The following is a 57,671-nucleotide window of genomic DNA, read 5'->3' on the forward strand; positions in this document are numbered from 1 at the left end:
AAAAGATAGCAAACAGTGCATCACCAAAACCGAAAATCCCACCGATAAGCCCCAGGACAAATTCTGTTGTCCGGCTCATTGTTTATCCTCCTTATTGCACTTTGATTTCAAACTCAACCTTTTTGGTGTTCATAAAATCGGATGACATTACTTCGCCTAAATCCATTTTGATTTCTTTGACAGCCTTGGGGTTCAGAAAGGGAGCAGTTTTCTGTCACAATCCCTCCCCCTTTTCCTTACATGTCCTAATAACTGTTGTTTGGTTAGATTAAGTGTGGTTATGCTGAATGCCGTTTGTTGGTTCAAAATAAGTCATTTCATCATCAAAAAAAGGATGACGGACCTCTTTGTCCATCATCCTTATAACAAGATCAAGCGGGTCGGGTTTATCCGTTTAAACCTTCCAACAGCAAAGCGTTCAAATCTTCCTGGGTCAAATAATTCCCCACATAAAACGGGCCAAATTCCCCAAAACGTGCGCTCGCTTCGTCAAAGCGCATTTCGTAGACCAGCTTTTTGAATTGCAACGGGTCTTCCCCGAATAAGGTGACACCCCACTCCCAATCATCCAAACCAACCGAACCGGTAATGATTTGCCGCACTTTCCCGGCATAAGAACGGCCGATCATGCCGTGGCTTTTCATCATTTCTCTCCGGTCTTCCATGGAGAGCATGTACCAGTTGTCTTCCCCGTCTCTTTTTTTGTTCATCGGATAGAAGCAGACATAACCGGATTTGGGCATCATCGGTTTTAAGCGTCTTTGCACCGACGGATCCGTTTCCGGATCGACATGGGGCGGAATGGTGTAAGCGCCGAGTTCCACGATGGAAATATAGGAATAAGGAGTGGTGGTGACTCCGGCGAAACGCGTTTTGTTAAATTGATTTTTGACATCGGTCAATTCTTCCAAAGTGGGACGGAAATGCACAAACAACAAATCCGCTTTGGAACCGGAAATGGCAAATAAGGCAAAGCTTCCTTGTTTATTTTCTTCAACGGATTCATATTGCTTCAGGATTTCATTCAGCTCGCGCACCGCTTCTTCTCTTTCGCCGGCACTGAGTGATCTCCATTGATTCCAGTCGATTGAGCGAAAATCATGAAAAGCATACCAGCCTTCATACGTTTCCACTGCTTGCGCCATCTTTTTTCACTCCTCATCTGATCAAGCTGATAAATATTCTATCACATCTTGAACGGCTTTTTTTCCGTGGCTGATGCAATCGGGAATCCCGGATGCACCATAACTGGATCCTGCCATGAAAACTCCCGGATAATGGATGGACATCTGTTCCTTTAATTGCTTCAACCAATCCGGGAAACCGACGACAAATTGCGGCATGGCTTTCTTCCAACGTGTCACATGGGTAAACTCGGGCTCTCCGTTAAAGGCGGTGATCCGTTTCAGATCGGAGAGAACCACCTCAACGATTTCCTCATCCGACTTGTACACGATTTCTTCATCGCCGGCACGCCCCACATAACAACGAAGCAACGCTTTGCCCGGCGGGGTGGTGTGCGGCCATTTTTTGTGCGTCCATGTGCAGGCGGTGATGGTGTAAGGCTCGACACGCGGAATCAAAAAGCCGGTTCCATCTTTGGTTTTGGGGGCTGTTTCCTCCGAAAAAGCCAGCAGCACCGTCGCCACCGAAGTGGGCCGGTCATTCAGCGGCTTCAAAAAGTCAGCTTGCCCCAAAACTTGCCGGTTCACTTCATGCGGCAATGCCAAAATCACCGCATCCGCTTCCAAAGGCTCCCCTTGCTCCAAATACAACCGGTACTTTTGCTCCTGTTTTTCCACCCGCTTCAATTGTTCTTCTTTGATCACCCGGACATCCTGCAATTGTGCTTCCAATTCTTCGACCATGGCTTGGAGCCCGTTTTTCAACGTGAGAAACGCGCCTTTGGGTTTGTCGGATTTGGTTTTCGGCGGGCGCATGGATTTCATGCCCAGGATCATGCTGCGATATTTTTTCTCCATCTCGGCATATTGCGGAAAGGTGGACAGCAAACTCATCTGGTCAATGTCGCCTGCATAAATCCCCGACAGCAGCGGTTCGATGATCCGGTCCACCACTTCACTCCCCAAGCGGTGGCGGAAAAATGCACCCACGGACCGGTCCTCTCCTTCCGCCACATTGGAACGGGGAAGAACCAAGTCGACCGCGGCACGGACTTTGCCGGCCGGAGACACCAAAGGAGTCAGGACAAACGGCATGATCCGGGTCGGCACTCCCATCACAGCCCCTTCCGGAATCGGCAACAGCTCATCTTTGTGCAGGATATATGCTTGTCCGGTCTGATTCCGGACCAATTGATCTTCAAGCCCCAAATCTTCGGCCAACTCGAACGCGCTTTTCTTCCGCTCCAAAAAGGAGTCGGGCCCCTGCTCCATGACAAAGCCGTCCCGGACCAACGTTTTCACTTTTCCGCCCAGACGGCCGGAAGCTTCCAACAAAGTGATTTGCCACTTTTGCCCCTTCTCTTTTAAGGTTTTTTGTAAATAATAAGCAGCGGACAACCCGGTCATCCCTGCTCCGGCTATGACGACATGTGGTGTTTGCACATTCATTGCAAATCTCCTCCTCAAGTGGTCAGGCGCTTCTCCACCACATCGGCAAGGCAACGGATAAATTCCGGATCGACATTGGGCATCGGCGGACGGTAATAATTGGCGTTCAACTCATCCGTCAATTGTTTGCACTCAATGTCGTTGTCATAAAGCACTTCCAAATGATCCGCCACAAAGCCGACCGGGCAATAAACAAACGAACGATATCCTTTTTGCTCATACAATTCCCGGGTCAAATCCAGCACATCCGGACCCAGCCATGGCTCCGGCGTCCGTCCCGCGCTTTGCCAGCCCACCGCGTAATGCGGAATTTTTGCTTCTTCGGCAATCAGCTTGGCGGTTTCTTTCAATTGATCCGGATAGGGGTCCCCCATTTTAAGAATTTTCTCCGGCAGGCTGTGCGCCGTGAAAATTACCACCGTTTGGTCACGCTCTTCTTCCGGGATGGCCGACAAGGTTTCTTGAACCCGTTTTGCCCACAAACGGATAAATCCCGGATGGTCATGCCAACTGTCCACCGTTTTGATCTTCGGACCGCCCAGTTTTTCGGCTTCTTGGTTTGCGCGGTCATTGTAAGTTTGAATGCTGAGGGTGGAATAGTGCGGTGCCAGCACAATGCTGACCGCTTCCTCAATCTGATCCTCTTTCATTTTCCGGACCGCCTCTTCAATGAACGGGTACGTGTGTTTTAATCCCAAGTACGCTTGAAAAGTCCGGTCCTTTGACCTGGAATTTAACTCCTTTTCCAAAGCTTTCGTCTGTTCTTCCGTAATGCGTGCCAGCGGGGACACCCCGCCGATCATTTCATATCGCTGTTTCAGATCTTCCAACAGTTCGGCAGGCGGCTTTCTGCCGTGGCGGATATGGGTGTAATAAGGTTCGATTTCCTCAGGACTTCTCGGGGTTCCATACGCCATGACGAGCAAACCGGTTTTCTTAGCGATGGTCATCACCTTCTTGTATATTGATGGACAAATTCAGTCAATTTTTGAAGCGTTTCCACACGAACATCCGGAAACACACCGTGGCCCAGATTAAAAATATAGCCCGGCTGTTTCATTCCCTGATCCAAAATTTCTTTGGACCTTTCTTCGATCAATTCCCAAGGACCCATGAGAATCGACGGGTCAAGATTTCCTTGCAAAGCTTTTTCGACCCCTTGTTCCCTGGCAAAACGGATCGGCGTCCGCCAATCCAGACCGATCACATCCACCGGCAGTTGATTCCATGCCTCCAAGAGATGACCGGCTCCGACTCCGAAATAGATGACGGGGACATCGGTGTCTTCCTTTAATTCGCGGAAGATCCGCTCCATGACCGGAGCCACATAGGTTTGGTAATCCTGTTGGTTCAAGGCACCGACCCAGGAGTCAAACACTTGGACGGCATGGGCACCTGCTTCAATTTGTCCTTTCAGGTAATTCACGGTCATGTCACCGAGTTTCTTCATCAACTGATCCCAAGCAGAAGGTGCTGAATACATCAATGCTTTCGTTTTGTGATAATTTTTGGACGGTCCGCCTTCCACCATGTAACTGGCAAGCGTAAACGGCGCACCGGCAAAGCCGATCAAGGGAACGGAAAGCTGCTCATTTAAGATCTGAACCGCTTCTAAAATGTAGGGCACATGCTTCTCTGGATCCAGCTCTCCCAAACGGCCGATCTCCTCTTCGCCCCGGACCGGGTTGGAAATCACGGGACCGGTTCCCGGTTGAATGGCAACCTCCACCCCGATATGTTTCAGCGGCGTCATAATATCCGCAAATAAAATGGCGGCATCCACCCCCAGCTGTTCGACCGGAAGCGAGGTCACTTTCGCACAGACCTCGGGATTTTCGCTCATCTCAAAAAAAGAATATTTCCGGCGGATTTCCCGGTACTCCGGCTGGTACCTCCCTGCTTGGCGCATATACCAGACAGGTACATAAGGGGTGTGCTCTTTCCGACAAGCTCTCAAAAAAACATCATTCATTTGACCCATATCTATCTACCTCTTTATGGTTCAATACTGCAAACCTCTTTACTAAGTTTTTACCCAAACCAACTCTTTCACATAAGCATAACGGCAATAACAGATCATATATTCCCTGAACATCCATCCCAATATTTTCCTGATGAAAACATAGCGAAAGAGTGTTTGCATCTGCACATTGTTAATGATATCACAATATATTTTTTTGCCAAGCGTTTCCCGGGTTTCTTCATAAAATGTCCAGATTCTGTCTTCTCTGCCGTCCTTTTTCCTCTTTTTGTTTTTTGAATAAAAACGCTTGGTTTCCAAAAAATGGTACCAGTTAAAAAAACAGATCAGGAGGAGTTTGTTATGCGATATTCCCGGCTTTGGACCGGTCTGGGACTGGTGATTCTCATTTCATTCGCCATTTTGGGATATTACGGGGGAAGAATTTATCAAACCATGCCCCGGTTCCCAAAAAGGTCGTGACCACAACCGGCAAGGTTTTATTCACCGAAAAAGAAATTAAAGACGGGCAAAACGTTTGGCAATCCATCGGCGGACAGGAATTGGGAACCATCTGGGGACACGGTGCTTATGTGGCCCCGGACTGGAATGCCGACTGGCTGCACCGGGAAGCCATGTGGATGTTAAACCGGTATGCGTCGGACCAATTCAAAAAACCTTATCAGCAATTGGACGATGAGAAAAAAGCCATGCTTCAAGCCCGCTTGAAAAAAGAAATCAGAACCAACACCTATCAACCGGACACCGGCAATCTGGTCATCTCCCCTTTGCGTGCCGAGGCAGTTTCTCACCTCAGCCGGCACTATGCATCATTGTTTGGCAGCGATCCGAAACTGGATGATTTGCGTGAAAAATATGCCATCCCCGAAGGGACCGTCAAAAATCCCGGGCGGATGAAATCCTTAAACGCCTTTTTATTTTGGTCAACCTGGGCATGTGCGACGAACCGCCCGGGTAGTGACATCACTTACACCAATAACTGGCCGCATGAACCCCTCATCGGCAATCATCCCACCGGGGAAATGGTGCTTTGGTCGGTAGTCAGCTTCGTCCTGTTGCTGGCCGGCGTGGGCGCTCTGGCTTGGTATTATGCCACGCAACAACACGATGAAACCGGATCGGAAGATCATTTTCCCGAGAAAGATCCATTGCTCGCCTTGTCTCCCACTCCATCCATGAAAGCAACACTGAAATATTTCTGGGTGGTCGGCATTTTATGGGTGGTTCAAGTGGCGTTGGGAGCCGTCACCGCCCACTACCAGATTGAAGGAAGCGGATTTTACGGGATTCCCATTGCCGAATGGATTCCCTATTCCATCACCCGCACATGGCACACCCAACTGGCGATCTTCTGGATTGCCACGGCTTGGATCGCCACCGGCTTGTTTGTGGCCCCGGCGGTCTCCGGTCGTGAACCGAAACATCAACGTCTGTTGGTCAACATTTTGTTTGTCTGCTTAGTGATCATTGTCATCGGCTCGATGGCCGGACAGTGGTATGCCGTCCAAGAACGGTTCGGGCTGAAGACCAACTTCTGGTTCGGCCATCAGGGATATGAGTATACCGATCTGGGAAGGTTTTGGCAGTTATTTTTGACCATCGGGCTTTTCCTTTGGTTGTTTTTGATGTTGCGGGCGATTTGGCCGGCCCTGAAAAAGAAACAAAACGACAGGCATTTGCTCATTTTGTTCATGATTGCATCCACCGCCATTCCCTTGTTTTACATCCCCGCCCTGATGTGGGGGCAACACACGCATTTGGCCATCGCCGAATACTGGCGCTGGTGGGTCGTCCATCTGTGGGTGGAAGGATTCTTTGAAGTGTTTGCGACCGTTGTCATCGCCTTCCTGTTCACGCGCATGGGGCTTTTAAGAACAACCACCGCAACCGCTTCCGTTTTATTTTCGACCATTGTTTTCTTGTTCGGCGGGATTATCGGCACATTCCACCATTTGTATTTCAGCGGAACGCCGATCGGGGTTCTGGCGTTGGGGGCAACCTTCAGTGCACTTGAGGTCGTCCCGCTGGTGCTGATCGGGTTTGAAGCGTATCAAAATTTAACCCTCACCCGGGTCCGTCCCTGGGTGCAAGCCTATCGATGGCCCATTTACTACTTCATTGCCGTTGCTTTCTGGAACCTGACCGGCGCCGGTTTGTTCGGGTTTTTTATCAATCCCCCGATCGCGCTTTATTACATGCAAGGTTTGAACACCACCTCCGTGCACGGGCATACCGCTTTGTTCGGTGTGTACGGAATGCTCGGGATCGGCTTGATGCTCTTCTGTTTGCGCGGTTTGACCCAACAATCCATTTGGAAGACCAAAGCGTTGTCTTTCTCGTTTTGGGCCATCAACATCGGACTGGCGCTCATGGTTCTTTTAAGCCTGCTCCCCATCGGCTTGATGCAAACATGGGCCAGCGTCGAACACGGAACCTGGTACGCCCGTTCCGCCGAATTCATGTCGCGGGGGATCATTCACACCTTCGTCTGGCTCCGGACCATCGGAGACACCCTCTTTGCCATCGGCGCACTCGTCCTGGGCTGGTTTGTCCTGGGGCTGAAAACCGGATGGTCCCTGACGGGCAAACGCCTTCCTTATGCGGAGAAAACAAAAGATGGATAAACCCGGCTCCCTGCTGCTTCCACCCGCAGCAGGGGTTTTTTTGTTCAATGTCGTTTTATTTTAAAATCATCCATTGAATCTTTTATGTAATTCTATTTATAATTAATAAATAAAGGTAATATTATGCAATTTTTGTTTATTTTTATAACCGAATGAAAGGAGGAGCGGATTTGGCTTTCTATCAAATTTTGTCAGAACCGGTCCGATACATCCCGTTTGATCTCGGAACCCGGCTTTCCCCGGAATTATTCGAAGAAATCAGCGGTTATCTGTCCAAAAATTTTCAAGTGTCCCCGTTGACCGGAAAGGAAAAAGTGATTTTGTATGAAAAATGTATCTGTGCCAAAATCACCGGGCGATTATTTTTATATATATTTCAAACCGGAATCGGGCTGTTTAAATACTATTCCAAACCACAAATTTACATCGGAAACATGACCTTTGCCGCCAGGTATCTGGAAAAAAGAAAAAAAGCCCACCAAAAAATTCTCAATTGGACTCATGACATTTCTCCCGTCATCTATGTGATCACCAAAGAGTTGAGGGAGTTGGCAAGAAAACACAAGAAAGAGCTTCGTCCCAGCGCTTCATCGGGTTGGGAATACAACGGGCTTTCTTACGTCATGTCCATGGTTTTTTTCAGCCCGCTGCAAGGCCATGTGGACACCTCCCGCTTTGACCGTCTGCCCCGCTTTTTGCAAAAAGGGATTCCCGCCATTTTAAAACCGGATTTAATCGGTTATGACGATTCCAACGAACTTTCAAAAATGGATGCAAAAAAAGAGAAAGTCTTGGAATACCTGGAAAACATCCACTCGACGCCCGTGGATTACGATGACCGGAAACAACTGATGATTTTTATGAGCTGGGCCGCTGTCATCGTCTTTGGCGAATTTGATGAATCAGACAAAGAGATTTACGAATTAATTGAATTAAATTTGCAACATTACTGGTTCTACTTGTATTGCCTGGATCAATGGCTGCCCGTTGAAAAAGATGAATTTAGACAACTGAATTTATCCATTGATCAATGCATCAATTTAAAAGTGGAGATCGATGATATCCCGCTGATCATCCAATATACGGACGAATCCCGTTTGCCCGAGCGGTTTAAACCCATGGTCGACGGTTTAAGCGAGACAAGCCGTATCCATCAATTGTTGGAAGCGCTGAGCGAAAAACTCGATTCATGGATTGAACTTCTCTCCAATGAAGAAATGCGCCGGGCTGAACAGCGCAAAGAAGAAGCACAAAAGAAATTTGCCAAAAATGCCGCACTGGCCTTGTATACCATCGCCTTTATCGAAATCACGCCCAACTTGTATGAATTTTTTTATTACCTGCTGGAAATCAGCGGATTTAACCTCGTACCGGTTCAACTTCTGTTGACGTCGCTGATCCTCGTTCTTTATGCGACGGGAGCCGTGATAATTTTTAAAAGCGGGGTGACATCTGCTTGAAAGGGGATCACGCTTGCGAGCAGTGATCCCCTTTGGCACATCATCAAGAAGAATTGAAATATTAAAAACATGAAAATATTAACCTTTTTTGCTGATCGCCACACGCCAGACCTCCGGGCCTTCCTCCAAATACTCCCACCCGAAAGCCTCCGGCCTTTCCATTTGAAACTGATAATAAAGTGGTTTCGGATCGTGGTCGTTGTATAACAACATCGTTTGTCCGGGCTTTAACCCGTCAAAGGTTTCAAAAATGATCCGGTGCTTGTCCTTCGGTTCATATTCTCTTGCATCGACGGTTGCCGCAAAAGACTGTTCCAATGCTTAACCCTCCTTTTTTGATCGGATTCGGCATTTATTTTAGTCCGCTTCCTCCGGGATTTCTGTGATATTTCCCACTTTTTCCCGAAAAAACGAAACCCGGTTTTTGATGTGACTTTGGTCACAACCTCCCCACCGGTCCTTCTATATAGTGGGAACCAAAGGAGGGATTCACTGATGAAACAACCGAATCAACCCGTTGTGGAATTGGATGTCCGTGAGGACTTAAGGAAAAAAACAGAGCCTTTTCAAAAAATCATGGGCGCTGTGGCCTCATTGAAAGAGGAAGAACAGTTGCTTTTGCATACAACTTTCAAACCGGTTCCATTGATCCGGGTGTTAAAAATGAAAGGTTTTCAGTGTGATGCCACCAAGCTGGCTCCGGATCACTGGACTTGCCTTTTTTATAAGAAAAACGGGAAACCGAAAAAGGAAAAGGCGGAACATCCGCCCCGAACCGTGGAAAACAATGAGCCTCAGGTGTACCGTTTGGACAACCGGGGACTCCAACCTCCGGAACCGATGGTCCGGACCCTGAATCAATTGGAAAAAGCCGCCCCCGGTGATCAAGTGATCATTCACAACGACCGGGTTCCCGTATATTTGTTGGAAGAATTGGACCGTCTCGGCTACACCTGTGAAGTGGAACAAAAAGAGGATGGCTCCGCAGAAGTCACCATCTTCAAACCCCGGACGGACGGGAAGTGAAAAGGATGAAAATCCACGCCGATTCGTCATCACTGAAAATTCCGCTGTGTTTTATCATCACGGGGATCTTGGAAATGGCCGCGTTTTTCATCGCAGCGATTCTGCTCCTGCCGGATCTTCCCGTGACGGCACCCCGCACCCCGTACGGATGGGGACTGACACATCTTTTTGTTCTGGGGTGGGCATCCATGATTGCCATGGGAGCAGTGTACCAGCTGGTTCCGGTGGTTCTCAACCAATCGCTCTTCAGCCAAAAGATGGGGATGTTTCATTATGCCATTTATTTGATCAGCCATGCCGGTTTGATCTTCGGCTTTTTCTTTTTTCATCCCCGCTGGATTGCCGTTTTTGGCACTCTCCTTTTCCTGGCCATTTTGCTTTTTGTGCTCAACATCGGCATCACGCTGCTACGGGCAAGGCAATGGAATCCGGTCACCCTGCATGCGGGAAGTGCGCTGGTATACCTGATCTTGGCCGCTTTCAGCGGCATGTTCATGGGCTTTGATTTTATCCTCGGGAAGTTGGGCGTCAGCCATGACCAGCTTCTTTACACCCATATCTGGCTCGGGGTTGCCGGGTGGTTCGGCAATTTGATCATCGGGTTCAGTTACAAACTGTTGCCGATGTTTTCCATCTCCCACAGCCATCCGGTCCAATGGCAAAACCGGACGTTGTTTCTCTTCAATCTGGCCGTGGCCGGCGGGGCTTTGAGCAACCTGACGGGGATCGGTCTGTGGAGCCGGTTTTCCATCATGTTGTTGGCCGTGGCTTTTTGCCTTTACGTTTACGCATTGCACCAGATCCGCCAATCCGGGATCAAGAAGAATCCGGGGGCCGGCATTCTTTTCACCTTGCGCGTCAATTTATTGGCGGCGCTCTGTCTTCTTGGGATTGCCGTTTGTTCTTTTTTCGTTTCCCAACCGGCCTTTTTCATCCTGACCATCTGGACCGGGTTATGGGGATGGGTATTCTTAACCATCATTGGTTATTTGTCAAAAATCGTGCCTTTTTTATGGTGGACCTTTCAATACGGCAACCAGGTCGGAAAGAACAAAGTGCCCCTTCTGTCTGAAATGATTCAGGAGCAGAAATTGAAACGGGCACTCCATGTTGCAGGCTTTGCCTTTTTGACAACGGTGCCCGGGATGGTCACGTCATCCGCCTTTCTTTTTCAAGCCGGATTCCTTCTGTTTTCGCTTTCCAGCCTGTATGCCATCTCCATCATCGGCAACGTCTTCACTTTCAGGTCAAAGGAGGAAAAAGCATGTGTTTAACCCGTGAAACCGTTATCGAAAGGCTGAAAGAAGTTTATGATCCCGAGTTGGGCGTCAATGTGATGGATCTCGGGCTGATTTACCGCATGGATATCAAAAACGGTCATATTTTCATCGAAATGACCCTGACCACCCCCGGATGCCCGCTTCATGACACCATCGTCAACGGGGTAAAATCCGCATTAAATTCATTGCCGTCCGTGGAAAGCGTGGAAGTGAACGTGGTTTGGGATCCCCCGTGGACACCGGAGAAAATTTCCCCGGAAGGAAGAGAATGGCTTGGCTTTTGACCCAACCTTCACCAACGCATCACTACAGCGTTTGTCTTCCGGCAAACGCTGTTCATCCCCTCCCGGGGCACCAAAAAAGCATCACACAGGAAACCCGGGAACCTTTGAAAAACTCAACGGCTCATTTGTGAAATTATGCACATTTACGGTTACGGTGTTTGAAATGACCAAAGAATACGTGGTGATCATCAATGAAAGCAATAAACTTTCTCTCTGTTCTTTTGATTTCATCGCTTGTCCTGTCCGGTTGTTCCATTTGGCCAAAAAAAGAACCGGAAACACATTCAGAGAAAACCGAACCTGCCGCGCAACGGGAAAATGCATCGCCGGTCCCGCCGAAAATCACCCGGGACGGGAAAACGGTCCGTATTGAAATGACGGCACAAGTGACGGACGTCGAAATCTCCAAAGGCGTGACTTACAACGCCTGGACTTTTAACGGCACGGTTCCCGGCCCGGTGATCCGGGTCAAAGAAGGGGACACGCTCTTCTTCACCTTAAAAAACAAAGATCCGAATCTGCCGCATTCGATGGACTTTCATGCCGTCCATGCCGCCCCCGACAAAAAATTTGCCAACGTGATGCCCCGTCAGCAGAACACTTTCACCTATTCCGCCGATACCCCCGGCGTTTTCATGTACCACTGCGGAACTGACCCGGTCCTGCAACACGTTGCCAACGGAATGTTCGGCATGATCATCGTTGAACCCAAAAACGGTTATCCGACCGACGCCATGATCGACCGCGAATATGTCATCGTCCAGAGCGAATGGTATCAAGAAAATGACCTTGGCGCCATGATCAACGGCATGCCGAAATACAATGTGTTCAACGGCAACGATTATGCCTTGAAAGAACAACCGCTTCATGCAAAAGCCGGAGAGCGGATCCGGTTGTATGTGCTAAACGCCGGACCGAATGAAGTTTCTTCCTTCCATGTGATCGGCACCACCCTGGATACCGTCTATTTGGACGGAAATCCCCGCAACCAGCTCCATGGTTTGCAAACCGTGCAACTTTCGCCAAGCGCGGGCGCCGTGGTCGAATTGACCGTCACGGAAGAAGGAAACTATCCTTTCATCAGCCATCAACTCCGGCAAGCTTCCAAAGGCGCCAAAGGAATCATCCGGGTAACCCGGAAAAAGAAAGGGACTTCCGGCCTTGGAAGTCCCTTTTCCTTTGGTTTTTTTCATGTTTCCGGCCGAAATGCCGCCGGAATGTAACTGCAGGAGGGATCGCTCTCCAGATAATCCCCGGTCAACGCATAAGCCCGTGATCTGGACCCTCCGCAAATCTCCTTGAATTCACAAACCCCGCATTTGCCTTTCAGCTTCGATTTATCCCGCAAGTTTTTCATGACGGGCGACTCGCGGTAAATTTTCCACAAGGGTTCCCGGCGGACATTTCCGCAAACCACCGGCAAAAAACCGCTGGGATACACTTCGCCGATATGACTGATAAACACAAATCCGTCTCCGTCATTCACGGCTTTCGGCGCTCTTCCCAAAACATCTTTTCGTTTGTCCGCTTGTGAAACTCCCGTTTCTTGCTGTCTCCGGGACTCCTGCAAAAAGACACGGCGATGGTGCGGCGCTTCCGTCACTTTGATATCACAGGGCATCGTTTTTTTGAGCTTGTAAAGCCATTTCATCACCGATTCATGCTCCTCCGGGGAAATCATGTCTTTTTTTAATCCCCTTCCGGTGGGAACCAAGAAGAAGACACTCCATAACACCGCTTCCATCTCTTTGACTTTGGCTGCAATCTCCGGCAAATCTTCCAGATTGTATCTGGAAACGGTGGTATTGATTTGAAGCGGAATCTCCAATTCTTTCAGGTATTGAATTCCTCTCATGGTCAAATCATAAGATCCTTTGGTCCCCCGGAAAAAATCATGAATCTCGGCACAAGAACCATCCAGGCTGAAGGCCCAGCGGGACAATTTGGCTTCTTTGGCTTTTTCCACCGCCCGGCGGGTCACCCTGGGGGTGGCGCTGGGGGTGATGGAAACGGGTAAGTTCTTTTCTTCAATGGCATATTTGGCCAATTCGAACAAATCCGGGCGCATAAACGGATCGCCGCCGGTGAAGACCAACAAGGGCGAATCCATCATCGCGATTTCATCGATTAAATGTTTCCCCTCTTCAAAAGTAAGCTCTCTCGGATCCCGGCGGTACTGAGCCTCCGCACGGCAATGCAAACATTTCAACGCACAAGCGCGGGTGACTTCCCATATCACAATAAACGGATTCACGTTGTAATCTCTTGGTTTTGCCCATGCTTTCATTCCATCACATCCTTCCAGCTTCATCTTAGCCAAAAAACCGATTTCTTTTTGTGAATAAGATCACAAACAAAAAAAGAGCTTCCCCGCGGGAAAGCTCTTCTTTCCAGGCAAACCGTCACGGTTCCTTTTTCAGTGTGCAAACCAAACAAAAAACGCGATGCGGTATCTTCAGCCTCTCCTCATAATTCTTTTCCAGGAACTCTTTGAATTCATGGTCAAACCTGGCAATTTCATCCGGCGGAAGACTGGCCCCCACCCCGGCGCTTGCCCGGATCCGCCCCCGCCATGCCTCTTGGCTGTATGGTATCATAAGATCAAATGTGAATGATTCGATACCGGAAAATCCGCCGATGGCCACTTGCGTGAACCACGCCGGATAAACCCCGGTTCCCCCGGCCCCTTGCCAATCCGGATTATACGACAAGATGAGCTTTTCCGTCTCTTCCACAATATTTCCTTTCAGCGGCAGCCAATCCAGATGGACGATCGCCAGTTTTCCGTGCGGGCGCAAAACACGGCGCACTTCTTTTAACACTTGATCCGCTTGAAACCAGTGCCAACACTGCCCGGCAGTCACCACATCAAATTCGGAATCCGAAAAAGGCAACGCCTCTGCCCGGGCGATCACATACCGGGAATGGACCCCTTCTTGTTCATCCAACTCCCGGGCTTCTTTGATCAGCTCTTTGGATATGTCAACGCCGGTTACCCGGCCCCCTTGCTTCGCAAATTTCCGGGCAAGATACCCGGTTCCCGTCCCGAGATCCAATATGGATTGTCCCTTGAGCCCCACCCCGTACCTTTTCAGACGGTCATACAATTCATCCGGATAGCCCGCCCGGTACTTTCGGTAATCGCCGGCAGTCAGGCCAAAATCCACTTTCATCTTTCCGCCTCCCAAACCAGATCACTGATAAACCGGTTTTTTAATTCTGTATTTTCTGCAAAAAAATGAAAATTTGATCGATCCCTGTTGGCACGATACAATGGATACAGCCCCGTTCCGTGAACATTCGCAAATGCCGCCACTTTCAGTTTAACAAAAGGAGAACAAGTCCGTAAACCCATGCACCATGAACGTCCCGGAAGCCCCCAAAAATGAACAAAATGGTTTTCTTTCCAAACAGAAAGTATTCTGACAAAAAATCCGATGCTTTTCCGAATAACTCTTCGGGAACTGGTATCATCGCTGATCAATCTGTATAGGAAAACGGAGGGATCAAAATAGAAATCTTATATTTGATCTTAATCTATGCCGTATTGTCAACGGTCTTCCTCTTCGGGGCCATCACTTTGGGAAAAAAGTTGGGATGGGAACCCAAATCGGCCTATATATTGGCCAGTATCCTGGATGGTGTATTGATCATCATTTTCATCATTTTGTATTTAATTTGAAGCGTTTTGACAGAAAAAAGACCTCCTGATGAGGTCTTTTTCTTTTTCGTTCATTCTTTGATTTGATCAGAACGGAACATCTGCCCACGGATCCCCATATGTATAAGGTGAAATTACCTTTTAAAAGCATGAAACTCTTTGAAAGGGATGAGCAATGTGTATCACTACCTGTATCCCCCTTATCCGTATCCTTATTATGCTCAAATCCCTGATCCGTCCAATCCCAACGGGGGCCGGTTCAACGATCAGGGAAAAAAACCCTTTGTCATCAATATCGAACAAGCGGCTGAACAAAACCAAACGTTCCGCACGGCCATCTGGACAGGAGATCATTTGCAGGTGACGTTGATGAGCATTAACCCCGGAGAGGATATCGGCTTGGAGGTTCACCGCGATGTAGATCAGTTTTTGCGCATTGAGGAAGGCCAAGGCTGGGTGCAAATGGGGCCGCAAAGAGACCGGTTAAATTTTCAAAGAGCCGTGTTTGAAGATGATGCCATTATGGTTCCGGCCGGTACATGGCACAACATCATCAATACGGGATATCAACCTTTGAAACTCTACAGCATTTACGCACCGCCGGAGCATCCGTTCGGCACGGTTCACCGGACCAAGCGGGATGCGATGGAAAGAGAAAGATGATTTTCCCAAAATCAAAACAGGCCACCTTATCCTGGTGGCCTGTTGCTCTTGTCTAATATTTGAAAGCCCCTTTTCTTCTTTGCGGTACGGTTTTAAAGGCCAGCCAACTCAACAGGCAAATGACCAGGCTGGGAAAGGTGACATGGAGCAGGAAGGCCGCCAGACTCAACCCGGTGTAAATCAACAAACCGCCACTTAAAAACTGCAAGACGATCAGGATCAACATGGCCCGGCATATGCCCCACAAATCCTTTCTTTCATGACGCATCCGGTAAGCCAACACGCTCAGCCGGAGGATCAACAAAAGAAGAACAAAGCCTGAAAGGCGGTGAACCCAGTCGATCACCAGCGCATGCCGGGCAATATCATAAGGTTCCGTCGGGACGGGCCATCCTTGAAAGAAAGAACCGGAACCGGTAAATGAAACATACGCCCCGAAATACACCACGAAGAAGAAATAAATCACCGCAAACCAGGCCCATTGCCCCAGCTTTCTCATCCCGGCGGGATCCGCTTCCGGTTGGCGGCGTGACGGGTCCGCCTCATTCCGGTACAACCATCCCGTCCACAAATACAATCCCACCACCGAGGTGAGGGCCATCCCCATATGAAACGCCAGCACCCACGGGGGGTTGTCAAAAAGAACCGTCAGCGCGCCCAATATTGACTCCCCGATAAATCCCGAAAAACAAACGCCGATAATGATTCGCATCGTTTTTTGGTCCCGGTATCGTGTCCAGGAGAGAACGGTCAACACGAACAAAAGGATCATGTCAACCAGGACACTCACCCGGTGGGTGTATTCAATGGCAACATGCTTATTCCATTGGCTTGGAATCCATTCTCCGTTACACAGGGGCCACTCTTCGCCGCAACCAAAAGTGGACCCTGTCTTGGTGTCGACAAAACCGATGAGATTGACCAAAAACAACCCGATCAGCGTGATGAGCGCCAACGGATAAAGTTTATTCCGATGGCGGCAGATGGTTGCCATTTGCATCCTCTCCCTCCCTTCTTAAAGAAAAAGGAGAAATTATATCAATACATCCATGGCCATGGCAGCAAACAAAACCGTCAAATAAACCAACGAAGCCCGAAAAGCCCGTCTTGCCCACAGGATCTCATCATCCGGCTCCCGCCACATCAGGATCTGAACCGCCAAAAAAGCCAATCCGGCCAGGACGGCCGTGACCAGATAAAAACCGCCAACGGATCCGGTCATCGCCAATCCCAAAGAGACGGGCAAAAGAAGCACCGTATAGACCAAACATTGCTGTTTGGTGACACGAAAGCCCCGGACTGCCGGCATCATGGGAACGCGGACCAGGCAATATTCCTCATTTCTCACCATGGCCAGCGGCCAGAAATGAGGCGGCGTCCAAACGAAGATAATGGCAAACAACCACACGGCTGTCCAACCGATTTCCCCCGTCACTGCAGCGCATCCCACCATTGGGGGAAGCGCGCCGGCTCCGCCCCCGATGACAATGTTCAGCGGCGTTCTCCGTTTGAGCCACATCGTGTAGATCACGGTGTAATACAAATAGCCGGCCAGTGCCAAGAGTGCGGAAAGCCCGTTGACGAAAACGGCCAACCAAATCAGGGACAACATTCCCAGACCCATTGCAAACCAAAGTGCCGATTGCGGACGGATCCGGCCGGTTGGAAGCGGACGATGGATGGTGCGTTTCATCAGTTGATCCATGTCACGGTCGTACCACATGTTAAAAGCGGACGCCCCCGCGGCACACAACGCCAAACCGACCGACATATGAACCAAGGTCCAAACCTCCGGCCATCCCCCCTCGGCAACGATGGCGGAACAAAGCGCCGAAAAAACCATCAGGAGAACAATCCGCGGTTTGGTCAAGGCCACATACGCCTTGACCTTATTGATCACCACGGAGAGAAACCGGGGGTCCGATGAAACCGCATGAACCGATGGAGCCGGCATTTTCCTCACCCCTTATTAAAAGTAACTGAAGGTCATCACCCAAATGGATCCGGCAATCACGGCGAACGTAAACACAAATCCCAGCGAGATGGCAATGGTATGATAAGCCGGTCCTCTTTTTTCATTAATGTGCATAAAGAAGATTAACTGAATCAAAATTTGCAAAGCGGCCAACACCAGCAAAACCGTCAGGGTTCCAACCATGGAAAGCGGGGAACGGACGGCAAACCCGATCGCCAAAAGCGTGAGCACGATCGATCCGATAAATCCGATCACATGAGACCAGGGGAAACTGCTTGGTTTCTTCATTCAATCACCCCCACCAGATAAACCAACGTGAAGATCAGGATCCACACCACATCCAAAAAGTGCCAGTAGAGCCCCGCATTTGTGAATTTCCTTGCCGTGGTCGGATTGATGGATTGGCGCTTCAGCTGAACCATCACAGAGGAAAGCCAAACCATGCCCAGACACACGTGAAGTCCGTGGGTCCCAAGCAGTGTATAAAATCCGGACAAAAACGCGCTCCGCTGCATGGTGGCGCCTTCCGCCACGTATTTGACAAATTCGCTGGCCTCAATCCCGACAAACGCCAATCCCAGGACGATCGTGGCGGCGATCCACCCGATCATGGCATTCAAGCGGTTGTTTCTCATCGCGTGCATCGCCAAACCACAAGTAAAGCTGCTGGTCAAAAGCAGGAGCGTTTCCAGCGTGAACAGCGGAATTTCAAACAGTTCCGCCGTGGTTGGTCCCCCGTCAGTATGCGTGCGCAAGACAAAATAAGTGGCAATGATGCTGGCAAACAGCACCAAATCCGACGCAAGAAACACCCAAAAGCCCAGAACATAACGGTCTTGATCCTCATGATGTTCATGGTCATGCGCTTGGTGATCCAAAACGGCGCGTTGTTCCGTCGCTCCCATTTACGACACCCCCTTGGCAGTCGCTTTTTTGATTTCATCGACGGGAATGAAATAACCGTCATCCTTTTCCAACGAGCGCCACAACATACATGCAATGATCCCGATCAACCCGATCATCGCAATGGTGAATTGACTGAACACCAATCCGAATCCGCCGATAAAGAAAGCGATCGACATGAGGAACGGAATGGGTGTGTTTTTCGGCATGTGGATCGGTTTGAGTTTTGAACCGGTTTTCAAACTGTCCCGGTTGCCCCGTTTTTTCTCCCACCAAGCGTCAAAGCTTCCCACTTCCGGGATTTGGGCAAAGTTGTAATGCGGCGCAGGGGAAGGAATCGACCATTCGAGGGTGCGTCCGTCCCACGGATCTCCGGTTGTGTCCAGCTCTTTATGGAACAAGCTGTAGACAATTTGAGCACCGATGAACAAGAAGCCGGCTCCCATCATAAAGGCACCGATGGTGGAGACAAAGTTGAGATCTCCCCAACCCGATTCAGCCGGGTAAGTGTACACGCGCCGGGTCATGCCCATGAATCCCAAAGCGTATTGCGGCATGAAGCAGACATAAAAGCCGATGTTAAAGAACCAGAAACCCCATTTTCCAAGCTTCTCGTTTAATTTGAAGCCAAACACTTTCGGCCACCAGTAATACATTCCGGCCAACAGTCCGAAGACCGCTCCCCCGATCAAGACTTGATGGAAGTGGGCAATGAGGAAATAACTGTTGTGGAACTGGTAATCCGCTGGTGCCACCGCCAGCATGATTCCGGTGGCTCCACCCACGACAAAGCAAGGAATGAAAGCAAGTGCCCACATCATCGGCAGGGTCATCCGGATCCGTCCCCTGAACATCGTAAACAGCCAGTTAAACACCTTCACACCCGTCGGAATTCCGACCGCCATGGAAGCAATGGCAAAGAAACCGTTGACTCCGGGTCCGGCCCCCATCACAAAGTAATGGTGTGCCCAGACGAAGTAACTGATCACGCTGATGAGCATCAGCGACATCACCATCGATTTGTAACCAAAAATGCGTTTCTTGCTGAAGGTGCTGATCACTTCCGACAAAATTCCGTATACCGGCAGGATGGCAATGTATACTTCCGGGTGACCCCAAATCCAGAACAGGTTGATGTACATCATCGGATTTCCGCCGCCGTCCATCGTAAAGAAATGGGTATCAAAAATCCGGTCCAACCCGAGAAGCGCCAAAGCAACGGTCAAGGCCGGGAAAGCGAAAATGATGATGATGCAAGACCCGAGCACCGACCAGGGAAACAACGGCATTTTCATCAAGGTCATGCCGGGTGCACGCATTTTCAGGATCGTGACGATAAAGTTGACACCGGTTGCAATGCTTCCGATCCCTGAGATCTGGAGCGACATCAGGTAGTAGTTGATTCCGGGCCCCGGACTGAAATCCACCTCGGATAACGGCGGATAAGCCACCCATCCGGCGTCCGGCGCGCCGCCCAGGATAAAGGACAGGTTAAACAACATCGCACCGAAGAAAAACAACCAGAAACTGAGTGCGTTCAAAAAAGGAAATGCGACATCGCGCGCCCCGATTTGAAGGGGAACCGCAATGTTCATCATGGCAAAGATCATCGGCATGGCCACAAACAAGATCATGATCGTTCCATGCGTGGAAAAAATTTCGTTATAATGCTGCGGATCGAGAAAGTGCATATTGGGCGCCGCCAGCTGAATTCGCATCAACAGCGCATCCACGCCACCGCGGAACAACATGATCAGGGCACAAATCAGATACATCACCCCGATTTTTTTATGGTCCACCGTGGTCAGCCATTCGCGCCACAACCATCCCCACTTTTTAAAATATGTCAGCACAAAGATGATTCCGAGCAGAACAACCAAGGAAGCAACCGCTGACATTTGAATCATGGGGTGGGCGTTTTTCAGGTAATCAACGATTTGCTGAATCACTGTTGGATCCCACCTTTCCGTTATTCATGAACAGATTCATGGCGAACGTCCATATCATGTTTGTCCCAATAGATTCCTCCGTTTTTATCCACAATTTGTTTGTAAAGTTTGGGCGGATAAGACGAATACGACTGCTCTTTTGCCAAACCCGGCTGTTTCAATTGATCATATTTTTCCTGGGTGAAAACAGGTGCGGATTTCTTCACGCTTTCTGCCCATGCATCAAATTCCGCCTGCGGTTTTGCAATCACTTCAAAGTTCATGTGGGCAAAGCCTTTTCCGGTAAAGTTGGCTCCTTTCCCTTCATACACACCGGGTTTGTCGGCTTGTAACCAAAGCGGCATCTCCATTCCCGGCATGGTGTACAATTGCCCGCCCAATTCCGGAACCCAGAAGGAGTTCATGGGCGCATCCGAAGTGAGCACAAATTGAACCGGAACTCCTGCCGGAACGGGTGCATGGTTCACTGTGGCAATGTTTTGTTCCGGATACAAGAAAAGCCACTTCCAGTCCAATGAAACCACTTCAATGGTGATTGGCTTGTTCGGTGAAGGTTTTTTCGTCAATCCGTACGTGTCCCGAACCGTGGCCACACTCAAGATGGCGACAATCACCACGGGAATGGTCCACCAAATGATCTCCATGATTTTGCTGTCATCCCACTCCGGACGGTAGGAAGCTTTATTTCCCGGTTTGTCCCGATACCGGTAAATCACATAGAAGAAGAACAGCATCACCGGGATCACAATCAAGGACAGCATGAGAACGGACAACTTGATCAGATCATACAGAGTCATGGCGACCGGCCCGGCCGGATTAAACATGACATAACGGTCATCGCATCCGGTCAGCAATAAAATGAGAACAAATCCCGGCACCGGCAAAAGCTTTCTCAGTCTGTTGGATGCCCGCAATTTCTTCAACAATTCTCCCTCCCATAACACTTGGAATGTTACTGGCTGATGAGTCCAATTCTCCAGGTTTTGTGATAAATATCACAAATAAGGGTTCATAAAAATGATTCATGTTCTTGTTTCTCTGGTATGAATTCCTCCTACCTGTATTTCATTTTTTTGTTACATCTTCACTTTAAACGGGGGGTTGCACCGCTTTTGTGATTCAAATCACATAACGGACGTCGTTCACAAAATAGCGACAAAATGTTTGACGCTTTGTCACTTTCTTTTCCTTGCCACGGACCAAAAAGCCCCGCAAACAAAAAAACCACCCGTAACGGGTGGTGTTCTGTTCTTTTGTCCCATCTTAAACCGGTATCCATGGTGTCAAGCGGGCGAAAGCTTCATATTGAATGCGGCTTTCATCCACATTCATTTTTCGGAGCGCCGAATAAACAACCTCCATAAACGGAACCGGACCGCACAAATAAAAATCGGCACCGGGATGGTCCACCACGGACTCCAGCCACTCCTTGTCAATCCATCCCTTTTTGTCAAACGATTTTTCCGCTCTTCGGTCGGCAATTCATAAATCACATAAAGATTTCAGCCGGTCGCAAGTCTCCGCCAAACGGGCCACATGCTCTTTCATCGCATGATGTTTGCCGTTTATGGCCGCATGAATGTTGGTTACATCCCGGTCCGGCTGTTTTTCCACCAAGGTGTTCAACATGCTCATGAGGGGGGTGAACCCGACACCTTCGCTGATCAACACGACCGGGTTCATGGATTCGGTGTCCAAAACAAAGTCACCGGCCGGCGAACTGAATTCAAGCACACTCCCTTCCTGCACCTGTTCATGCAACCAAGTGGAAAACGCACCGGGAGGCTTTCCGTTTCGGGCATCTTCCCGTTTCACACTGATCCGGTAAGTGTTCCTTTCCGGGAACATCGGACAAACTGTAATGGCGGTGATGCATGTATTTTTCACCCGGGATCTTCTTCCGGATGGTCAGATACTGTCCGGGACGGAAAGAAGCAAAGGGCTTATTGTCTTTGGGTTTTAAATAGCAGGAGGTGATCGCCTCGCTTTCTTTCACTTTTTTCACCACCACAAATTCCCGGAAACCTTACCAATTACCTTCTTTCGTTTTCGTTTGTTCATACAACTATTGTTCGATTCCGATGAATTGATTGAATCATAAGCCATCACCCAAGCCTGGATGATCTCGCCCGTCGCTCCGTCCCCCAACGCATCTTTGACGTCCTCAATCAGCGTTTCGCCCACCATGGGATATTGTTCCGGTTTGCCCCCGAACGCCCGACTGTGATAAAAAATATGGATCAACTCCGAATGACGGGTGAACAATAATTCATAAAACCGTTTTTCCGATCGCTTCGCTGTTTTCTTTCAGTACCGGAGCCGTTGCTTTTTAATGATTTCCATCGTCTTCATCGAGCATCTATGAAAAGACTCCTCTAGCGAAAATTCCCTTTTAAGATGCGCAACCACATGTTTTTCTTCATAAATGACAACATAAAAAATGATAAAGTATATAAAATGAATTATTAAACATTATAAAACGTTGTCAGATGAACAAAATGTGATCTGGATCACAAAAACGCCGGTGTTCACAGAACGTCGACAGAACCGTAAACGCTTTGTTGTTGACGAACAGGAAACGCATCCCTTTGAATAAAATTAAACACCAATTATTTTCATTTCTGGAGGCGGTAAGTATGAACCGCAAGGTTGAAATCTTGAAACGGGTGCCTCTCTTCCGGGACCTGAACAACGAAGAGCTGGAGAAAATCGCACAAATCGCCACCTTGAAGGAATACCCCAAACATTCCACCATATTTATGGAAGCGCAACCAAGAACAACGGTCTACTTCATTGAGTCGGGGATCATCAAAGTCACCAAGGTGGATAATCAGGGAAACGAGCAAGTGATTTCGATCCTCCAAAAAGGTGATATGTTTCCTCACGTGGGCTTTTTTGACGACTCCCCCTACCCCGGAACCGCGCAAACCATCCAAAACAGCAAACTCTTGGCGATCCCCATCCATGACTTTGACCGCCTGCTGGATTCCAATCCCCAAATTGCCAAATCCGTCATGAAAATCATGGCCGTTAAAATTTTGCAACTGCAAAGACGCCTTCAGGAAGTCATTTCCGGTGATGTTTATCACAAGGTGGTCATGACTTTGCTGAGGCTCGTCGATGAATACGGCGTCTCCAAAGACGAAAGCATATTCATTTCCCTGCCTTTAACCCACCAGGATTTTGCCAATATGCTGGGATTGTCGCGGGAATCCGTCAACCGGGTGTTAAACCAGTTAAAAAAGGAAAACCTGATTGATGTGAGCCGGAAAGGAATCAAAATTCTGGACTTAAAAACCCTGCAGGCCAAACTCTCGTGACCGGGAGACCGAAACATTTTTTGTGATATATGTCACATCACGGTCCCCGATATTATGGCATACTCAAATAAAGTTTTGAAAGAAGGAGGCTCCGCCTGTGTCTTTGGTTGAAATCAAAAAAGAAGGACCGATTGATAAAGGAGTCACTCGCAACAAAGTGCTCGACTTTGATCAAGGACTGGTGATCAACCTGCAAATCAAAGCCGGGGAAACTGTCCCCCGCCACCATGCCAACACCGATGTGATTGTTTATGTGGCAAGCGGGGAAGTCCTCTTTGGTGTGGAAGAAAAACGGCACCACATGAAAGAAGGATCGTTGCTGCATATGAAACCCTTTGAAAAGCATGACATTGAAGCGCTTCAGGATGCGAGCCTGCTGGTGTTTAAAATCGGCTCCAATCCCCGTTGCAGTTTATGATCATAAAAAAACGGACGGCCATCAGCCGCCCTTTTTTATTGTCCGGAAACTGCATAATAACGGCTCCAAGGAGTCGCCGTCTCCCGGATGGCTTTGGCAACGCGGTTCAAGTTGTCCAGCCCTTCGGTGGAAAGCCAATGATGGAAAGCGGCTTCCCCTTCCTCCGCAAACGGTTGCACCCCTTCTTTCCAGACCGCTCTCCCGCATAAACATCCGCAAAAGCGAGATCCGGCCTGTTTGGCAAAATGAAGCGTCTCGATAAACTGATCATGGGATACCCCTCCGCTTAAATAAACAAAAGGAACGCCGCTTTTTTCAGAGCATCGGTCATAGGCTTCGGCCGCTTCTTCTTGCCTGAATACAGGCTCCGCCTTCCCGCCGCAGCAACCTTCAATATAGTAAACAGGCACCGGCGCTTCCACTTTTAACAGATCCACCCCGTAACACGCTTTCGAAAATTCTTCCATGAAATACTCAATCATCCGGGGTTTGATTTTGGCAAATTCCCTGCTTTTCTCCGGAATTCCGCCGGCACTGTAAGAAACGGGCTCCAATATAAACAACAGATCGTTTTGCTTGCACTCGTCGCCAACCCGTTTGATCCAGGCTTTTTTCACGGCATTCACTTTTTTTTCTTCATACGGGTCATAATAGACTAACAGTTTCAGCGCGTCGACGCCTTCACGCACAAAATCTTGGACGGCATACCGGTCCACCAATGCAGGCAGGCGCCCCTTTTGCGAGGCATCATAACCCGTTTTCTCATAAGCCATGATCAAACCGGTCTCTTGATTTAACTTTCCGGCTGCCTCCCAACCGTATTCCGGATCCAGCAATAGCGCAGAAGACCGGTTGCCCAGCACTTCACTGACCGCTGCTTTAAACCGGGTTAATCCTTCGGCATAAGGAACATTCGGATTGAATGACCGGATCATTTTTCCCAACGAGCCGCGCTGATCCATCGCCATTGCAAAAATGATCTGATTTTCGTCTGAAATGGCTTCCAACCCTTTTTGTTTCCCGGGCGATAACTTTCTCATCGGTTTCCCTCCTCGTCTGCCAGTCCCTCATGAACGGTTTCGATTCGGATCTCTTTCATGCAACCGTTCAATTTCCGCGGATCGATATAACCCGTTTTTTCTTCCATGGCATTCAACACGCCCATGGACAAGCTGAACCGGATCAGCCGCTCACCGTCGAAGCCGCGGGCCATCCCCGCCGCAAAACCGGCAATGACCGAATCGCCCGATCCGACCGGGTTTTTCGGCTCGATGCGGGGGACTTTGGCCCGGTAAAAAACCCCTTTATGTTTGATCACGGCGCCCTTTTCCCCCAAGGTGACGACAATCCAGGGAACTCCTGCCAACAGGGGCGATTTCAACGCCCCGGTCAGACGGGAAAGAGAATCCAACCCGGTGCCAAGCATATCGTTCAGTTCATCCTGATTGGGTTTGATCAGGTAAGGCTTTTTCCCCGATGCCAACACTTTTTTCAGCAAACTTCCTTTGGTGTCCAGCAAGACCGGGACACCCCGGGCTTTGTCCAGCAATTGTTCATAAAAGCGCTCCGGCACCCCTTTGGGCAAACTTCCGGAGATCGTGATCACCTTCGATTTGACCGAGTATTCCGAAAAACACCTTAAAAACCGCTCCTGCTCGCTTTTTTCAATCACCGGTCCGCTTTCCAATATCTCCGTCTGAAGCCCTTGATGAAGGATGGCAATGCAATTGCGGGTCCGGCCCCGGATGGGAACGAAAGCATCCCGGATGCCCAGTTGCGCGATCTCCGAACGGATATAAGCGCCCAGTTCCCCGCCGAGAAATCCGGACACAGCCACCGGCTCTCCCAATTGCCGCAAAACCCTCGCCACATTCAATCCTTTTCCCCCGGCCGTTTTCGAAACATGCTCCACCCGGTTGACGGTCCCCGTCCGGAACGAATCCAGTGTGTACCGGATATCGACCGAAGGATTTAATGTAATTGTCAAAATCAATCGCGATCCCTTCCCGTTTTTATACCGGTTATCCGGCGATGGTTTCTTTTTCTACTTCATATTGCCGGTTCCGTTTTTTCATTTGCTTGAGATACCAGACAAACAACAGAATGTAAGCCGCAAATGCGAGTGCGGTCAGCAATAAATTTTGCATGTTCCAATTCCCGCCCAGCTTGCCGACCAAGATCGCCAGGAATTTTTCCACCGGTCCCTCCAACGTGGAATGCGTGATCATCACATTGGCGGCCACATTTTCCGGAAATGCACCGACCGCTTTGGCCGTTTGTGTAAAAAACGGGGCAATCGCCGTTCCTGACAAGAAAAACACCGGAATCATGACTGATCCGATCAAAATCATGCGGATGATTTTCCCGCGTGTCACCACCAGCAAAGCCGGTGTCAAACCGATGGCGATGATTCCTCCCAACGGGAGGATTTTGTTGCCGGGAAAAATCAAGGCGATCAACAGCATAATCGGAGCCAGCACATTGGCCGCCGCCCACATCTCCGGCCGGGCCGCCAGAAAGGGCCAGTCGATTCCGATATGAAAAGTCCTCCCTTTTAACCGTTTGCTCATAAAATTGGTGATGCCCTGTGATAACGGTTCCACCGCCGAAATGAACCATTGCCCGATGACCGAAAAGAGTTCGAGGGCCACTCCGCCGATAAAAGCCAAGGTAAAGATGGTTTTTACCGGTTGTTGTCCCAACAGGCCGACAAAAAAGCCCAGATAGATTCCGATGGCAAATTTGTTTCCCCAAAAACCGATTTTTTTATTTAAAGTGGCAGCGTCAAAATCAAACCGGTCGATAAACGGAAACCATTTGTCAAAGATTTTGTCAATCACCATGATCAACGGGTTCAACATGAAGTTCAAATGGGTGGTCGTGGTCGGATTGGTCCGGGGCATGTCCAACAACTCATTAAACGTTGGTTTCATGATATCGGCATTGATCAATTTCATCACACCCAGCAAAATGACAAGCAATGTGGCCAACAGCAGGTTATCCGAATAATGCATGACAATCAAACCGACCACCGACAAGTGCCATACATTAAACAGATCCACGTCCAGCGTGTTGGTTTTGTTCAAAGCAAGCAGGACAAGGTTGACCACCACCAGGACAAACAAAAAATACAAAGTGTATGCCGAACCCCATGTAATCGTTGCCAAAGGAGCCCAACCCACGTCCGTGATCGAAAGTTCAATCCCGGTTGATTTTACAAAACTCTCCAGCACTGGAGAAAAATGACTTGTTAAAATGTCAATGACAATCCCCATGCCGGTCAACGCAATCGCCAATTTCAATCCGCCCTCTGCCGCCTTGCCGGCCGGAACGCGCATGAGAACCGCCAAAAGCGTTAACAGGATAAACATCATGGGCGCGGCTCCCAAATCAATGACCGGTTCAAAAATAAGATTGGCAAACCGGATGATCGAATCCAACCCGATTCCCCCTTTCTCCCTGACTCAACGTTTTTTCAACGATTTGATAACGCTTTCCAATTCTTCAAAGACAGGATCCGCCATTTGAGAAATCCGGTAGAGAATCGGCCCGGCTTCCACGATGGGAATGGAAATCTCAAAAGGAAGTTTCGGTTTGGATATCGGTGCAAAAATATCATATTTGGCCAAGATCTCTTCCGTGATGTCTTTCATCACCATCGTATCCACTTGGACGTCATATCCGCGTTTTTTCATCTCCTCTTCAATGCCGGTTTTGATTTGGTGACTGGAATTGATCCCGGCACCACAGGCCGCCAAAATTTTAATCATCGGAAACACTCCTTCCGCTTTCATGACTGGTGAAAAAACGGTAAATTTCCGCCGGATCCTCCAATTGATCCAATCGTCTCATCCGCTTTTCATCGGTGAAAATCTCCATCAGATAGGATAACATCCGGCTTTGCTGTTCTTTTTCATGATTCACGATAAAAAAGAGATATCTCACCTTGATTTCCTTTTCCGGCGCCATCATGTTCCTGAACGGGATTTCGTGATTCAGTTTGACAACCGCAAGGGCTTGATCCGCACAATATTCGGCTTCCGTATGCGGTATCGCAACATTCGGCAAATCCCCGGCCACCGGACTCAAATCCAGCCCCGTGGGGTAATCGGCCTCCCGTTGGATCAACGATCGGACAAACCCGGGCTTTACCAGCCCTTTCCCGCACAAAATGCCGCCAATATGGCGAAAAACTTCTTCCGGTGTTTTTGGGTCACAAAAAAAGATCAAGTCTTGGCGAAAGAATGATGGCATCGGTTCAGACCCTCCATTTCCGCCGGTTTCACCGGTCGGCATATTCCCCCCGGTTCCACTTCTCAATCAAGTCGTCAAAGAGGCGTTCATCTTGCGCCGGATCCTTTCCGGCAAGGAATGCATCAATTTGTTGATTCGTTTGTTCATTTTCTGCCGATGGCTCATATTCCGTTTCCAAAAATGCATCCACAATTCTTTCGATCAGCCCGATTCCCACAATCCGCCCGCCGATGCCGAGCACATTGGCATTCAGCTTCTCCCTCGCATATCGGGCCGCTTCCACATCCTCCACCAAAGCTGCCCGGATGCCTTTTAATTTGTTGGCACTGATGGTGATCCCCACTCCCGTGCCGCAAAGAACAATGCCCAGATCGGCGTCCCCATCGGCAACTTTTTTCGCCGTTTTCACCCCGTATACGGGATAATGGGTCCGCTTCTTGTCATAAGTGCCGTTATCGGTCACCTCGTGCCCTCTTGCTTCCAAATATTTCACGAGATGGTCTTTGATCTCCGTGACAATGTGATCACAGCCGATGGATATCTTCATCGTTCCCCTCCTCAGCACTGCCGGTTCAGCATGTCGACTCGGATTTGATGTCTTCCGCCGTCATATTCCTGCTCCACAAAAACCCGGCTGATCTTTCGGGCCAGCGTTTTCCCGACCATGCCGCTTCCGATGGCAAGGATATTGGCGTTGTTGTGTCTCCGGGTCATCTCGGCCGAATGTTCATTGCATACATGGGCGCAAATGATGCCTTTGTGTTTATTGGCGGCCATGAATGAACCAATCCCGTATTCATCAATGATGATGCCGCGGTCTGCCCGTTGGTCCCGGACCGCTTTGGAAACCCGGACCGCCGCATCCACAAAATCCAGATCCGGTTCCGGCGTCACATCCCGGACCGGATATCCCAAGCTTTGGAAATAAGCGATCAGGTCTTGTTTCATTTCAAACCCCTTGGCATCACTGCCGATGGCAATTTTCATGCGGCAACCTCCCGTCAGCAAATGATTTGGCACTGATCTTTGTATAACTTCTGATAAAGGGGCGGAATGTCCGGATCCGTGATAATTCCCGTAATCTCTTGAACATGGCAGATGATTTGGAAAGCCCGGACCCCGAATTTGCTGCTGTCTGCCACTACATACTTCTCTGCGGAATTTTCCAGCACGATCCGCTGAAGCGCCCCTTCTTCCTCATCCGCAGTGGTGATGTGTTCGTCCGCAATCCCGTTGGTCCCGATAAAAGCTTTTTGCACTTTGATATCCCGGATCCATTTGCCGGCAAAATACCCGACAAACGTTTTTGTCCTTTCCCGCAGCCGGCCGCCCACCAACACCACGTGAAAATTTTTGTTTTCCTGAAATTTGTTAAAAATGGTGATGGAGTTGGTAATGACGTTCAGAGAAGGAGCCTGGATATAATCATAAATCAATTCGGTCGTCGTTCCGGGTCCGATAAAAACGGTATCATCCGGTTTGATCAATTCGGCGGCTTTCTTGGCCACATACTTTTTCTCCCTGATATTCAACGTTTTCTTCTCGTCATGGGACAGCTCGATATACCCGCCCGGGGGCTTTTTCCTGGCACCGCCATGAACCCGGATGATCCGGCCCTGTTCCTCCAAAAATTGAAAATCGCGCCGGATCGTCATTTCGGTTACGCCCAAGCGCCTGGCGGCTTCATTCACTTTTAAAAACATGTTTTCCTCAATCATTTCCAAGATCCGCTTATGCCTCTCTTGCTTGAGAATTCGGATCCCCCCGCTTTCTATTGTTCGAAAATGTTCTTTTTTGTTTTCATTTATCATTATATAATCGGAATTATATTTTTTCAATATAAAAAATTAAGAAAATTATATACACAAAAAAGGTCGCCGGCAGACACTCCTGCCAACAACCCTTTTGCACCTACGAACCAAAAAACTCTTCCCGCAAAAAATGGTATAATCCATTCTCGTCATACGGAAGTTTCGTCACTTCATCCGCATGCTCTTTGATTTCATCCGCGGCGTTTTGCATGGCCACCGCACGAGATGCTAACTTAAACATCGAAAGGTCATTTTCGCTGTCGCCAACGGCCATCAAATGGGCGGGCGCAAGCTGATATTCTTTTAACACCAGACTCAACCCGTATGCCTTCGACACCTGGTCCGCCATGATTTCACAATTATGCCTGGAAGAAGACAAAAGGGTAAACGGCGTGCGGTTTTTCATCCGCTCCAATGCATTCCGCCATTTCCGGATGTTCCCGGGCTCCATACTGAAAAAATAAATTTTGACGATATCTTCATCCACCAAATGATCCAGCCAGACCATTTTTTCTTTTAAAGCGGCTTTCCGGGAGAGCCATTCATTTTCAAACAACGTGTCAGGCTTTTCCTTGAACACTTCCTCCATCATCCGCTCTTTCTCTTTTGCCAGGGCAAAACGGACGCCTTCAGCCGTATGAACTTCATAATAGATATTCTCCTGTCCGGCTTGAAAAACAGCCTCTCTCACGACGGACGGATCCAAGGTGCGGCGGGAAATGATCTGGTCCCCGATATAAGTCACCGCCCCGTTGGCCGTCACCACCCCGTCGATTTCCAGATGTTCCGGAAGAACCCGCCGGACTTCAGGAAAAGTCCGGCCGGTCGCAACAAAAATCCGGATCCCCGCCTGCTTGAGTTGTCTGAACAGATCGACCAATTCCGGCTCCACCTGACTGTTTACATTCAACATCGTCCCGTCCATGTCCAGTGCAATCGCTTTGATCTCTGACCGGTTTCTTTCCATGGCCCTCCCCTTTCTCATTCTGTTGGTACATACATGCTATCATACACATCCCCGGCAGTTTGCTCAACTTTGCGCCTGCATCCCCCTGCATCTTCATTCCTTGCTTGGTGCGAATCATCCTGGTTAAAGTTTGTTTGTGTTGCAAACTGATTTGTGATGTCAGGCGAACTGAAATGCGTTTTGCACACGGACATTGGACGCTTCAGTCGCATCCGTCCGTTCTCTCTTTGAAAATTTCCATCCTCTCCGACAGCATCAGCATTTGTTTCAAAAACCACAGCAAACCAAAAGATCCAAGCCTGAAAAGACTTGGATCCAAAATCCGGGCCACAAACGTTATTTTAATTCCGGCCAGTATCCCCGGTTGGCTTCCATCAGGTCATCCAGCACTTTTTTCGCCACTTTGGCACTGGGGACGGTTTTGGACAGGATCAACGCCTGCCACAACTTTTGGTAACTGCCTTCGATGTAGGCTTGGACCACCATTTTTTCCACGGTAACTTGTTGAAGCATCAATGCTCTTTGGAATTCGGGAATTTTCCCCTGACTGAGCGGTTCCGGGCCGTCAGAGCCGACAATGCACGGGACCTCAACCATGGCATCATCATCAAAGTTGGCAATGGAACCGTTATTTTCGACAATCATGATCATCCGCTCATGGGTGTTGAATGCAATGGCCCGGGCCAGATCGACGATGAAGGTTGCATGGCTGCCGATGGCAAATTCACTTCCTTCCGCCGTCCCTTTTTCAATTATTTCTCTGGCGGCGGAAAAGACATTCTTCTCTCTTCCGTCCATCACTTCATTGGCTCGCGTGTATTTGGGGTTGGCGCTTTCAACCACTTCATCGGGATAGAAATAATATTTTAAATACGTGTTGGGCAAAAACCGCGGGTCGACCGCCAACAAATCTTTTGCTTTTTTATGCGTTTCTTGCCAGCTGGGATCCATGTGCTGGGTATCGACTTCGATCTGGGTCAAATAACCGTTTTCTTTCACATATTCGCGGATTTGCGGCAGGTATTCATTGCCTTCCTTGTCTTTGACGCTGGTCCACCAACCGAAGTGATTCAACCCGAAATAACGAACATCCAACTCTTTCGGCGTTTTGCCGATAATCTGGGACATTCTCCGGAGGGTTCCCACCGGCATGTCGCAAATGTTCAGCACTTTGGCGTTCGGGCGGAGAATCCGGCAGGCTTCGGCCACGATGGCGGCCGGATTGGAATAGTTTAACATCCATGCATCCGGGGAGTATTTTTCCATCCAATCGATTAATTCAATCATCGGTCCGATGCTGCGCATGCCATAAGCAATGCCTCCGGGACCGCACGTTTCCTGGCCGACCACCCCGTGTTTGAGCGGAATTTTTTCATCCAGCTCGCGCATTTCATATTTCCCGACCCGGATGTGGGCAAAACAGAAATCGATGTCCGTGAATGCTTCTTCCGGATCGGTGGTGTAAGTGTACTCGATCTCCGGCGCACGTTCGTTCAACACGATTTTCAAGGCTTCCCCGATCATGTGTTGCCGCTTTTCGTCGTTATCGTATAATTTCAATTTCCGAATCGGAAACGTTTCCAAATGATCCAACAGCATCATGACGATTCCCGGTGTATAAGTGCTTCCTCCGCCTGCAATCACAATGGAAAACTTTTTCATCACCATCTCTTCCTTTCTGTGAGTCATTCTTGACCGGCGCGTCCCAAATACCGGTCCACGGCTTTCCGGATGTTTGTCACCTGCAATCCGTAAACCACTTGCACGTTTTGGTCGCGAATAATCACTCCGCTGGCACCGGTTTCATTTTTCAAAACCGTTTCATCCACCTTCTCCGGATGAACCAATGTCAACCGGAGACGTGTGTAACAATTGGTCACCGTTTGGATGTTTTCCGCCCCGCCAAGCGCCCGGACAATGACACCGGCCACATCAGATGTCTCCTTGGATGCTTGTCCTTCCTCCCGGTTCCGCTTCTTTTTCTCCTGGTAATCCTTTTTGGAATACAACCGGACTTCCTGTCCTTTTTCTTCCCGGCCGATCGTTTGAAAATTAAATTTGACAATCAGGAAACGGAAAACTACGTAATAAATGACAAAGAACAACAGTCCAACCAACACATACAACGGCCAACCGGTTTTCTGAATGCCAAGCGGCAGGTTGTAAAGCAAAAAGTCAATCATCCCGTTGGGCCCGATGGCGCGCACATCCAGCAGGTTGAGAACCACCATGCTGAGCCCGCTAAAGACGGCATGCACCGCAAACAACAACGGCGCCACAAACATAAAGGAAAATTCAATCGGTTCGGTCACCCCGGCAATGAAGGAAGTAAACGCCGCCGGAAGCAACACGGCTTTGGCTTTGGCTTTGTTTTCAGGCTTGGCCGTGTGGTACATCGCCAGGCACGCCCCGATCAACCCAAACATCTTGGAAATGCCCCGCGCATCCCAGATCACGCTCTCCGAAAGCCGGGTAACCCCCGGATTGGCAATCTCCGCATAATAAATGTTCCGGGCTCCTTCGTAAATTTGCCCGCCGACTTCGGCCACTCCCCCCAGCGAAGTGTACAAAAACGGGGTATACACCAAGTGGTGCAATCCGGTCGGGATGAGCAGGCGTTCCAACGCCCCGTACAAAAAGATCCCAAAACTCCCGCTCCGTTGAATCAGCGTCCCCAAACTGTGGATCCCGCTTTGGAAAAAAGGCCAGATGTACATCAAGACACCGGCCAACAACACCACCGTCGGAATCAGGAGGATAAAGACGAAACGGGATCCGCCGTAAATTTGAAAAGCGCCTTTGAATTCCGTATCGATCCACCGGTTATGAATAAAAGCGGTTACAATTCCGAGAATAATTCCCAAAAATACACCCATATCCAGAATTTGCACGCCCAAAACCAGGGTTTGCCCCGTTCCTTGCAGCGATTCCGCCTCCACCAGCCGGCCGCTCAATTCCATAAACTTGTTCATCGCATGAACAAAAACCAAATACCCCAACAAGGCGGTGAACCCTGCGACCGGCTTTTCTTTCCGGGCCAGGCCGACGGTGATTCCCACACAGAAAATGAGTCCCAGGTTGCCCAGAATGGAAACTAGGGATCCGGCCAATATGGAGCCAAATCCGGTTGTCACCGGGTTGTTCATCAAAGGAACGGTTTCCAAGAGTTTGGGATTGGTCAACAAATTTCCAAGTGCGATCAATATCCCCGCGATCGGCAGAATCAAGACGGGGATAAACATCGCTTTGGAAAACCGCTGCATGGCTTCCATCAGCTTTGCCTTCATGGTGACACCTCCAGTTCAGTGGTTCGGACTTGACTCCAGTTTATAGCGTAAGCGCTTCCTTGTATATGTTTTGGCAAACGAAAAAAACGTGTTTCACAAATTGAAACACGTTTCATCCGTCTTTGGGTGCCATCCGGTCGAAATACTCCTTGAAAATCAGTTCAAACAGCATCAGCAACCGGGGAAAAAAGATGTTTGGCAACATATTCCGGTCATCCAGCTCATAATTATCCACGATTTTAAAATTGAGATCCGAAAGTTCCGCTGCCCGGTTCTCCGTTTCTTTGGTGAACGACACGGTAAAGATTTGATGTTCTTTGGCCGCCTGCAGTTTATCGATCACCAGCTGGGTTTCGCCGGATTTGGAAATCGCCACCAACGCTCCGATGTCTTCCAAATTGTTTTCAAACACCCCGACAGAGTCCGTCCCGCTGGCGATAATCGTCTTCTTTCCCAACACCAACAGCTTTTTGTACAAATATTCCGCCGCAATCGCGGAAAATCCGGTGGCATAAATAAAAATCAATTTTTTCCGCAATTGGAGCACCCGGTCGATAAACCGTTCAATATCCTCCATGGTGTTGTACTGAAAAAAATCTTGCGGACGGATTTCCGGAAAATCCTTTCTCCTCCCGCCCGGCCGGACTTCCATCTTTTTCACTTGTGGCAGAAGTTGGTAATACATATCGACAAACCCGGTGTAGCCCAACTTTTTGGACAAACGGATGACCGTGGCGGGCGAAGTGTAATTGGCTTTGGCCACCTTGCGGACACCCATTTGCAAGACCGTGTCAATATGTTCGATGATGTATTGCAAAATTTGTTTATCCAATTCCGTCAGATTTTTTCCATGAAACATTTTACGAAGATCGATCAAGGATTTTCAGCTCGCTTCATCCGGGTGGTTTGTTGCTTAAATTTCATTATAGCACAAGCCTGTCCCCCCGCCGTTTTTGGCAAGAAGCCGACAAAAAAGCACCTGTCCGCGGGTGAAACAGGTGCCTGAAAAAACGAATAAATCACCACCAGGGGGTACAACGGGTTTCCAACTGATAATCCTCATCGTAGACACAAACTCTGAACGCTCTGTCCGAACTAGCGGAAGCCGGATAGGCCCATGTGAAATTTCCGGCGCCACTGGTTGCCTGAAATTCATCCGGAACCCGGTCGCCATCCAAATCCACTTGGAAGTGCAACAATTCGTAATCCCCTGCTTCCAATCTCCCCCATCCATACTGAACGCCATTGTAGTATCCTGTGCGAAGCTCACCGTTTCCAACGGTGTACACCGTGGACCGGTTGGAAGTGCAATTGGCATCTTCCAGCCAAGTCCCTTGAAAAGTGCAAGCCAGGACTCCTGACTGATTTCCGGCTGCTTTTGCCGCCACCGGTGCCCCGATCAGACACAACGCCAAAGCCAACGACAAGAACAGAAGATTTTTGATTTTGTTCACCGTTCCGCTCCCTTCATTACCGGATACATCCCTCATTATAAGACATTCTATTCAGAAAATAAAGAAAAATGGGTTGCCCCCGGGTTCCACCACGGGGGGCATTCGGTCAATACAAATGCATATATTGTTCACGTTCCCAAGGATGGACATTGGTCCGGAACATATCCCATTCAATTTCCTTGGCTTCCAAAAAGTGCGTAAGCGCGTGTTCGCCCAATGCTTCCACCATGACCGGATCTTTTTGCAATTCGATCAGGGCTTCTTTCAGGCTGGCCGGCAGATCTTCGATTCCGGCTTCACGCCGTTCTTGTTCATCCATGACATAAATGTTCCGATCCGTTTGTTCCGGAAGCGGAAGCTGATTTTTGATTCCGTCCAACCCGGCTTTTAACATCACCGCCAAAGCCAGGTAAGGATTAGCCGCAGGGTCGGGGGAACGAACCTCAATGCGGGTGCTCAGACCGCGGGAAGAAGGAATCCGCACCAAGGGACTGCGGTTTTTCGGCGACCATGCGACATAACAAGGCGCTTCATAACCCGGAACCAGTCGTTTGTAAGAGTTGACAATCGGGTTGGTGATCGCTGTAAATGCACGGGCATGCTTTAAAATCCCCGCCAGGAAATGCCGGGCAGTTTCACTCAGGCCCAATTCATCGGAAGGATCATAAAAGACATTTTCCTTGCCGCGAAACAGCGACATATGGCAGTGCATACCGGAACCATTGACGCCAAAAAGCGGCTTGGGCATAAAAGTCGCATGCAATCCGTAGCGGCGTGCCACGTTTTTGACCACCAGTTTGAATGATTGGATATGGTCGGCCGTTGTCACCGCATCCGCATATTTGAAGTCGATTTCATGCTGCCCGGGTGCCACTTCATGGTGGGAAGCTTCGACTTCAAAGCCCATTTTGTCCAGCGTCAACACGATATCGCGGCGGCAGTTTTCCCCGAGATCCACCGGAGCCAGATCGAAGTATCCGCCTTTGTCATTCAAATTGAGTGTGGGCTCTCCGTTTTCATCGGTTTTAAACAGGAAAAATTCCGGTTCGGTTCCCACGTTGAAAGAGGTGAATCCCATTTCTTCGGCTTCTTTGAGAACACGCTTTAAGATACCCCGGGGATCCCCTTCAAAAGGCGTGCCGTCCGGATTGTAGATATCACACATGATTCCGGCCACTTTGCTGCCGTTCACATCATTTCCCCACGGGTAAATCACGAATGAATCCAAATCCGGATAAAGCAGCATATCCGACTCTTCAATTCGCACAAACCCTTCAATGGAGGAACCGTCAAACATCATTTTGTTGTCCAATGCTTTTTCCAATTGGCTCCGGGGAATTTCCACGTTTTTAATGGTTCCCTGCAAGTCGGTAAAAATCAGACGGATGTAAGCGACATTTTCCTTCTCAACAATTTGCATAATGTCTTCTTTGGTATGCTTCGCCACAGTTTATTCTCCCTTCTGAGAAATTGTTCAATGTCGGAAAAAACGGCTCAGCTCCCCGTGATTAAGCAGGAAACGCCCGGGACGCCCGGGTTCGATGATCTGTCTTTTCAAGAGGCGTCTCAATTCTTTTTCCGACAGCTCTTTTCTTGCCTTACGCGCTTCTTTCTCCGCTTCCTGAACCCGTTCAGACTGACTGAAGAGTTCCCGGATTCCCGCGATGTTGACCCCTTTTTCCAGATAAGACTTGATTTGCAACAACCGATCAACATCATTGAAAGAAAACAATCGTTGGTTCCCTTTGGTTCTCTGGGGACGGATCAATCCTTGTTGCTCGTAATAACGGATTTGTCTCGGACTCAGCTCCGTCAGTTTCGTCACGATCCCCATCGAAAAAAGCGGCATGTTCCGTCTTTTTTCATCACGAAAATCCATGGGAAACGCTCCCTTCATTCTCGGGATTGTTACCTCATAATCCTATTTTATTCACGTCAGCTTTTTTAGTCAATACATGTCAGTTTTTCTTACATGGTTTTCAGGCAGGTATAAAAAAATCGTTCTCCCCGGAGGAAGAACGATTTTTCATCAAAACACCAACACCAAAAACCAGATCATCAATCCGGTCATGACAATCAACTTTGTCAAAATCCCGCCCAAAAAACCGACCAAGGTTCCATAGGCGATTTGGAGTGCTTTGGAAAAAGATTTTTTAAACAGCAATTCTAGTACAAACACACACAAAAAAGGTCCGACAATCACGCCGACAGGCCCCATGATAAACGGGAAAAGAACGACCCCCACAATCGCGGCGGTGACGGAAGCCGCGTTGCCGCCGTATTTTTTCACCGCCACACTGCTGGAAAAATAATCAACCAGAATCAGCAAGATGGCGAGGATCAAAGTGGTAATCCAAAACCCGAACCCCAACGGTTCGGAATCGATCAAAAAGTGATAAACCGCAAACCCTGCAATCATCAGCGGGGCATCCGGCAAAGCGGGGGCAACCAGACCGACATAAGCAAGAATAAAGAGCAAAATAATAATTGCCCACCAAAGCATGTCCATATAACAAGCTCTCCCTTCACACCTGCAGTGTTCCGTCTATCTGTCCGGTTTCCAATATGAAATCCATGGCTTTGGCCATGCCGATCTTCACATGCGAATAGGTGAGTCCTCCCTGCATGTAAGCAATGTATGGTGCACGGAGGGGCCCATCCGCCGACAGCTCAATGCTGGCACCTTGCACAAACGTTCCGGCCGCCATGACCACTTCGTCCTCATAGCCGGGCATTGGCGAAGGCACCGGCAAAATATGCGCATCAACGGGCGATGCCGATTGAATCCCCTGGCAAAAAGCCACCAGTAACTCCGGCGTTCCCAGATACACTTGCTGAATGATATCCGTGCGCGGCTCTTCCCATCCCGGCGTGGTTTGAAAACCGGCTTCCTCCAAAAATGCCGCGGCAAAAACGGCTCCTTTCAATGCTTCGGCAACCACGTGCGGAGCCAAAAACAATCCTTGATAATAATCGTGCATATAGCCGTGGGTGGCTCCCCCTTCGGTTCCGATGCCGGGTGCCACCAGCCGGGATCCGGCTCGTTCCACCCACTTTTCCGCTCCGGCGATGTATCCCCCGGACTTCGCTATCCCTCCGCCCGGATTTTTGATCAAAGACCCGGCGATCAGATCCGCTCCCACTGCAGTCGGTTCTTTGGACTCAACAAACTCACCGTAACAATTGTCCACAAAAACAACCGCCTGCGGGCAGATTTCCCGGATTTTCCGGATCATCGTTTCAATCTCCCGGATGGAAAAAGACGGACGGTCGGCATAACCCCGGGATCGCTGGATGGCAACCATCTTGGTTTTCGGGCTGACCGCTTCACGAAAGGTGTCCCAATCAATCCGTTGTCCTTCTGCCAGCGGGATCTCCCGATATTCAATGCCGTAATCCCTGAGTGAACCGGAACCGTCTTGATATGAACCGATCACTTGATGCAGCGTGTCATAAGGACGGCCCGTCAAATAGATCAGCTCGTCCCCCGGACGCAACACCCCGTACAAACAAGCGGCAATGGCATGGGTGCCGGAAATGATGTTCGGACGGACCAAAGCTTTTTCTGCACCGAAGACCCGCGCAAATACCGCTTCGAACGTTTCTCTGCCCAGATCATCATACCCGTAACCGGTTGAAGAATGAAGGTGAATTTCACTCACTTTCATTTCCCGGAAGGCTTCCAGCACCTTCCACTGCATAAAATCGGCATTTTGACCGATCTTTTTAAGCACCGGTTCAATTTTTTCCTCTGCAGTTTGGACTTTTTTTTCAATCCATGCTCCATGTTTCAATGTTTCAAACACAGTCATCATTCCTGTTACTCGTTTATTGGATTTGAATCCGGCTTTTCAACTCCCCGGGCAACTGATCAAAATCAGCGGGAGAAAGGCGAAACTTTATAACCATCATCAAATCGTCCGTATTCGATTCTATCATTTCCGCTTTATGATGCAACAGCGAAATCCAGTCTCCCCGCATGACCGGGATTTCCGCCTGACCGATGATCATCTCTTGTTGCAACGCCTGCTCCACACGTGCCTTCAACCGGTTCAGATCCTGTTCGTTGAAAGCAGAGATCAAGAGATGATCCGGATCCCAGCCTTCAGGCACTCTCCGCTCCAGCCGGTCCGCTTTGTTCCAGACCATTAAAACCGGGATGTCCGCGGCATTCAGATCAGTCAAGACCTGCTCCACGGCCTCCACCTGCTCCATTGCTTCCGGGTGGGAAGCATCCACCACATGCAACAACAAATCCGCTTCCTTCACCTGTTCCAACGTCGAGCGGAAAGCGGCGATCAAATGGTGCGGCAGTTGCCGGATAAACCCGACGGTATCCGTCAGGATCACTTCCTTGCCGGAGGGAAGCACCAGCTGGCGGGATGTCGGATCCAATGTGGCAAACAACCGGTTTTCGGACAGCACGCCCGCACCTGTCAGTTGATTTAACAAAGTCGATTTTCCGGCATTGGTGTATCCCACCAAGGCCACCTGCGGGATGCCGTTCTTTTTCCGGCGTTCCTGATGCAACTTGCGGTGTTTTTTAATTTCCGCAAGCTGTTTGGTCAGAACGCTGATTTGGCGGCGGATGTGGCGGCGATCCGTTTCCAGTTTCTTTTCCCCGGGGCCGCGGGTTCCGATGCCGCCGCCCAGACGGGACATCGCTTTCCCTTTTCCGGCCAGGCGGGGCAGCAAATATTTCAACTGGGCCAGTTCCACCTGAATTTTTCCTTCTTTGGTCCGGGCCCGTTGCGCAAAAATATCCAAAATCAATTGCGTGCGGTCGATCACTTTGCAAGGGATCAACTCTTCCAGGTTTCGAAGCTGCGCAGGGGAAAGCTCTTGGTCAAAAATCACCAGGTCTGCCTCGTTTTCTTCCGCCATGCGGGCGATTTCTTCTGCTTTTCCCCGCCCGATATACCAAGCCGGGTCAATCCGGTCCCTGAATTGAAGCACCTGGCTGACCGGAACCGCTTGCGCCGTTTCCGCCAGACTCTTTAACTCTTCCAAAGTGGAGCGCAAGGACCATTCCTGTTTTTTCGTGCCGCACCCCACCAAAATCGCTTTCTCTTTTCCTTCCAACTCCTGAATACGCACTCAACCCTTTCTTACACCAGATACTGATGAGGCATTTTTTCATTATACCATGAACTGTTTTTCAGATCGTCAAACCGCAAATCCTCACTTCTTAACGTCATCAATTCCTCTCTGGTCACATGCGTTTTTTTCATCAGGCGCACCGCTTGATTCCGGATCGATTTTTCAATCAAATTGCGGACGTACCGGGCATTTCCAAAACCGTCCTTGGCGAGGTGAAGCTGTTGTTGCAAGTGGTTTCGCAATTTATCTTTGGCCGGCCGGGATAAGAAATACTCCCGCTCTTGCAGCATCTGCTCGGCAATCTTCATCAATTCATCCAATTTGAAATCCGGAAAATGCAAATGAATCGGAAAGCGGGAAGGAAGACCGGGATTCAAACGCAAAAATGCGTCCATTTCATTGGGATACCCCGCCAAAATCAAAATGAAATCATTTTTATAGTCTTCCATCGATTTGACCATCGTATCAACAGCTTCTTTGCCGAAATCTTTTTCCCCTCCCCGGGCGAGCGAATAAGCTTCGTCAATAAACAAAACACCGCCCAACGCCCTTCGCACATGTTCTCTTGTTTTTTGCGCCGTATGGCCGATATACTCTCCCACCAAATCCGCCCGTTCCACTTCGATCAAATGCCCTTTGGACAGCACGCCCATTTCTTTTAATAACCGGCTCAAAATCCGTGCAACCGTGGTTTTTCCCGTTCCCGGACTCCCGGAAAAAATCATGTGCAACACTTGTTGTTCGGCGCTTAAACCGGCCGCTCTCCTCTGTTTTCCGATCTCCAGCCATGCATAAATCTCTTTGATAAACTCCTTGATTTTATTCAGCCCCACCAGCCGGTCCAATTGGTCAAAGCACTCCTGCAAAGGCCCCGGTTCACCGGCCGGACAAGCCGGCTTCAACGGCTCCGTCCGCGACAAAAGCGTGTGTTTTCTTTCCGGATGGTCAAAAACCACATGAATCTGATGCTTGGCGTTTACTGTCATCACCCTTCTGCTCATTGTTTCACCTCTTCGTCCTTAATCGCTGATCCCAGTATACGCATCCGCCCATTTTTTGGTGAAAAATCGTGGAAAACACGGCATCGGGATTGATGGCAGGTACCGCCCGGCCCCCTTGACAGCCGATATCAAAAACCGTGGCAATAAAAAAAGCTGCCGGCCGGTCCGGTCAGCAGCAAAACAAGTGAAACGAACAACTCAGCTTTCTCTTTCTTCACTGGCGGGCATCAAAGAAACGGGACGTGCAGGGGTGAACGTGGAGATCGCATGCTTATATACCATTTGTTGCTTGCCGTCACTGTCAATCACAATGGTGAAGTTGTCAAAGCCGCGGATCACACCGCGCAATTGAAACCCGTTCACCAAATAAATGGTAACTGGTACTGATTCTTTACGGATTTGGTTGAGGAATGTATCTTGAATATTGATTGTTTGTTTCAAAACCCGTACCTCCTATGTATTTACATTTAACGTTATTGTACTCTATTCTCTGGCCAAAGGAAACTTTCCTGCCACCAGTTCTTCAATTTCTCGAAAAGATTGGGAATTTGTCACGTCAAACCAATGGATTTCTTTTAAACGCCGAAACCAGGAGAGCTGTCGTTTCGCGTATTTCCGCGATCCTCGCTTGATGAGATGAATCGCTTCGTCCAACGTGATTTCGTTTTTCAAATAACTTACAATCTCTTTATACCCGATTGCCTGCATGGAAGTCAAATGAAGCCCGTATCCTTGCTCCCACAGTTTTTTCACTTCCTCCACCAGGCCTTTTTGGATCATCTCGTCCACCCGCCGGTTAATCCGCTCGTACAATTGTTCCCGCGGCATGGTGAGACCGATCCACAGCACGTCGTAAGGGGAGGTTCCTTTTCCTTTCAGCTCGGAAAATGGCTTTCCAGTAACATGATAAACTTCCAAAGCCCGAATCATACGTCGGAGATCATTGGGATGCAATTTTTTGGCCTGGACCGGGTCCACTTCTTCCAACCGCCGGTGCAACGCTTCATTGCCTTCCCGCCGGGCAAACGCATGCAGTTCTTCGCGAAGCATGGGGTCCTCTTTGACATGGGGCATCAGGTAATCATGGACCACCGCTTCGATGTACAAACCGGTCCCACCCACCAGGATGGGCAGATGCCCGCGCCGGTTGATCCCGGTGATTATTTCCCGGGCCAGCTGTTGATATTCCTGAACCGAGAAATTTCGATCCGGAGGAAGAATGTCAATGAGATGATGAGGAACCCCCTCCATCTCCTCCGGCATGATTTTGGCCGTCCCGATGTCCATTCCCCGGTAAACCTGCATGGAATCTCCGGAAATAACTTCGCCATGAAACCGTTTGGCCAGCCGGACGCTCAAACCGGTTTTTCCGACCGCCGTCGGTCCGACAATGACAACAAGCTTTTCTTTCACCGGTGCCCTCCTTTCCGGATCACACCCCAAGCATAATTGGATGAGGCTTTTACAATCGTAAAGCCCAGGCGTTCAAACTCCCCGCTTTTCGGCCGTTCTTTCAACAAAACAGCCCTCCTGGCCACCCGCACGGCTTCTTGCACCGACTCCGGGTCCAAAGGTTCCGGGTTGGCCAGGGGCTTTAACATTTGCATGGCTGACGACTGTTTCACCGTTTCCCGGAACATCGGGTCAAACATCACCACATCAAAGGATTGATCCTCCAATTGTTTCAAATAGGTTTGATAACGGGCCTGAACGATTTCAACCCTCCGCATCGCTTCATTCAAAGCTTTGCGCCCGGTCCGGTAGGTTTGCAGGCCGTGCCCGGCGATCGCCGCGATGACCGGCTCACTCTCCAACGCCACAACCCGGCCTTTTTCCCCGACCACATAACTGGCCACGATGGAATCCGCCCCCATCCCCAAGGTACAATCCAGGACATGATCCCCTTCTTTCAGTCCCGCCGCCGTCACCATGCTGTCCGGCTGCCCGGCAGCCAAATGTTTGATGCGAAGGGCGGACATGTTGGGATGAAAAAAGAAGGCGTGGCCTTTTTTGTCTTCATAGCGCCATCCATCTTTGCTGACAATGACCGCCTGACCTGATGCCGTCTGCTCGAAAAGCGCTTGAAGAGACCGGCGACCGCGCCGGACGAACGGCACCTTCCACTCACGGGCCAATTCTTTTGCTTCGTTTGTTTCCTGGTCTCCCGGGTGAAAAGATGTTGTGACAAACAATATTACATCACCCTTTTAAACATTTTTTCCAATTCATAAGTTGAAAAATGAACAAAAATGGGCCGTCCGTGCGGACAAGTAAACGGATTTTCACAGCGGCTCAACTGGTTCAACAGTTCTTCCATCTCTTCTTTGCGCAAATAGCGGTTGGCTTTGATCGCCGCTTTGCATGACATCATTTTGGCGGTGGCATCCCTCAGTTGAGCAGTCTCCACTTTCCCGTGTTCTTTCAGCCAATCAATGATCTCATGAATCAATTGTTGGGGATCCTCTTTCGGAAACCACGCGGGATAAGCGCGGATCACAAACGTGGTTCCGCCAAAAGGCTCCATTTCCAGGCCCCACTGATTCAGATAATCCAGATGCATGTTTAATATTTCGGCTTCGGCCGGCGTGCACTCGATCGTCATGGGAATCAAAAGGGAATACTGGTGATGATTTGCTTCCCCCAGCTTTTTGGAATAAATCTCGTAATAAATGCGCTCATGTGCCGCGTGTTGATCCAGCAAAAAAAATCCGTCTTCCGATTGCGCCACGATATAAGTGCCGTGGACCTGCGCCAACGGGGTCATGGGCGGCAACCGATCTTCCCCGTTTGCTTCCGCCTCCTCCGCCTCCGTTTCTTCTTCCAAAACCGCCGGAGCGGGAATGGGTGTCTTTTCCTTTGCTTCTTCCCGGGTCGGATTCTGCTCCGACCACGCACTCAAGGAGGATTGATATCCCGACTCTTTGGGTTCCGGTTCGCTTTGGGACGGGGAGGGATCCGGAAAGACCGGCGCCGGATTTGTTTCCTTCGCTTCCTCTTTCTTGGCCGGCTCTTCTTTCTTGACCGGCGCAACCGGGCTTTCACGCAGTTGCCATGACGAATCGGGCCGGTCGGACGGATAGGGATTCACGGCAGGTCTTTTCCCTTGGTTCCACCGCAACGTTTCCTGCTTATACTCCGGTTTTTTCACCGCTGATTCCGCTTTGGGCGTCGCAACCAACCGCTCTTTTTGCAAGGCTTGCCGCACCGTTTCTTCAACCAGCCGGCAACATTCTTTTTCCTTGCTGAGTCTTGCTTCCAACTTGGAAGGGTGGACATTGACATCCAACAGCTGCGCATCCATCTCCAAATGCAAAACCCCGACCGGGAACCTTCCCGTCGGCAACAAGGTGCCGAAAGCACGCAAAATGGCTTGGGTGATCGGCAGGGAACGCACATAGCGCCCGTTTAAGATGATGGTCAAATAAGACCGGTTGGAACGGGTAATTTCCGGTTTGGTGATCCATCCGTAAACCCGGAAGTCCATATCGCTTCCTTCGATCGAAACTGCCTGACCGGCCACCTGTTTCCCGTAAATGGAAAGGAGTACATGCTTCAAATTTCCGTCTCCCGCGGTCTGAAACAACTTCCTCCGGTTGTGGGTCAGGGAGAACGAAATTTCCGGATGGGCAAAGGCCAACCTTCCCAACACATCGGCAACGTGGCTGACTTCGGTATTGACCGTTTTCAAATATTTTAAACGGGCGGGAGTGTTATAAAACAAATCCCGGACAATCACATCGGTTCCCTTGGAACGGGAGGTTTCCTCCACCGCTTCAATGTCGCCCCCGGCGATTTTCACTTTGGTCGCCAGCTGTGAAGGATCCTGCGTGGTCACCATTTCCACTCTGGCAACTGAAGCGATGCTCGGCAAAGCTTCTCCCCGAAAACCGAGCGTCCGGATGGAATACAGATCCCGTTCCCGTTTGATTTTGCTGGTGGCATGGCGGGAAAAGGCCAACACGGCATCTTCCCGGTCCATGCCCGAACCATTATCCGACACCTGAATAAACGAAATCCCGCCTTCTTCTATCATGACCTGCACCCGGGTGGCGCCGGCATCGATGGAGTTTTCCACCAACTCTTTGACAACCGATGCCGGCCTTTCCACCACTTCTCCCGCGGCGATTTGGTTCGTCAAATGATCATCCAGCACTTGAATGATGCCCACGATCCACTCCCCTCCTTTTTCCGCGTTGATTAATTTAATTTTTGTTTGATCTCATGCAAAAACTGCATGCATTCAAACGGAGTCTTATTCATTAAGTCCCACTTGCGGACGGCCTCCAAAATTTCTTGTTCTTCGGGGGTCAAAGACGAAGCGGCTGTCTCCCGGGCTGCCGGCTGAATTTCCAACGGATCGAACAAGGACAACTGCCCCGACGAATCCGGGGAAACACCCGTGTTTGAAGCTCCGGGGGTGCCGTTTTCCAATTCGGCCAACAGCTGCTTGGCTCTTGTGATCACTTCTTTTGGCAGCCCGGCCAGCTCGGCCACCTGAATCCCGTAACTGCGGTCCGCCCCTCCCGGGACAATCCGGTGCAAAAAGACCACCTTTCCGTTCCGCTCGATGCATTGGGCATGCACATTTTTCAGCCGGGACAACGATTCTTCCAGCTTTGTCAACTCATGATAATGGGTGGAAAACAATGTCTTGGCCCCCACATGATCATGAATGTATTCCACGATGGCATGCGCGAGCGCCATTCCGTCATAAGTGGATGTCCCCCGGCCCACTTCGTCCAAGAGGATCAAGCTCCGCCGGGTGGCCTCCTTCAGGGCATGGCAGGTTTCAGACATCTCCACCATAAACGTGCTCCGCCCGCCGGTCAAATCATCTGCCGCCCCGATCCGGGTAAACACGCGGTCCACTATGGAAATTTCCGCTTCTTCCGCCGGAACGAAACTTCCGATCTGGCTTAAGATCACAATCAAAGCCACTTGTCTCATGTATGTGCTTTTTCCGGCCATGTTCGGTCCCGTCACCAACAGGACCTGGCGGTTTTCCTGGTCCAACTCCGCATCATTGGCAACAAATTCCCCCGTATGGTTCACGGCTTCGACGACCGGATGGCGGCCTGCTTTGATTTTCAGCTGACTGCCCGTATGCACTTTCGGACGGACATACTGATACTTTTGGGCAATCAGCGCAAAGGCGTGCAAAACATCCAACTCGGCCACCCGCCCGGCCAGCGATTGCAAACGTTGAACTTGGGCCGCCACCTGATCCCGGACTTTTGTAAACAGTTCATATTCCAGTTCCACGGATCTTTCCGAGGCATTTAAGATGAGCTGTTCCCGTTCTTTTAATTCCGGCGTGATATACCGTTCCGAATTGGCGAGCGTTTGCTTGCGGTGATACCGGTCTTTGGGAACCAGATGCAGATTGGACTTGGTGACCTCGATATAATAGCCGAACACCCGGTTATAACGGATTTTTAACGACTTGATTCCCGTCAGGTCTCTTTCTTTTTGCTCCAGCTCGGCAATCCAGCTTTTCCCGTCTTTCTGGATCTTCCGCAATTGATCCAATTTTTCATGGAAGCCTTCGCGGATGATGCCGCCTTCCTTGACGGAAACCGGTGCTTCTTCCACCAACGCTTCGTCGATGAGGTTTTTGACATCCGTCAACTCATCCATTTTTTCCGCCAATTCCTTCAGCGGCCGGGAGTCGGATTGCAACAATTTTTCTTTCAGTTCAGGAATGATGGAAAGCGATCTTTTCACGCTGTTTAAATCCCGCGCATTCGCCGATCCGTAAGAAATGCGCGCTGCCAGCCGTTCCAAATCATAAACCTGCTTCATCCGGTCCCGCACTTCATCCAGCAACAAAAAATCAGAAAGCAATGCTTCCACCATATTTTGGCGCCGGGTGATCTCTTCCAGTGACAGAAGCGGCTTGTCCAGCCACTTTTTCAACAAACGGCTTCCCATTGCGGTGGCCGTTTGATCCAACAGCCACAAAAGCGAACCTTTTTTCTTTCCTTCGCCAAGCGTTGCCGTCAATTCCAGGTTTCTTCTCGCCGCTTCATCCAACATCATATACTGCTTGGCGTCATACCGGTGCAACCGCTGCAAATGATGCAAAGCCCGCTTTTGTGTTTGTTTCAGATAAGAGAATAACAAAGCGACCACTTTTCGCAAAAACGGGGTATCGCACAACTCGGGATATTGCGGAAACTGCGCCGGCAACTCTTCGGACAATTTCTTTTCGGAACCGGCATCCAGGTCATGCGGCGTGATCAAACATTTTAAGCGGGTTTCAATTTGTTCTTTCACCGCCGCTTGCTCTGCCAGGGATACATCCAACACGATTTCCTTCGGCTGATAGGAAGAAATTTCATCCAAAATTCCGTCCAGCGAACCGCCCATCTCCGTGATGTGGCACTCTCCCGTGGACAGATCCACTGCTGCCAATGCCATTTGATTCGCGCTTCCGGTCAGTGTCACCAAGAAATTGTTTTCCTGGTCAACCAGCATGTTTTCTTCCATGATGGTCCCGGGCGTGATCACGCGAACCACTTCCCGCTTGACCACCCCTTTGGCAGCGGAAGGATCTTCCACCTGCTCACAGATGGCGACTTTATATCCCTGATCAATCAGTTTTTCCACATAGGTGTGAGCCGAATGATAAGGAACCCCGCACATGGGAATGCGTTCACTGCCGCCATCCCGGCTGGTCAATGTAATCTCGAGCTCTTCGGCTGCTTTTTCGGCATCTTCGAAGTAGAGTAGGAACAAAGCGCCTTGCCGCCTTCTGACGGCAGGTTTCTCTGAACCCCTCTCCGAACCGTACGTACACCTCTCGGCGTATACGGCTCTCCGCTTGCTCAAATCCGGCCTTGGTCCGGCGGTTCGGATCCGTCCATCCGGTCGACATCGCCATGGCAGATGGGATCGTCCTTGCATTGAAACCCTTCGTCATGGAAGGTGGCAAACGCTTTTTCCCCGTCTCCGGTTTCAACCGGTACCCGAAAGACCCCCGCATGCATGTACTTCTTCAAAAGTTGGTGCACGGAGCACCTGTATTTCATGGCCAACGTTTTATACATGCTGAATTTCAGCAAATGGGCATACCGCGACAAAGTGCTGACATTCTCCGCCAATTGGTAATAACGGTACATGCGCCGGATCTCCCGGTTATAAACGTGCAGGATCTTTGCATCGGAAAGATGAACCAGTTCCTTCTTATGTACCGGCTTCAGCTTGCCGTTTTGTTCTTTCACCGCCCCGAATTGATACAGCCTTTTGATCCGGACCTCTTTGGGAAGAAGCAGTTTGCACTGCTCTTTGACGGTGATGTCGTATCCGAGAAACCGCACATGTTTTTTGGCATGTTTTAAATCGAGTGCTTCGCGGGAAAAAGGAAGGTTCAATTCCTGTTGCAAAAACCGGACAATCTCATTCCCGATGGCGGAGGATTCCTTCTTGGAACCGGTCACCCCCAATAAGATCTCCCCGGCATAACGCGTATACACGAGCCGTTTATAAGCCGGATCCCACGGATCTTCCCGGGGAATTTGTTTCAACTGCTTTGTCCATTGTTGTTGCAGCCGTTTCAAATCCTCTTTTTCCGCTTCGTTTTCTGCATCCCTTCTTCTTTGTTCCACCTGTTTGATTCGGGCAAGAAGCTTCTCGTAAGCCGGATTCACCCTGCGCTTCTTTCCTTTGGAAAACTCACGGATCAGCGTTTCCACGTGACGGTCCAACGCATGGAAATAAATATTGACCAAAACCGGGCTGATCCATCCGCCCACGGGAACCCCGCTGAAGGTGCGGTGAAATTGCCAATCCTCAAACCATCCTGCCCGCAAAAACTTGTTGATGAGCCGGATGAACTTTTCATCCTCAATCCTTTTTCTGAGAAGGGAACGCAGCACTTCAAAGGAAATGGAAGGAAAAAAAGAATGCAGGCTTCCGTGCAGCAACCATTTGACACCGGAAAAATTTTTCTTTACTTGCAACAAAGCGGTATGGCAGCTTCGGTGAGAACGGTAACCATGGGACAAGTCCGAAAAAGAACCCTCGTAGATCGCCTCGAGTAGCATGCGGACAATCCATGCCACCAGGCAATCCCGGAGCGGTTCCGTCTTCCCGGCGCCGGGAAAGGGTGCCGGCTGATAGGTTTCGTTTTTCAATTCCTTTATCAAGGCTTCCAGCTGTCCGGGAAGGAGTTTCCGGTGTCTTGCCTGAGGGAACCGGCGGATCAGTTCCTGGTATGCCTTTTGATAAAACCGCGGGTTGTACAAATTCCGGTAAATCCTTTGGAACAAATAGGTTGAATCGCCGGACTTTGCGGCCAGACTGTTTAATACGTACTCAGGATTTCTCATAAAGCCTCACGCTTCTTCCTTTGTCGTATAAAACCCGAGCAAGCTGCCCCCCTTCGCCGTGTACCGGGCTTTCCCCGGCTCAGACTACTACGGGGGCTCCGTCACCATATCGGATATTCAGGCCCTGATGGCCATAGCCCGACAGGCAGGCATTCCGACTCAGGTGATCCCCATTTAGACTTATAGAGACAGGCACGTTGTGATGTCGGATGTGACGTTCGCCCTTTTCCTCTGACAGAGGCTGCCCAGCCGCAGGACGCACCGATGACCGCCATGTCTTTCTGCGAATCATCACGGCTGCATGGCGTATACAGCTGCCTTCCGCCATGGGCTACGATCAACCGGCTCGGGCTGTCATTCAAGCAATCCAGCTTTCATCCTCATTCACAACTTTTCATCTCGCCACTCAGTCGCACGATGGCAGCTTCGTGACTCGTGACTTTACCAACATGCTACACTCCCCTTCAGGTTTCCCCTCCGGGTCAGTTGGTCGATGATGGGTGTTTGCCGCGTCCCTCACCCACTGCCTTGCCAAGGGCAGATTCCCTATAAGTCCTTATGGGCGCACAAACATCTCGTAAAAATCGCCTAAACGAAAAAATAAGAAGGCATCCGGATATTGTGCCTTGATCGACAAGTATTGCTGAATCATCGGAGTATATTTTGCCAAAGTTCTCTGCCTCCGTTACAATATTTTTCACTGCAATATTTTAACATGAATCAGGGCACCGTCCCACTTTTCCATTATTTTTTCTTGTGGTAGGGCGGCAATTTCCACACTTTTCGGATATCTTGCGATTCGTTCCAGGTGGATCCCGAAGTCAGGTATCTGTAGAATTTATCCAGATATTCCTTATTACGTACGTAATAAGGGCATTTCTTCAATTCGCTCCACAACACGGGCAACCACTCGGCCAGCACCTCTTTATCCCCCTGATAATACGCTTCTTGGACTTCTTCCTCGTCCAGCGGATAATAATTCAAATACCGGTAGTGGATGGCAATCAACTTCGCCACGACAAAAACCCCTTTGGTCAGGGTGGGGGAAATCAGCCAACTGGGTAACGTCCGGTATTCAAACCCGCCGTGGTCCTGATACCGGAAATCCCCCAAAAACCCGTACTTGGGGCGGCGCCCGATCCCCTGCGGATCTTCCACGATCGCCAACAATAACGCCAAATAGTTGTCCAAAGCCCGCAACAATTTAAAGTTTGGTTGAACACCACTGAAGTGGATATGCCCTCCCAACGGGAAAGCATGGTGCGGCAATGCGCCGGCCAGCCATTTTGCCGGTGCGCGTCCTGTTTTTTTGGCTGCGTACAACAGCCCTTTAAAAATGTTGATAGCCAGTGCGCGCGGATCTGAAGTCGGCTCCGGCCGGATCTCCACCAGCGGCTTTAAGGAACGGTTTTGGTTCATCCAGATCGCATCGCACCCCACCCTCCCTTTCACCGGGAAATACCGGGATGCAATCAATAATCCCCCGGACCTTCCTTCCATGATAAACTCCGGATCGGCTCCCAGCACCACCTGGTTCCAGGATATGGCCGGAAGATTTACACACTCTTTCACATATTCTTGTACGGCTTTCACAAAGCTTTGTTTCAATTCTTTGTTTAACTCGGGATCACAAACCACCTGCCGGACAAAATATTTCCGGTTGGGCCCCACGGCCAGGCGCACCAGTCCGTAATCCAACCCCAACGCATACAAAGCCCGGACGGCCCATTCTTTGATTTTCCTCACTTCCCGCGACGGATCCTGCAAAGAGACCCGCCGGAAACTGTTTTTCCGTTTCCTCTTCGGCTCCGCCAACCAGGCCCCTTGTTGATTGGAACAATAAACCGCCAGCACGTTGGTTTGGAAAACGGCGACCATGTACTCCCGCAAGACCGGCTGATGATGGGAATGCACGGGAATTCCGTGCATCCGCAAGATCCGGTGGCAAGTCGAAGGATTTTTTGTCCTTTGGACATATCTTTCATCATTTAATATCAAAACCGGCTCAGACACGGCCACCGATCCGCTCTTTTCCAGATGAATGGTTGAGGCAAGTCTTCCTTGTTGTTCAATCAAAAGATTTCTGATGGATTGCTGATTGTTCACATCCATATATGGAAGGGTGACGGCTCCCATAACCTTTCCCCTTTCTGTGCATCCCCTTTTTCTGTCAAGAGCATTATGATCTATGTTATGTCTTGGCTTCTCAATTGGTTAAATGTTGTTTTTCGGATCCAAACACAAAAATAAACTGCTGACTGGGTGCCAGCAGTTCCCGGTATCAGCAGGAATATCCGTTGATTAATCTTCCAGGTCATCGATGATCAAATCCGGATCCAGTTCATCAAAAGAATCTTCATCCACATGTTCTTCATAGCTTCCCGCCAAATCTTTATCATCAGTTTCTGCATATTCTAACGGATAGACCGGTACACATATCTTCGTTTGTCCCACCATTTCAACTGCAAATTCTTTTTCAACCCGGACGACAATGCCGTCAGCGATTCCATCCGTGTGCGAAGCGATGGATGCTTCCACACAGTTGGGAGCCTGCGTCACCGTGGCGCTGACGGTAACGGTGGAATCACGGGTGTTGCGGTCATAATAGCTCAGCGGGACTTGCTCGGTGTAATAAACGGTTTCTTTTATCACATCGGTTTTGGTGTTCCCTTTGGTGGAATACCAGATGTTCACATCGTACTTGCCGCTGACTTCCACGGCTTCCCCTACTTTTGTGCATTCGTACTGATGATTAATCACCCATGCCCCCAAAATCGTATGGATATTTTCCGGCGGCTTCACTGTGTGCGTGGACTGTAAGAATCTGCGTCCTTTTCCGCATACAGCCTTGGTGATAATTTGTCGGTATTCCATGGCTCTATCTGGATATGACACCATACTTCCCTCCTCCAAGCATCATTCAATAACAAGTGTATGCAGGGCAACTGTCTAGGGTGCAAAAAAACCCCCGGGAAATCATCCCGGGGGAAAATTTTTTTTACCGCGAACAGCCACAAGGCCCGCCGCTTCCACATCCCTGCCGGATTTCACCACCGGTTTCAACGGACACTTTTTTGGAAACGGTGGTGCCAATCACTTGCTGGATGGTTTGCAAAAGATCATTCACTCCCACTTGCGTCTGCTGATACTCCCGGACGATGGGGAGGTTTTCCAGCTCCTGATTCAACTGTTCCAGTTCTTTTTCCAAGATGCGGGCATATTTGGTTTTCTGATAATGCTTGGCATGGACCAATTCTTTTTGCTTTCGCTTGATGGTGTCAATATAATTCTGGACGGTCTTGCTTTTTTTCACCTGCGCTTCTGCGGCACGAAACCGTTGGATTTCTTCGCTTTTTAAAATCAAGTCCGCAAACTGCCGGGCTTGCACCAACACGGGATGGTTTTCAAATGAGGTGTTCATTTTATCCTCCCACTTTCGTCAGAGGTTCCTCTTCCACCCAAACTCCTTTTAACGTCCAGGTCTGCGGTTCATCGATCCGGACATGGGCAAATTTCCCGATCAGATGTTTCGGTCCCGTGAAATTCACCAGCTTGTTGGTACGGGTCCGCCCCGACAAAACATCCGGATTTTTCTTACTTGTGCCTTCCACCAGAACTTCCACCACCTGGCCGCGGAGCGCTTCGTTTTTCCGGCGGCTGATTTCGTTTTGCAGATCGTTCAAACGTTGCAAGCGTTCTTTTTTCACTTCCATCGGCACGTCATCTTTCATTTTGGCGGCCGGTGTTCCCTCACGCGGAGAGTAAATAAACGTAAACGCCGAATCAAACTCCACTTCCCGGACAAGGGACAGCGTTTCTTCAAATTGTTCTTCCGTTTCTCCGGGGAAGCCCACGATAATGTCGGTGGTCAACACCACATCGGGGATGGCTTTTTTGATTTTGCGGACCAATTCGAGATAAGACTCCCTGGTATATTTGCGTGCCATCAATTTCAAAATTTGCGAGCTTCCGGATTGAACCGGCAGATGAATGTGCTCGACCAGATTTCCGCGCTTGGCCAGAACCTCGATCAGATGGTCATCAAAATCACGAGGGTGGCTTGTCGTAAACCGGACACGCGGAATGCCGATTTTGCGGACATCATCCATCAAGTCACCAAACCGGTAATTGATATCAGTGAAATCTTTTCCGTAAGCATTCACGTTTTGTCCGAGCAAAGTCACTTCCTGATAGCCTTTGCGCGCCAATTCGCGAATCTCATTCAACACGTCTTCGGGACGGCGGCTGCGTTCTTTCCCCCGTGTATAAGGAACAATACAGTACGTGCAGAATTTGTCACATCCGTACATAATGTTGACCCAGGCACGCAGTCCGTCTTCACGCTTCTTGGGCATGTTTTCGACCACATCGCCCTCTTTGGACCATACTTCCACGACCATTTCCTTGCTGAACAAGGCGTTTTGCAACAAGACCGGCAAGCGGTGGATATTGTGTGTGCCAAAGATCAAATCCACATGCTGATAACTTTTTAAGATCCGGTTGACAACCACTTCTTCCTGGGACATGCAACCGCATACCCCGAGGATCAAATCCGGGTTTTCCAACTTCAGGTGTTTGAGGCGTCCCAGTTCGCCAAACACTTTGTCTTCCGCATTTTCGCGAATGGCACACGTATTCAGCAAAATAATGTCCGCTTGATCTTCCCGGTCTGTCCGTTCATAGCCCATTTGTTCCAGAATCCCGGCGATCGTTTCGCTGTCATGCACATTCATTTGGCATCCGTAAGTTTGGATCAAATATTTCTTCCCCGCGCCGACACCACGCATGTTATCGGGGATCTGATCAAATTGAATCACTTCCACACCCGACTTCCCCCGTCTTTTGGCGGCTTTCAGATCGGGTGCAACAAAATATTGGCTGTAATCTTTCTCTTTTCGTTCCATTTCATTCACCCTTTCTGGTGAGATTGCTTCTATAATGAATGAATCCATGATTTCGATGGCTGAACACGAATACTGCAATTTTTTTATTATACACGATGAATGACATGTGTTCAATAAAGATCCTCGGATGATTCTCCCCCATTATAACATGTTGTTGCAAATTTCCCAGCCGGGGAAAGTGAATTTTTGCAAATTGTTTGTGCTGCAAACTTGTTTATTTGAATAAACAAACAATCAAGCCGGATCTCCCTTCTGTGAAAAGGAAATCCGGCTTGCGCCTCAGTTTTCTTCGAAATGAACTTTCCCATCGGCCAAGGATACGATTTTCACCAGCGATTCCACACGGATTCCCTGCTTACGAAGATTGGATCCGCCAGGCTGAAAAGATTTTTCAATCACCGCCCCCAATCCGGTCAACCGGGCCCCTGCCATGCGGATCACTTGAATCAAACCTTCCGCCGCTTGTCCATTGGCCAGAAAGTCATCAATCACCAACACCCGGTCCTCCGGGGTTAAGAACTTTTTCGACACCACCACGGAAGTCGTCTCTTGTTTGGTGTATGAATAAACTTTGGCTTCATAATACGAATCCTTCAGTGTCAGTGACTTTTTCTTCCGGGCGAAAACCACGGGAACGTTCAATGCCAATCCGGTCATGACCGCCGGCGCAATGCCCGACGACTCGATGGTTAAAATTTTGGTGACGGATGCATCTTGGAAACGCCTGGCAAACTCTTCCCCGATTTCCCGGATCAAAAAAGGATCGATTTGATGATTCAAAAATGCATCCACTTTTAAAATGTCGTCAGACAACACCAATCCTTCTTTGACAATATACTCCTTCAGTTTCTGCAACCGCTCTCCCCTCTTTCCATCGGTTGATTCAAAACTGTGCTTGTCTCTCCATGATAATGGATGCACCGCCCAAACAAAAGCTACAAATCGATCGTCATGCCGGAATAAGCGGTCTGGCAAACACCGTCAAAAACCGCCATGGCTTCCTCTTTCAGCTGATCCGGATCATACCCGGGATACAAATGGGTCAAGATCAACCGCTTGGCCTTGAGCCGGGCGGCAGCGAGCCCGGCTTGTCTGGCCGAAAGATGCCCTGTTGGCTGATCCGGCAAATCTTTATGTAAAAAGCTTGCTTCACAAACAAACAGATCGGGGCTTTCTCCCATCTTTTCCCAATCTGTCCCCGGGCCACTGTCTGCCCCGTACAAGATGGTGTGTTGACCGTCATGGATCCGCATGGCAAAACAAGGAACGGCATGATCAGTGCGGAAAAAATGCACGGTCAGCCGACCGCCCAAATGAATTTTCATCCCTTCCCGGATCCCGCTTCGCTCAATCTCTGTTTTGTAACGCAGCTTTTCAAACCAACCGGCCGGTTTCTCCGGTGACCAGACCGCAAGGGGGTGTTTCCTTTTCCCTTGTTTTCGGGCTGTCATGACCGCGTACTGCAAGACAAAAAAGTCAACCAGATGGTCGTGATGCAAATGCGACAACAAAACGGCATCCAACGCTTCGACGGCGACCCGTCCGGCCAGCCGGGCCAGTGTTCCGCTACCGCAATCAATCAGAATTTTTTTCCCTTCCGCCTCCAACAGATAACCGGGCGTCCCTCCCCCCGGTGCCGGATAGGGAGAATGGCAACCAAGCACTGTCCATCTCATCTGGCATCCTCCTTCGCATTCCATGATCACAACAAATTTTTCATCCATTCCACAAAAAAAGCTGTACAGACCTTAGTCTGCACAGCTTTTTTTCTTTATGCAAATTCGGCAACCAATTCTTCGAATTCTTGTTCGGAAATTTTCAGGTCTTGTTTTGCCAACGGTTCTTCTTTAAAGCCTTTGATCACGGATTCATAGGAGGGTTGCTCTTTGTTTTGGTAGATGATTCCCGTGACCAATCCCTGATGTTCCATCAGTTTTTGCATGGCCAGTTGGCGGTCGGATGGATCATAATCCGGATCATCATCCAAGCTGACCAGATTTTGTTTGAAAAAGTCATACGTGTTGATTTTGTTGTACGTCACACACGGGCTGTAAACATTGATGAAGGAAAATCCTTTATGCTTGATCCCTTCTTCGATCACACGGGTTAATTGTTTCAGGTCGCTGGAAACCGATTGAGCCACAAAGCCGGCTCCTGCCGTCAACGCCATTTCCATCGGATGAATGGGTGATTCAATGGCGCCTTGGGGAGTGCTTTTCGTTTTGAATCCTTTTTCGCTTCGCGGAGAGGTTTGGCCTTTGGTTAACCCGTAAACCTGGTTATCCATGACAATATAGGTGATATCCACATTCCGGCGAATGGCATGGATGGTGTGCGACATCCCGATGGCAAAACCGTCACCATCCCCGCCGGCCGCAACCACCGTTAAATCGCGGTTTGCCAGTTTCAACCCTTGTGCAATCGGCAGTGCCCGGCCATGGACACC

At 49.6% G+C, this 57,671-nt stretch carries 55 protein-coding genes and 2 pseudogenes (1 of these 57 running past the window's edge); 10 read left to right on the forward strand and 47 right to left on the reverse strand.

What is annotated here, in order from left to right; translation table 11 throughout:
• Window positions 1–386 precede the first annotated feature (386 nt).
• The 4 genes from hemQ to hemE are packed head-to-tail and all read right to left on the reverse strand — an operon-like array spanning window position 387 to window position 4,554.
• The gene (gene hemQ, locus H1R82_RS11140) at window positions 387–1,145 is read right to left on the reverse strand and encodes a hydrogen peroxide-dependent heme synthase (RefSeq protein ID WP_181732552.1); all 759 of its coding nucleotides are present in this window, start codon (window positions 1,143–1,145) and stop codon (window positions 387–389) included.
• Between the two features lie 21 nt (window positions 1,146–1,166).
• Window positions 1,167–2,573 carry a protoporphyrinogen oxidase gene (hemY, locus tag H1R82_RS11145; RefSeq protein ID WP_181732553.1) on the reverse strand — a complete coding sequence of 469 codons (1,407 nt, stop codon included), beginning with the start codon at window positions 2,571–2,573 and terminating at the stop codon, window positions 1,167–1,169.
• Between the two features lie 14 nt (window positions 2,574–2,587).
• Window positions 2,588–3,523 carry a ferrochelatase gene (gene hemH / locus H1R82_RS11150; RefSeq protein ID WP_181732554.1) on the reverse strand — a complete coding sequence of 312 codons (936 nt, stop codon included), beginning with the start codon at window positions 3,521–3,523 and terminating at the stop codon, window positions 2,588–2,590.
• Window positions 3,523–4,554 carry a uroporphyrinogen decarboxylase gene (hemE, locus tag H1R82_RS11155; protein WP_181732555.1) on the reverse strand — a complete coding sequence of 344 codons (1,032 nt, stop codon included), beginning with the start codon at window positions 4,552–4,554 and terminating at the stop codon, window positions 3,523–3,525. The genes hemH and hemE overlap by 1 nt, the downstream gene beginning before the upstream one ends.
• Window positions 4,555–5,012: 458 nt before the next feature.
• Between hemE and H1R82_RS14720 the strand changes: the two genes are divergently transcribed.
• Together H1R82_RS14720 and H1R82_RS11165 are read left to right on the forward strand one after the other, a co-directional pair.
• On the forward strand, window positions 5,013–7,178 hold the full coding sequence (locus H1R82_RS14720) for a nitric-oxide reductase large subunit (RefSeq protein WP_309544824.1): 2,166 nt from the start codon (window positions 5,013–5,015) through the stop codon (window positions 7,176–7,178).
• Between the two features lie 170 nt (window positions 7,179–7,348).
• Entirely contained in the window at window positions 7,349–8,638 is a 1,290-nt protein-coding gene (locus tag H1R82_RS11165; RefSeq protein WP_181732556.1) for a hypothetical protein, read from the forward strand.
• A gap of 78 nt (window positions 8,639–8,716) precedes the next feature.
• Here H1R82_RS11165 and H1R82_RS11170 read toward each other — a convergent pair whose 3' ends face one another.
• Complete coding sequence (locus tag H1R82_RS11170) at window positions 8,717–8,956, reverse strand: DUF2249 domain-containing protein (protein WP_181732557.1); 240 nt, start codon at window positions 8,954–8,956, stop codon at window positions 8,717–8,719.
• Window positions 8,957–9,133: 177 nt separating this feature from the next.
• Between H1R82_RS11170 and H1R82_RS11175 the strand changes: the two genes are divergently transcribed.
• The 4 genes from H1R82_RS11175 to H1R82_RS11190 all read left to right on the forward strand — a co-directional run bounded on the left by H1R82_RS11175 (window position 9,134) and on the right by H1R82_RS11190 (window position 12,451).
• Window positions 9,134–9,664 carry a DUF2249 domain-containing protein gene (locus H1R82_RS11175; RefSeq protein ID WP_181732558.1) on the forward strand — a complete coding sequence of 177 codons (531 nt, stop codon included), beginning with the start codon at window positions 9,134–9,136 and terminating at the stop codon, window positions 9,662–9,664.
• A gap of 5 nt (window positions 9,665–9,669) precedes the next feature.
• Window positions 9,670–10,938: a heme-copper oxidase family protein gene (locus H1R82_RS11180; protein ID WP_181732559.1), complete on the forward strand. Its 1,269-nt coding sequence runs from the start codon at window positions 9,670–9,672 to the stop codon at window positions 10,936–10,938.
• Window positions 10,929–11,228, forward strand: coding sequence for a metal-sulfur cluster assembly factor (locus H1R82_RS11185; protein ID WP_181732560.1), 300 nt, complete (start codon window positions 10,929–10,931; stop codon window positions 11,226–11,228). The genes H1R82_RS11180 and H1R82_RS11185 overlap by 10 nt, the downstream gene beginning before the upstream one ends.
• A 191-nt stretch (window positions 11,229–11,419) precedes the next feature.
• Entirely contained in the window at window positions 11,420–12,451 is a 1,032-nt protein-coding gene (locus H1R82_RS11190; RefSeq protein WP_181732561.1) for a multicopper oxidase domain-containing protein, read from the forward strand.
• On the opposite strand, the gene H1R82_RS11195 is transcribed toward H1R82_RS11190, so the two are convergent.
• Complete coding sequence (locus H1R82_RS11195; protein ID WP_181732562.1) at window positions 12,418–13,515, reverse strand: TIGR04053 family radical SAM/SPASM domain-containing protein; 1,098 nt, start codon at window positions 13,513–13,515, stop codon at window positions 12,418–12,420. The two genes, H1R82_RS11190 and H1R82_RS11195, sit on opposite strands and share 34 nt — an antisense overlap.
• Before the next feature lie 115 nt (window positions 13,516–13,630).
• Window positions 13,631–14,401: a class I SAM-dependent methyltransferase gene (locus H1R82_RS11200; protein WP_181732563.1), complete on the reverse strand. Its 771-nt coding sequence runs from the start codon at window positions 14,399–14,401 to the stop codon at window positions 13,631–13,633.
• A 353-nt stretch (window positions 14,402–14,754) separates the two neighbouring features.
• On the opposite strand from H1R82_RS11200, the gene H1R82_RS11205 reads away from it, so the two are divergent.
• A complete protein-coding gene (locus H1R82_RS11205; protein ID WP_181732564.1) occupies window positions 14,755–14,910 on the forward strand; it encodes a hypothetical protein in 156 nt (51 codons plus the stop codon).
• Window positions 14,911–15,066: 156 nt separating this feature from the next.
• Complete coding sequence (locus H1R82_RS11210; RefSeq protein WP_370527090.1) at window positions 15,067–15,552, forward strand: cupin domain-containing protein; 486 nt, start codon at window positions 15,067–15,069, stop codon at window positions 15,550–15,552.
• A gap of 52 nt (window positions 15,553–15,604) precedes the next feature.
• Here the strand turns inward: H1R82_RS11210 and H1R82_RS11215 are convergent, their stop codons facing one another.
• From H1R82_RS11215 to H1R82_RS14940, 7 genes and pseudogenes are all read right to left on the reverse strand, one after another.
• Window positions 15,605–16,552, reverse strand: coding sequence for a COX15/CtaA family protein (locus tag H1R82_RS11215; protein ID WP_181732565.1), 948 nt, complete (start codon window positions 16,550–16,552; stop codon window positions 15,605–15,607).
• A 33-nt stretch (window positions 16,553–16,585) separates the two neighbouring features.
• Window positions 16,586–17,506: a heme o synthase gene (locus H1R82_RS11220; RefSeq protein WP_181732566.1), complete on the reverse strand. Its 921-nt coding sequence runs from the start codon at window positions 17,504–17,506 to the stop codon at window positions 16,586–16,588.
• Window positions 17,507–17,521: 15 nt separating this feature from the next.
• On the reverse strand, window positions 17,522–17,815 hold the full coding sequence (locus tag H1R82_RS11225; RefSeq protein ID WP_181732567.1) for a cytochrome C oxidase subunit IV family protein: 294 nt from the start codon (window positions 17,813–17,815) through the stop codon (window positions 17,522–17,524).
• Window positions 17,812–18,432, reverse strand: a complete 621-nt coding sequence (locus H1R82_RS11230; protein WP_181732568.1) for a cytochrome (ubi)quinol oxidase subunit III — start codon at window positions 18,430–18,432, stop codon at window positions 17,812–17,814. The genes H1R82_RS11225 and H1R82_RS11230 overlap by 4 nt, the downstream gene beginning before the upstream one ends.
• Window positions 18,433–20,337: a cbb3-type cytochrome c oxidase subunit I gene (locus tag H1R82_RS11235; protein WP_181732621.1), complete on the reverse strand. Its 1,905-nt coding sequence runs from the start codon at window positions 20,335–20,337 to the stop codon at window positions 18,433–18,435. It abuts the gene before it with no gap.
• A 62-nt stretch (window positions 20,338–20,399) separates the two neighbouring features.
• Window positions 20,400–21,302, reverse strand: coding sequence for a ubiquinol oxidase subunit II (locus H1R82_RS11240; protein ID WP_232334010.1), 903 nt, complete (start codon window positions 21,300–21,302; stop codon window positions 20,400–20,402).
• Window positions 21,303–21,642: 340 nt separating this feature from the next.
• Window positions 21,643–22,731, reverse strand: a pseudogene (locus tag H1R82_RS14940) (FAD-binding oxidoreductase).
• Between the two features lie 284 nt (window positions 22,732–23,015).
• Between H1R82_RS14940 and H1R82_RS11250 the strand changes: the two are divergent.
• Both H1R82_RS11250 and H1R82_RS11255 read left to right on the forward strand, forming a co-directional pair.
• A complete protein-coding gene (locus tag H1R82_RS11250) occupies window positions 23,016–23,699 on the forward strand; it encodes a Crp/Fnr family transcriptional regulator (RefSeq protein WP_181732569.1) in 684 nt (227 codons plus the stop codon).
• A gap of 97 nt (window positions 23,700–23,796) precedes the next feature.
• Window positions 23,797–24,117, forward strand: a complete 321-nt coding sequence (locus H1R82_RS11255; protein WP_181732570.1) for a cupin domain-containing protein — start codon at window positions 23,797–23,799, stop codon at window positions 24,115–24,117.
• Window positions 24,118–24,152: 35 nt separating this feature from the next.
• Here H1R82_RS11255 and H1R82_RS11260 read toward each other — a convergent pair whose 3' ends face one another.
• The 33 genes and pseudogenes from H1R82_RS11260 to H1R82_RS11420 form a co-directional block, all read right to left on the reverse strand.
• Window positions 24,153–25,157, reverse strand: a complete 1,005-nt coding sequence (locus H1R82_RS11260; RefSeq protein WP_181732571.1) for a tagatose 1,6-diphosphate aldolase — start codon at window positions 25,155–25,157, stop codon at window positions 24,153–24,155.
• On the reverse strand, window positions 25,154–26,110 hold the full coding sequence (locus H1R82_RS11265; RefSeq protein ID WP_181732572.1) for a 1-phosphofructokinase family hexose kinase: 957 nt from the start codon (window positions 26,108–26,110) through the stop codon (window positions 25,154–25,156). The genes H1R82_RS11260 and H1R82_RS11265 overlap by 4 nt, the downstream gene beginning before the upstream one ends.
• Before the next feature lie 28 nt (window positions 26,111–26,138).
• Window positions 26,139–27,557: a PTS transporter subunit IIC gene (locus H1R82_RS11270; protein ID WP_181732573.1), complete on the reverse strand. Its 1,419-nt coding sequence runs from the start codon at window positions 27,555–27,557 to the stop codon at window positions 26,139–26,141.
• A 24-nt stretch (window positions 27,558–27,581) separates the two neighbouring features.
• Window positions 27,582–27,887, reverse strand: coding sequence for a PTS sugar transporter subunit IIB (locus H1R82_RS11275; protein ID WP_181732574.1), 306 nt, complete (start codon window positions 27,885–27,887; stop codon window positions 27,582–27,584).
• Window positions 27,880–28,371 (reverse strand): PTS sugar transporter subunit IIA, encoded by a 492-nt coding sequence (locus H1R82_RS11280; protein ID WP_181732575.1) that lies wholly within the window; start codon window positions 28,369–28,371, stop codon window positions 27,880–27,882. The genes H1R82_RS11275 and H1R82_RS11280 overlap by 8 nt, the downstream gene beginning before the upstream one ends.
• Before the next feature lie 28 nt (window positions 28,372–28,399).
• Window positions 28,400–28,918, reverse strand: a complete 519-nt coding sequence (gene lacB / locus H1R82_RS11285) for a galactose-6-phosphate isomerase subunit LacB (RefSeq protein WP_181732576.1) — start codon at window positions 28,916–28,918, stop codon at window positions 28,400–28,402.
• An 11-nt stretch (window positions 28,919–28,929) separates the two neighbouring features.
• The gene (lacA, locus tag H1R82_RS11290; RefSeq protein ID WP_181732577.1) at window positions 28,930–29,358 is read right to left on the reverse strand and encodes a galactose-6-phosphate isomerase subunit LacA; all 429 of its coding nucleotides are present in this window, start codon (window positions 29,356–29,358) and stop codon (window positions 28,930–28,932) included.
• A 14-nt stretch (window positions 29,359–29,372) separates the two neighbouring features.
• Entirely contained in the window at window positions 29,373–30,182 is an 810-nt protein-coding gene (locus tag H1R82_RS11295) for a DeoR/GlpR family DNA-binding transcription regulator (RefSeq protein ID WP_220215051.1), read from the reverse strand.
• Between the two features lie 100 nt (window positions 30,183–30,282).
• Window positions 30,283–31,149 (reverse strand): HAD family hydrolase, encoded by an 867-nt coding sequence (locus tag H1R82_RS11300; RefSeq protein ID WP_181732578.1) that lies wholly within the window; start codon window positions 31,147–31,149, stop codon window positions 30,283–30,285.
• A gap of 336 nt (window positions 31,150–31,485) precedes the next feature.
• Window positions 31,486–32,817, reverse strand: a complete 1,332-nt coding sequence (locus tag H1R82_RS11305) for a 6-phospho-alpha-glucosidase (protein ID WP_220215053.1) — start codon at window positions 32,815–32,817, stop codon at window positions 31,486–31,488.
• Window positions 32,818–32,834: 17 nt separating this feature from the next.
• Window positions 32,835–34,436 (reverse strand): PTS transporter subunit EIIC, encoded by a 1,602-nt coding sequence (locus H1R82_RS11310; RefSeq protein WP_181732580.1) that lies wholly within the window; start codon window positions 34,434–34,436, stop codon window positions 32,835–32,837.
• A 112-nt stretch (window positions 34,437–34,548) separates the two neighbouring features.
• Window positions 34,549–35,313 (reverse strand): MurR/RpiR family transcriptional regulator, encoded by a 765-nt coding sequence (locus H1R82_RS11315; protein WP_198058702.1) that lies wholly within the window; start codon window positions 35,311–35,313, stop codon window positions 34,549–34,551.
• Between the two features lie 142 nt (window positions 35,314–35,455).
• Window positions 35,456–35,890: a hypothetical protein gene (locus H1R82_RS11320; protein ID WP_181732581.1), complete on the reverse strand. Its 435-nt coding sequence runs from the start codon at window positions 35,888–35,890 to the stop codon at window positions 35,456–35,458.
• Window positions 35,891–35,996: 106 nt separating this feature from the next.
• Window positions 35,997–37,310, reverse strand: coding sequence for a type I glutamate--ammonia ligase (gene glnA, locus H1R82_RS11325; protein WP_181732625.1), 1,314 nt, complete (start codon window positions 37,308–37,310; stop codon window positions 35,997–35,999).
• Window positions 37,311–37,364: 54 nt separating this feature from the next.
• Window positions 37,365–37,769, reverse strand: coding sequence for a MerR family transcriptional regulator (locus tag H1R82_RS11330; protein WP_181732582.1), 405 nt, complete (start codon window positions 37,767–37,769; stop codon window positions 37,365–37,367).
• A 150-nt stretch (window positions 37,770–37,919) separates the two neighbouring features.
• Window positions 37,920–38,399: a DUF456 domain-containing protein gene (locus H1R82_RS11335; protein ID WP_181732583.1), complete on the reverse strand. Its 480-nt coding sequence runs from the start codon at window positions 38,397–38,399 to the stop codon at window positions 37,920–37,922.
• 16 nt (window positions 38,400–38,415) lie between these two features.
• Window positions 38,416–39,696: a methionine gamma-lyase family protein gene (locus H1R82_RS11340; RefSeq protein WP_181732626.1), complete on the reverse strand. Its 1,281-nt coding sequence runs from the start codon at window positions 39,694–39,696 to the stop codon at window positions 38,416–38,418.
• Between the two features lie 22 nt (window positions 39,697–39,718).
• A complete protein-coding gene (gene hflX / locus H1R82_RS11345; protein WP_309544826.1) occupies window positions 39,719–40,987 on the reverse strand; it encodes a GTPase HflX in 1,269 nt (422 codons plus the stop codon).
• An 11-nt stretch (window positions 40,988–40,998) separates the two neighbouring features.
• Window positions 40,999–41,991 (reverse strand): stage V sporulation protein K, encoded by a 993-nt coding sequence (spoVK, locus tag H1R82_RS11350; protein ID WP_181732584.1) that lies wholly within the window; start codon window positions 41,989–41,991, stop codon window positions 40,999–41,001.
• A gap of 198 nt (window positions 41,992–42,189) precedes the next feature.
• Window positions 42,190–42,432, reverse strand: a complete 243-nt coding sequence (hfq, locus tag H1R82_RS11355; RefSeq protein ID WP_037996856.1) for an RNA chaperone Hfq — start codon at window positions 42,430–42,432, stop codon at window positions 42,190–42,192.
• Window positions 42,433–42,474: 42 nt separating this feature from the next.
• The gene (gene miaA, locus H1R82_RS11360) at window positions 42,475–43,404 is read right to left on the reverse strand and encodes a tRNA (adenosine(37)-N6)-dimethylallyltransferase MiaA (RefSeq protein WP_181732585.1); all 930 of its coding nucleotides are present in this window, start codon (window positions 43,402–43,404) and stop codon (window positions 42,475–42,477) included.
• Window positions 43,401–44,183: a class I SAM-dependent methyltransferase gene (locus H1R82_RS11365; protein ID WP_181732586.1), complete on the reverse strand. Its 783-nt coding sequence runs from the start codon at window positions 44,181–44,183 to the stop codon at window positions 43,401–43,403. Before H1R82_RS11365 ends, miaA begins: the two co-directional genes overlap by 4 nt.
• Before the next feature lie 2 nt (window positions 44,184–44,185).
• Window positions 44,186–46,159, reverse strand: coding sequence for a DNA mismatch repair endonuclease MutL (gene mutL / locus H1R82_RS11370; RefSeq protein ID WP_181732587.1), 1,974 nt, complete (start codon window positions 46,157–46,159; stop codon window positions 44,186–44,188).
• 29 nt (window positions 46,160–46,188) lie between these two features.
• The gene (mutS, locus tag H1R82_RS11375; RefSeq protein ID WP_232334009.1) at window positions 46,189–48,729 is read right to left on the reverse strand and encodes a DNA mismatch repair protein MutS; all 2,541 of its coding nucleotides are present in this window, start codon (window positions 48,727–48,729) and stop codon (window positions 46,189–46,191) included.
• Window positions 48,730–48,818: 89 nt separating this feature from the next.
• Complete coding sequence (locus H1R82_RS11380) at window positions 48,819–50,321, reverse strand: reverse transcriptase/maturase family protein (protein WP_181732589.1); 1,503 nt, start codon at window positions 50,319–50,321, stop codon at window positions 48,819–48,821.
• A 568-nt stretch (window positions 50,322–50,889) separates the two neighbouring features.
• Window positions 50,890–50,991, reverse strand: a pseudogene (locus tag H1R82_RS14945) (MutS N-terminal domain-containing protein); the annotation flags it as partial.
• A gap of 74 nt (window positions 50,992–51,065) precedes the next feature.
• A complete protein-coding gene (locus tag H1R82_RS11390; RefSeq protein WP_181732590.1) occupies window positions 51,066–52,457 on the reverse strand; it encodes a putative amidoligase domain-containing protein in 1,392 nt (463 codons plus the stop codon).
• Between the two features lie 165 nt (window positions 52,458–52,622).
• Entirely contained in the window at window positions 52,623–53,195 is a 573-nt protein-coding gene (gene cotE / locus H1R82_RS11395; RefSeq protein ID WP_232334012.1) for an outer spore coat protein CotE, read from the reverse strand.
• 124 nt (window positions 53,196–53,319) lie between these two features.
• Complete coding sequence (locus H1R82_RS11400; RefSeq protein WP_181732592.1) at window positions 53,320–53,742, reverse strand: YlbF/YmcA family competence regulator; 423 nt, start codon at window positions 53,740–53,742, stop codon at window positions 53,320–53,322.
• Between the two features lies 1 nt (window position 53,743).
• Window positions 53,744–55,225, reverse strand: coding sequence for a tRNA (N6-isopentenyl adenosine(37)-C2)-methylthiotransferase MiaB (gene miaB / locus H1R82_RS11405; RefSeq protein WP_181732593.1), 1,482 nt, complete (start codon window positions 55,223–55,225; stop codon window positions 53,744–53,746).
• Window positions 55,226–55,504: 279 nt separating this feature from the next.
• Window positions 55,505–56,080, reverse strand: a complete 576-nt coding sequence (locus H1R82_RS11410) for a xanthine phosphoribosyltransferase (protein WP_181732594.1) — start codon at window positions 56,078–56,080, stop codon at window positions 55,505–55,507.
• Between the two features lie 80 nt (window positions 56,081–56,160).
• The gene (locus H1R82_RS11415; protein WP_181732595.1) at window positions 56,161–56,901 is read right to left on the reverse strand and encodes an MBL fold metallo-hydrolase; all 741 of its coding nucleotides are present in this window, start codon (window positions 56,899–56,901) and stop codon (window positions 56,161–56,163) included.
• 95 nt (window positions 56,902–56,996) lie between these two features.
• Window positions 56,997–57,671, reverse strand: partial view of a 2-oxoacid:ferredoxin oxidoreductase subunit beta gene (locus tag H1R82_RS11420; protein WP_181732596.1) — the 3' portion only. Its footprint extends 192 nt past the window's final position; the window shows 675 of its 867 coding nt (coding positions 193–867); its start codon lies off the right edge, out of view; it ends in the stop codon at window positions 56,997–56,999.

The organism is Thermoactinomyces intermedius (genome assembly GCF_013912365.1).
GTDB classification, from domain to species: Bacteria; Bacillota; Bacilli; order Thermoactinomycetales; family Thermoactinomycetaceae; genus Thermoactinomyces; species Thermoactinomyces intermedius.

Coding starts and splice junctions, on each gene's coding strand:
- hemQ (WP_181732552.1), bottom strand. CDS start 1,145: ATGGCGCAAGCAGTGGAAACGTATGAAGGCTGGTATGCTTTTCATGAT.
- hemY (WP_181732553.1), bottom strand. CDS start 2,573: ATGAATGTGCAAACACCACATGTCGTCATAGCCGGAGCAGGGATGACC.
- hemH (WP_181732554.1), bottom strand. CDS start 3,523: ATGACCATCGCTAAGAAAACCGGTTTGCTCGTCATGGCGTATGGAACC.
- hemE (WP_181732555.1), bottom strand. CDS start 4,554: ATGGGTCAAATGAATGATGTTTTTTTGAGAGCTTGTCGGAAAGAGCAC.
- H1R82_RS11175 (WP_181732558.1), top strand. CDS start 9,134: ATGAAACAACCGAATCAACCCGTTGTGGAATTGGATGTCCGTGAGGAC.
- H1R82_RS11180 (WP_181732559.1), top strand. CDS start 9,670: ATGAAAATCCACGCCGATTCGTCATCACTGAAAATTCCGCTGTGTTTT.
- H1R82_RS11185 (WP_181732560.1), top strand. CDS start 10,929: ATGTGTTTAACCCGTGAAACCGTTATCGAAAGGCTGAAAGAAGTTTAT.
- H1R82_RS11190 (WP_181732561.1), top strand. CDS start 11,420: ATGAAAGCAATAAACTTTCTCTCTGTTCTTTTGATTTCATCGCTTGTC.
- H1R82_RS11195 (WP_181732562.1), bottom strand. CDS start 13,515: ATGAAAGCATGGGCAAAACCAAGAGATTACAACGTGAATCCGTTTATT.
- H1R82_RS11200 (WP_181732563.1), bottom strand. CDS start 14,401: ATGAAAGTGGATTTTGGCCTGACTGCCGGCGATTACCGAAAGTACCGG.
- H1R82_RS11215 (WP_181732565.1), bottom strand. CDS start 16,552: ATGCAAATGGCAACCATCTGCCGCCATCGGAATAAACTTTATCCGTTG.
- H1R82_RS11220 (WP_181732566.1), bottom strand. CDS start 17,506: ATGCCGGCTCCATCGGTTCATGCGGTTTCATCGGACCCCCGGTTTCTC.
- H1R82_RS11225 (WP_181732567.1), bottom strand. CDS start 17,815: ATGAAGAAACCAAGCAGTTTCCCCTGGTCTCATGTGATCGGATTTATC.
- H1R82_RS11230 (WP_181732568.1), bottom strand. CDS start 18,432: ATGGGAGCGACGGAACAACGCGCCGTTTTGGATCACCAAGCGCATGAC.
- H1R82_RS11235 (WP_181732621.1), bottom strand. CDS start 20,337: ATGATTCAAATGTCAGCGGTTGCTTCCTTGGTTGTTCTGCTCGGAATC.
- H1R82_RS11250 (WP_181732569.1), top strand. CDS start 23,016: ATGAACCGCAAGGTTGAAATCTTGAAACGGGTGCCTCTCTTCCGGGAC.
- H1R82_RS11260 (WP_181732571.1), bottom strand. CDS start 25,157: ATGAGAAAGTTATCGCCCGGGAAACAAAAAGGGTTGGAAGCCATTTCA.
- H1R82_RS11275 (WP_181732574.1), bottom strand. CDS start 27,887: ATGATTAAAATTTTGGCGGCCTGTGGTGCCGGGATCAATTCCAGTCAC.
- H1R82_RS11280 (WP_181732575.1), bottom strand. CDS start 28,371: ATGCCATCATTCTTTCGCCAAGACTTGATCTTTTTTTGTGACCCAAAA.
- lacB (WP_181732576.1), bottom strand. CDS start 28,918: ATGAAGATATCCATCGGCTGTGATCACATTGTCACGGAGATCAAAGAC.
- lacA (WP_181732577.1), bottom strand. CDS start 29,358: ATGAAAATTGCCATCGGCAGTGATGCCAAGGGGTTTGAAATGAAACAA.
- H1R82_RS11295 (WP_220215051.1), bottom strand. CDS start 30,182: ATGATAAATGAAAACAAAAAAGAACATTTTCGAACAATAGAAAGCGGG.
- H1R82_RS11300 (WP_181732578.1), bottom strand. CDS start 31,149: ATGGAAAGAAACCGGTCAGAGATCAAAGCGATTGCACTGGACATGGAC.
- H1R82_RS11305 (WP_220215053.1), bottom strand. CDS start 32,817: ATGGTGATGAAAAAGTTTTCCATTGTGATTGCAGGCGGAGGAAGCACT.
- H1R82_RS11310 (WP_181732580.1), bottom strand. CDS start 34,436: ATGAAGGCAAAGCTGATGGAAGCCATGCAGCGGTTTTCCAAAGCGATG.
- glnA (WP_181732625.1), bottom strand. CDS start 37,310: ATGCAAATTGTTGAGAAGGAAAATGTCGCTTACATCCGTCTGATTTTT.
- H1R82_RS11330 (WP_181732582.1), bottom strand. CDS start 37,769: ATGGATTTTCGTGATGAAAAAAGACGGAACATGCCGCTTTTTTCGATG.
- H1R82_RS11335 (WP_181732583.1), bottom strand. CDS start 38,399: ATGGACATGCTTTGGTGGGCAATTATTATTTTGCTCTTTATTCTTGCT.
- spoVK (WP_181732584.1), bottom strand. CDS start 41,991: ATGAGCAGAAGGGTGATGACAGTAAACGCCAAGCATCAGATTCATGTG.
- H1R82_RS11380 (WP_181732589.1), bottom strand. CDS start 50,321: ATGAGAAATCCTGAGTACGTATTAAACAGTCTGGCCGCAAAGTCCGGC.
- H1R82_RS11390 (WP_181732590.1), bottom strand. CDS start 52,457: ATGGGAGCCGTCACCCTTCCATATATGGATGTGAACAATCAGCAATCC.
- cotE (WP_232334012.1), bottom strand. CDS start 53,195: ATGGAATACCGACAAATTATCACCAAGGCTGTATGCGGAAAAGGACGC.
- H1R82_RS11400 (WP_181732592.1), bottom strand. CDS start 53,742: ATGAACACCTCATTTGAAAACCATCCCGTGTTGGTGCAAGCCCGGCAG.
- miaB (WP_181732593.1), bottom strand. CDS start 55,225: ATGGAACGAAAAGAGAAAGATTACAGCCAATATTTTGTTGCACCCGAT.
- H1R82_RS11415 (WP_181732595.1), bottom strand. CDS start 56,901: ATGAGATGGACAGTGCTTGGTTGCCATTCTCCCTATCCGGCACCGGGG.